The organism is Sulfitobacter sp. SK011, from assembly GCF_003352065.1.
Classification (GTDB): Bacteria; Pseudomonadota; Alphaproteobacteria; order Rhodobacterales; family Rhodobacteraceae; genus Sulfitobacter.
Genome location: NZ_CP025803.1, coordinates 690,389 through 745,321, shown reverse-complemented (window position 1 = coordinate 745,321; position 54,933 = coordinate 690,389). Strand labels below are relative to the sequence as shown.

The following is a 54,933-nucleotide window of genomic DNA, read 5'->3' as shown; positions in this document are numbered from 1 at the left end:
GCTTTTGCTTGGCGCGCAACTGAATGCCGAAGTCGGAAATCTTTGCCTTACGGCGCTGACCGTGCTGGCCGGGGCCATATTCACGGCGGTTTACTGGGGATTTCGGACGGCCCCAGATGTTTTCGCCCATGCGACGGTCAAGTTTATGTTTGGCAGCGGTGCGTTTTGTCACGGCTGTTCTCCTTTAAGTTATTAAAGGGCGTTGTCCTCTGGGTTTCCCCCGACAGGCATCCCCTTGCGAGGGCCACCAACACCAATGAAGCCGCGCTTATACGGGGTGATGGGGCGGAGTCAACGGGGTTTGGCCAACGCTGCGCATGCGTCGTGCCGATGGCAGGTCAGAATATGATCATTCACCAATCCACAGGCCTCCATCCATGCATAAACAATTGTTGGTCCACAAAATTTGAACCCTTCTTTTTTCAAATCCTTTGACACTTGTTCTGAAAGTCTGGTGGACGGCGGCACATCGGCCTGGGTCGAAAATCTATTTTGTAACGGCACGCCATCCACATAGCGCCACATGAAGGCATCAAAACCTTCGTTGGCCTCTATCTTTTGCCAGGCTCGGGCGTTGTTTATTGTCGCTTCGATTTTGCCACGATGGCGGATGATCCCCGGGTTCCCGAGCAATCTTTCAACATCTTCAACGGACCAATCAGCAATTTTATTGGGATCGAAGCCCTGAAACGCCTCACGAAAATTATCGCGCTTCTTCAGAATTGTAATCCAGCTCAACCCTGCCTGAAATCCATCCAGAATCAGCTTTTCCCACAGCGCACGGCTGTCGTATTCCGGCACGCCCCATTCCGTGTCATGATAGTCTACGTATATTGGTTCCAGCCCGGCCCATCCACATCGCTCCATGTCGCGTCTTCCTGGCTTTGGCCAATTAGGTGGCCCTTAAAATTGGCGATAAATCAGCGCTTTAAGGTTACGTTATGACTTTCTCAGCAACAAACGTATCCAGACAATGAAGAGTGTAACACCGTGGTAAGTCAATTCAAACGTCGGCTCGCCGATATCGCACCGGGTTCTGAAAATCCGTTGAACTACGCTGTCACACAGCGTGATAAATCGACACTGGAGATGGTGAAAGATGCGATTGAATACAAACAAACGCTGTTGGCCTATCAACCGGTCATGCGGGCCAGCGATCATAGCAAAGTGGCTTTTTTTGAAGGTTTGATCAGAGTGATGGACGCGACGGGCCGCGTCATTCCCGCCCGCGATTTCATGCCAGTCATCGAAAACACCGAAACAGGTCGGCAGATTGACGTTCTTGCACTGCGTGCAGGGCTGTTGGCCTTGCAAAACAATCCCGGCCTACGCCTGTCAATCAATATGTCTGCGCGTTCCATTGGCTACAAATCATGGAATCAGATGATCCGGCGGTTTCTCAATCGTGACAAAACCATCGGGGAACGCTTGATCCTTGAGATCACTGAAAGTTCGGCGATGACGGTGCCCGAATTGGTCACAGATTTGATGGATGAACTTCAACCGTTTGGGGTCTGTTTCGCGTTGGACGACTTTGGGGCCGGGCACACGGCGATCAGGTATTTCAAGGATTTCTATTTTGATATCCTCAAGATTGACGGTGAATTCATCAAAGGCATCGCTGACAACGCGGATAACAGGGCGTTAACCGCCGCGATGATCTCGATCGCTGACCATTTTGATATGCTGACAGTGGCGGAGTTTGTTGAAAATGCGCAAGATGCGGCCGTGCTTACTGAAATGGGCGTTGATTGCCTGCAAGGGTATTATTTCAGCGCCCCAACAACGCGTCCTTCCTGGCTTCGTAATCCGGCAATTCGTTCCAGCGGATAGGCAAAGTCATGCACATCGGGCACGCGGCAAAAGCGCAGGCCCCGTTGCCGCGATGCGGCGCATCCGTTATGACTGCCTGACAAGGTGGGGGAGTCGCTGCGTACAATGATGGATGCCGCGACAGATTATCCTCGGCCAACTAGGTAGAGGAACAATATTTCATGACCAACGTCGTCATCGCATCCGCCGCCCGTACTGCCGTTGGCAGCTTTGGGGGTTCGTTCGCCACAACACCCGCCCATGACTTGGGTGCCGCCATGCTCAAGGAAATCGTCGCCCGTGCAGGCGTTGATGCGTCCGAGGTTAGCGAAACCATTCTGGGTCAGGTGCTGACCGCCGCACAGGGTCAAAACCCTGCCCGTCAGGCGCATATCAATGCAGGTCTGCCACAGGAAAGCGCCGCATGGTCGATCAATCAGGTCTGCGGTTCCGGCCTGCGCGCCGTGGCATTGGCTGCACAGCACATCCAACTCGGCGATGCGTCTATCGTCGCTGCGGGTGGGCAGGAAAACATGACGCTTTCGCCCCATGCACAAAACCTGCGTGCCGGTCAGAAAATGGGCGATCTGCAATTCATCGACACGATGATTCGTGATGGTCTGTGGGATGCGTTCAACGGCTACCATATGGGTCAAACGGCCGAAAACGTCGCCGAGAAATGGCAGATCAGCCGTGATCAGCAAGACGAATTTGCCGTCGCGAGCCAGAACAAGGCCGAAGCTGCGCAGAAGGCCGGTAAATTTGCTGACGAAATCGCCGCCTTTACCGTCAAAACCCGCAAGGGCGACATCGTTGTCGACCAGGATGAATACATTCGCCACGGTGCCACCATGGAGGCCATGCAAAAACTGCGCCCCGCCTTCACCAAGGATGGCTCAGTCACCGCGGCCAACGCATCCGGTCTGAACGACGGTGCCGCCGGTGCCTTGTTGATGAGCGCGGATGAAGCCGAAAAGCGCGGCATCACCCCATTGGCACGGATTGCGTCCTATGCCACCGCCGGTCTGGACCCGTCCATCATGGGCGTCGGCCCCATCTATGCATCACGCAAGGCACTGGAAAAAGCGGGCTGGAAGGCAGAAGACCTTGATCTTGTTGAGGCCAACGAAGCCTTCGCCGCACAGGCCTGTGCCGTGAACAAGGACATGGGCTGGGATCCAGCAATCGTCAACGTCAACGGCGGTGCCATCGCGATCGGTCACCCAATCGGGGCTTCCGGTGCGCGCATCCTGAACACGCTGCTTTTTGAAATGCAGCGCCGCGGCGCGAAAAAAGGTCTCGCAACCTTGTGCATTGGCGGCGGTATGGGTGTTGCCATGTGCCTTGAGCGTCCCTAAGAATGATGGGCGCGCAAGATAATTGCGCGCCTGCCGCTTGAATTGAAATATCACTACCCTTTGAGGAGGATCTAAATGTCCCGAGTCGCACTGGTCACCGGAGGCAGCCGAGGCATCGGCGCAGCTATTTCCAAAGAATTAAAAGACGCGGGCTACAGCGTCGCCGCAACTTATGCAGGCAATGACGAGGCCGCTGCCGCCTTTACCAAAGAAACCGGCATCAAAACCTACAAATGGAATGTCGCCGATTATGAGGAATCCGCTGCGGGCATTGCAAAGGTAGAAGCCGACCTGGGTCCAATCGAAGTGGTCGTTGCCAACGCGGGCATCACCCGCGATGCGCCATTCCATAAAATGACCCCACAGCAGTGGAAAGAAGTCATCGACACCAACCTGACCGGCGTATTCAATACCGTCCACCCGATCTGGCCCGGCATGCGCGAACGCAAATTCGGTCGTATCGTGGTGATCAGTTCGATCAATGGTCAAAAAGGCCAGTTTGCCCAAGTAAACTATGCCGCGACCAAAGCGGGCGATCTGGGCATCATCAAATCACTGGCCCAGGAAGGCGCACGCGCGGGCATTACCGCCAATGCCGTATGCCCCGGTTACATTGGGACGGACATGGTTATGGCCGTTCCCGAGAAAGTGCGCGAAAGCATCATCGCACAGATTCCAGCCGGGCGTTTGGGCGAACCAGAAGAAATCGCACGTGCGGTGAAATTCCTCGTGTCGGACGATGCGGGCTTTATCAATGGTTCGACAATCTCTGCCAACGGTGCGCAGTATTTTGTCTGATCAATACATGCTCTGAAAAGTGCGGAATGAAATACGAAAAGGCCGGATCGAATGATCCGGCCTTTTTGCATCGCGTAAGAACAAAGGCCTTTGTTCAGCGGGATGTAGGTGCGAACAGCCAGCTCCACACATTTGCCATTGCGCGTCCGCGTTCGGCGTGGGCGGCATCAAAGGCACGGCGGGCGGCGGGATTTGTGGTTGCTTCAAACATGGTCATTTCCTTTCGGGTGCTGGATCAGCGTGTGTTGTCTTGCCCTCAACATGGGCGTTCTGCCGCAGTCTGACAAACGAGACTTTTCATACCTTCAGTTAAGCTGTACTTAACTGAACATGACGGACCGTTTGCCCCCGCTTACCGCTTTACGTGCCTTTGACGCCGCTGCACGCCATATGTCGTTTGCTTTGGCCGCAGCAGAATTGCACGTGACGCCCGCTGCGCTCAGCTTTCAGATCAAATCGCTTGAGGAACATTTAGGTGCGCCCTTATTCCGGCGGCTCAACCGCGCCGTTGAACTGACAGAGGCAGGACGCGCCCTGGCCCCTGCGGCATCGGACGGATTTCAGGCGCTTGCAGCCGGTTGGCGCGCCGCGCAGCGCCTGCAGGATCATCAAACCCTCACGGTGACGGCTGGCCCCGCGTTCACCGCCAAATGGCTGGCACCGCGCTTGTTTGATTTTGCCCAATCACATCCGGACATAGAGCTGCGGTTTTCCGCGTCTTTGCGGATCATGGATTTCAACCGTGACAGTATTGATGTTGCTATTCGTTTTGGTCTGGGTCCAGATCCCGGACTATACTCTTTACCTTTGGCGGACGAATGGGTTGTGCCCGTCATGACCCCGGAAATGGCGCGGAAGTACCCAACACCACAAAGCCTTGCCGATGCGGTTTTGATTGTCGACGAATCGATAGATTTTCTTGATCCGCCGATCGATTGGCCCACGTGGTTTCGCGCCATGGATATCGACGTCATGCCAAATACCGGTCCGCGTTTTTCTCAGGGCGACCATGCCATTGATGCCGCGCTCGCAGGTGTCGGGGTGGCACTGGGCCGCCGCGCATTGGTGATCAAGGACCTCGCAGACGGGCGGTTGATGGCCCCCTTTCCAAAGGCACTGCCGACGGGGGCGCGGTTCCGGTTCTTATGTCCCGAAGGCACAGAAACGCGACCTCAGGTTCAGGCGTTCAGGACATGGATCTTGCGGGAAATTGAAAAAACGGCACATATTGCCCAAAGCTTTGACCTGTTGGATCCCCCCTCGAAATGACTCGTCGCCGTGCCACCGCTGTTGGATTTTGCGCTGTGCTTTTATGGGCGCTGCTGGCGCTCTTTACGGTGGGCTCGGCCCCGACACCACCGTTCCTGCTCAACACCTTGTGCTTTGGTCTGGGTGGTACGCTGGGCCTGATCTGGGCCGCAGCGACCGGCGCGCTTTCCAGTCTGCGCAGCGTGCCGTTGCGCGTCTACCTCATTGGCACATTGGGCCTGTTTGGCTACCACGCCCTATATTTTTCGGCGCTGCGAATTGCGCCTGCGGCCGAGGCGGGGTTGATCGCGTATCTCTGGCCGTTGCTGATCGTCTTGTTTTCTGGCCTGCTGCCCGGCGAGACGTTGCGCAAAGGCCATGTCTTCGGTGCCCTGTTGGGCTTTGCGGGTGCTGCGCTGATCATCACGGGCGGCGGCACAGGTTTCTCTGGCCAACACTTGCCGGGCTATGCGCTAGCCGGGCTATGCGCAGTTACCTGGTCTGGCTATTCGGTCTTATCCCGAAGCGTCGGTGAAATCCCTACAGCGTCGGTTGCCGTATTCTGCCTCGCCTCCGCGGCCCTGTCACTGCCACTGCATCTGATCTGGGAAGAAACCGTGCTGCCCGCCACGGCATTGGGCTGGGCTGCGATCGCCGGCCTTGGCCTTGGCCCGGTTGGCCTTGCCTTTTATGTCTGGGATATTGGGGTAAAGCAGGGTGATATACAGCTTTTAGGCACCGCTTCCTATGCGGCACCCTTGCTGTCCACTCTGGTCCTCGTCATTGCAGGCGTCGCCGCGCCCAGCTATCTTCTGCTGTGGGCTGCTCTGCTGATCACCGGCGGTGCCGCGATTGCAGCACGCGCCAGCTTTTCCAAATAAAAACCGTTGGTCAGTTCGATAGGCGCGTGATTTCCTCTTTCAGGCGCAATTTTTCTTTTTTCATCGTCGCAACTTCCAGATCGTCCACTCCGGGTGCGCGTTGGGCGTTTTCGACCGCCTCACTTATTGCCGAATGCTTGCGCTTGAGGGTCTCCAGATGTCCGTTGAGAGCCATATAATCCTCCTTGATGAAAGTGTGGAATTCAAGTTCACCACACTTTTCAGTTTGTGTCACGCTGCCCCGCAGCATAACGCGACAGATGGTAAACAAATGCCTAAAATTGCCTAAAACTCCAGCGCTGCACCGTCCCGCAGAACAGCACGCAATGCAGGAACATATGTATCGCCATCCTCGCCGTGCGCAGCACCCTGATGCATGACAAAGGTGTTCAGCAGCCGAAACGCGGCGCGGCCGTTTTTGCGGGCGCGCAGTATGATCAATTCGGCGCGCCGCCCTTCTCGGGGTGCCAGGGGCAACACTTCGACGGAACCCAGATCAGGCGGCAGCGCACGGATCAGGTCAGGCAGGCGTTCTGCGCGGTGAATGAAATAGGCACGTCCCTTGGGTGCCAGACGTTTGCCGGCGGTCTTGACCCACTTGTGCAAAGGGGTGTGTTCGCCATGTGCCGCCTCCCGGGTGGGATCATTTGATGATACCGATGCGGCCCGATCAAAATACGGTGGGTTTGCAAGCACATGATCAAACTGCCGCTGCCGCACATGCAGGGGCATATCCGCAAGGTCTGCTGTCACAACCTCCAATGCGGCACCACCGTTGCGCCGTGCCAGTGCGGCATTTTGAGGCAGCACTTCGACCCCTGTTAATGTCAGCCCGGGGATCCGCGCATTGAGGCACAGGATCGCCGCTCCCACACCGCAACCAAGTTCCAGTACAGATTGCCCTGCTTCGGCCTGAACGCAGGCCGCCAGCAGCACCGCATCAACGCCCGCACGGTAGCCCTGGCGCGGCTGAAGCAGATGCAGTTGACCGCCCAGAAACGCGTCATGCGTCAATTCGCTGTCGCGATACCCGCTCACATGCCCAACGGGATGTCATTATCGAGCATGACTTTTACCGCCGCGCTGTGGTCATCGGGACGCACCATCAACCGACGCGGGAAAATTCCGATGCCGCCTTCGAGCACGCTCATGTTTACGTCCATTTCAAAGCAGTCTATATCCTCGCCCTTGAGAAGGGCGGTTGCAAAGGCGATGATGGTCATGTCTGGGCTGCGCAAAAGTTCCTTCATATCAGAGATGTGGGCCAGTCTGGCCGATTTGTCGAGCCTTGGGTGGAATCACGTTTATGAAAAACGACAGCGCGCATAAACCTCATGACCGATTGGCGGCGTATCTCGTCGATGATCTGGCTGCGGTTGCTGATATCATTCGGGACCGCATGGCATCAAAACATGCGCCGCGTATTCCTGAGGTGACAGCGCATTTGGTCGACGCAGGTGGCAAGCGCCTGCGGCCGATGCTGACGTTGGCTGCGGCGCGGATGTGTGGCTATGAAGGCCCCTACCACGTGCATTTGGCCGCTACGGTCGAGTTCATTCATACTGCAACACTGCTGCATGATGACGTTGTGGACGAAAGCGCACAGCGCCGGGGCCGCCCGACGGCGAACCTTTTGTGGGACAACAAATCATCGGTGCTGGTCGGCGATTACCTGTTTTCGCGCAGCTTTCAGTTGATGACGGAAACCGGCTCGTTGGACGTGCTGCGCATTTTGTCCAATGCCTCTGCGACGATTGCCGAGGGTGAGGTGCTGCAACTTACCGCAGCACAGAATCTGGCAACAGATGAGGGTATCTATCTTCAGGTTGTACGCGGCAAAACTGCGGCCCTATTCTCAGCCGCGACCGAAGTCGGCGGTGTGATTGCCGGCGCACCGGAAGCCCATGTAAAGGCGCTTTTTGACTATGGTGATGCGCTGGGTGTGGCGTTCCAGATTGTCGACGATCTGCTAGATTACCAGGGGCATTCAACGGCCATTGGCAAGAACGTCGGTGACGATTTTCGCGAACGCAAACTGACGCTGCCGGTGATCAAAGCCGTTGCCAAAGCAGATGCAGAGGAACGTGCGTTCTGGACCCGCACCATTGAAAGAGGGCGTCAGGAGGACGGCGATCTGGAGCAGGCATTGGCGCTACTTCAAAAGCACGGCGCACTTACCCAGACGCAAGATGACGCATTGGCCTGGGCGCGCAAGGCACGCGCCGCGCTGGACGGCCTTCCTGATCATGAGGTGAGGGACATGTTATCCGATCTGGCGGACTATGTGGTCAGCCGGATCAATTAAGCTCTGGCAGAGCAGCCTTGTCCATACTGCCCAATTTGACGGGTTTTACCCACCAGTTTGGGTAACGCTTGGAGATGTCGCTCGACGCACGTTCCGCATCTGAAAGACTGGTAAAGAGACCAAAACAGGTCGCGCCTGACCCAGACATGCGCGACAAAAGGCACTCAGGGCAAGCATCCAGTTCCGCGATAACCGCGTCTATTTCTGGAACCAGTCGGCGTGCCGGGTCTTGCAGATCATTGCGCTGCGTTGACAGCCACAAGATAAAATCCTGCGCACTGGAGAATGTTGGAATTTGCGGCGGCATCTGCGCATTCTCTTTGGCTTCCAAGGCTGCAAAAACTTCCGGCGTTGATACATGCACACGCGGATTGACGAGAACCGCGAACAGCTGTGGCAGGTTGGGGACAGGTTCCAGTATCTCACCGACACCCCGCATGCGCGTCGGCACCGAGCGCAGGCACACCGGAATATCAGCCCCCAGTTTCAGCAGTTTTTCTGCAAATGGCGTGTGCTGCGGGTCATAGATTTCCGCATCCACAACACCGCCGCTCCGGTGCGCCATCAAGCCCCTAAAGGCGGCGGCCGCATCCGCCGATCCCCCCCCAATTCCAGAGGCCACCGGCAGGTTCTTGGTCAGCAGGAATGACGCGCCCGGCATATCCGGGAAAAGCGTTGCGATCTTGAGCACGAGATTGTTCATGTCTGACGGCACCGCCGCCGCCTCGGGTCCTTCAGCCGTGATCGACAGCGAAGTGCCCTCTTGCACAGAAATGCGATCACCGACTGAGGCAAAAACCACCAAAGAGTCGAGCAAATGGTAGCCATCCGCGCGTTGACCTGTGACGTGAAGCGTTAGATTGATCTTTGCAGGGGCAAAAACGGTAACCGACTTGATGGGTTCAGACATTGGAACGCTCAGTTGCCATTGCTGACCTTCAATGGGGGCGCGCCTTCTTCCTCCAACACCACATCGAGTCCAACCTCAATCTTGCGGCGAATGCGATCAGGGTCTGCTTCGGTATCGGTATCGTCCTCTTTGATGAACGACAGGGCACGGCTCCATTGAAATTCTGCTTCGCGCAGGCGGCCAACAGCCCAATAAACGTCGCCCAAATGATCATTTACCACCGGATCAACTGCGACCAGTTCAACCGCGCGCTCCATCTGCTCCACGGCCTCGTCGTAGCGGCCCAGCCGGTACAGCACCCAGCCCAATGAATCCACGATGTACCCGGAATTTGGGCTTGCTGCGACGGCACGCTCGATCATATCCAGCGCTTCATCCAGATTGCGTTGCTGTTCAACCAGCGAATAGCCAAGATAGTTCAGGACCTGCGGCTGTTCAGGATTCAGGGCCAATGCCGCGCGAAAATCATCTTCGGATTCTTTGCCCTTGCCTGACCGCTCGTATGCAATTCCGCGCGAATAATACAGAACCCAGCGGGCGCGGGCCCCTTCTGTGGACAGGTCAATTGCCTTGTCATAGGCGATGATCGCGCCAGCAAAGTCTTCCTGGCTGCGCAGGACGTCACCCAATGTCGAATGCACGGCAGGCAAATCGCCATGGCTGCGGGCCAGTTGTTCCAAGACCTCGATGGCCTGATCATCCTTACCGGCCCGGCGCAGTGCATCTGCGCGGCCCAGTTCAGCCGCGTGATAGACGGGGTGATCTGCCGGAATGGATTTATATTCGTCAATTGCCAGATCGTATTGTTCAAGGCTCTCCAGCAGGCCTGCGGACAGCAGCAAGGCATCAATGTGGTCCGGGCGCAGGTACCGCGCGATGCGCGAAAACAGCAATACGTAATAATCTGCTGCCGCCTCGTTCTTGAGGACTGCAGCAAAGGTAAAAAACACCTCTGCCATGCCCTCTTTGGCGTCCCTTACATGGGTGAAAGGCACAGGCCCATCGCCCTCAAGGGCTGCGATCACCTGATCCAGTTCAGGATCGGTGGCGTCGCCAAAGCTGTCGCGCAACAGGGCCAACGCGTCTTCACGGCGATCCAGTTGCGCCAGAACTTCGATACGCGCCATGACGCCGCGCCGCGTCTGGTTTGCCGCACCGGTGTCTTCGGCACCAAAGATCGCCTCGGCCCCTTCATAATCGCCCACGCTCGCGAGTGCAGAGGCCTTGTGGTACATCACAATGCCCCGCATTCCGGCTTCGTTGCTTAGCGCATCAAAAGCAGCCATCGCAGAGGTCACATCACCTGCACCCATGTGCGCCCAGGCTTTAATCAATCCATCAACCCATGGGCCAACGCCCTCGTTATCAATGTCTCGCGCCAACAGGGCGGCAAAATCTTCTTGCTGGCCAAGGCCAGCAATAATCACCAGATGCGCCACCTGGCTGCGCTGGCCTTTTTCTTCAAGCGCGCGTGCCAGAGGCAAAGCTTTGTCAATCTTACCCAGCGACAGATAGGAAAGCGCTGTGCTTTCCAGCAGTTCGACATTGCCGGGATCGCGCGCCAGCGCCTGGGTGTAATACCGGGCTGCTTCGCTATAGTCGCTGCGCGCGCTCGCATAGCGACCTGCAAGATAGGAACCCGCCGCTGTTTGCGCATGGACCGGCGGCGAAACCGACATTGTTATCGCTATCGCAGTCGCCAGACCGATTACATTTCGAAACATGAAAACCCGACCTCTATCGCTTTTTTACAAAGGTATCAGGTCTGTTCCCAAGCGCAATGGCAACGCTTTAAGGGTGACGCGCCTGTGACAGAAATTCGGCGAAAGACCGCGAATGGAAAAGGTGGGCAACGCCCGCCTTTTTCTCTCTACATGTTCGGATAGTTCGGCCCATCGCCACCTTGAGGGGTGGTCCAGACGATGTTCTGCGCCGGGTCTTTGATGTCGCAGGTTTTGCAATGCACACAGTTTTGAAAGTTGATCACAAACCGCGTGTCCTTGCCCGCTTCTTCCACAAATTCATAGACCCCCGCCGGGCAATAGCGCGCCGAGGGGCCTGCATACTTCGGCAGATTGAATTCCACCGGAATGGAAGCATCTTTTAGCGTCAGATGCGCGGGCTGGCTTTCCTCGTGATTGGTAAAGCTGAAGGCAACATTGGTCAGGCGGTCAAACGATAGTTTGCCATCGGGTTTGGGATAGTCGATGACCTTGTGCTTGCTTGCTTCTTCGGTGGCTTCGGCATCGGATTTGCCATGCTTCAGCGTGCCCATCAGGCTAAAGCCCAGCGTGTTGGTCCACATGTCGATACCACCCAATACCAAGGATGCTGTCAGGCCATATTTGCTCCACAAAGGTTTGACGTTCCGCACTTTTTTCAAATCTGCACCGATGGCACCGCCGCGCACGTCCGCTTCGTAATCGCTCAATTCATCGCCTGAACGATCGGCCTTGATCGCGGCCATTGCCGCCTCTGCTGCGGCCTTGCCAGACAGCATTGCATTGTGGTTGCCCTTGATGCGCGGCACGTTGACCATGCCCACTGAGCAGCCCAGCAGCGCAACACCAGGTGCCACCATTTTGGGCATGGATTGATAGCCCCCTTCGGTGATCGCACGCGCGCCATAGGCCACGCGCTTGCCACCCTTCAGCAGTTCGGCAACCATCGGATGATGTTTGAAACGCTGGAATTCCATGTAAGGGAACAGATGCGGGTTCTTATACCCCAGGTGCACCACGAAACCGACATAGACCTGATTGTTCTCAAGATGATAAATGAAAGACCCGCCGCCTGCGTTGCTGTTCAATGGCCAGCCCATCGTATGCGTCACAGTGCCTTCGCTGTGCTTAGCCGGGTCAATCTCCCAGATTTCCTTCATGCCAAGGCCATATTTTTGTGGCTCTTTGCCGTCGTCCAACCCGTATTTCGCGATCACCTGTTTAGACAGTGACCCGCGCACGCCCTCGGACAGGAAAACGTATTTGCCGTGCAATTCCATCCCCGGCTCAGTGTTCTCGCCATAGCTGCCATCAGCCTCAAGACCAAAGACGCCGGCAACAACCCCTTTGACTTCGCCCTTGTCGCCATAGACCAGCTCGGAACAGGCCATACCGGGGAAAATCTCAACGCCCAGCGCTTCTGCCTGTTCGGCCATCCAACGGCACACATTGCCCATCGAAACGATATAATTGCCGTGGTTGTTCATCAGTGGCGGCATTGGGAAATTGGGGATGCGCAGCTGACCGGCCTCACCCAACATATAGAAATTGTCTTTCCGGACCGGGACCGTGATTGGAGCACCTTTTTCCTTCCAATCCGGGATCAACGCATCAATGCCGCAGGGGTCCAGAACCGCACCCGACAAAATATGCGCGCCAACTTCGGAGCCTTTCTCAAGCACAACAACGTTGCAATCGGGGTCCAGTTGTTTGAGCCGGATCGCCGCAGACAATCCCGCCGGACCTGCACCAACGATCACCACGTCATATTCCATCGCTTCGCGTTCAATCTCAGCCATATCAGGCGCTCCCTTCGGGCAAAATTCGTTCTGAAATGGCTAGACTACGCAGCGATCCAATGCAATCGCGACACAACGTCTCGTTTCAACGCGAGCTGTCTTTTTATTGCCTGGCTGCGTAGAGGCTCAGGACTTTTTCGACATCGTCACCATTGGTGATCTGGTCGTCATAAAGCGCCGACAACAATCTGCGGTCGTAGTCACGCGGTTTGTCTTCAGCAAGATTGTCAAAGGTGAAAAACGCTGAGTTTTCCGCGTCATTCATCAACCCCATGGCTTGCACCATTTCCTCATAGATGCAGGCCCGCTGCATCGCCGGGTCAATGTCAGGTGCAATCAGGATCGTGCCGAAATGAATGCTGACCGCATTGGACAACACATTGAAATAACACGGACCTGACCCCTGCACATAGGCGCGCGGCAAGTTGGCCGAGGACCGACCGTAAAGCGTGAGTGCAATAAAATGCGACGCGACAGGTGGCGAGACCATGAATACAAAAATATTGGCAGTCAGGCTCAGATCTTCCTGTTGTGCGATCAGCAGATCAGAGGTCATCCTTCCGGGTCCGGTTGTGCGTGGCGCATAGCGTGAGGCGGTGTAGAACCGCGTGTCGTGACCGGTCATTTCTACAAAGGTTGGCGGCTCAAGCGCCAGCCCGGTTGTGGATGAGATGAAATCAGTCACGTCTGCAAAAGCAGTCCGATCCACGGGTCGATCATGCACCACAATCACCCGTGGCGGGTATTGCCATTTCTTGATCGTATTCGCCTTGGCAGTCACAATGACACGCGCGTCGCTGATATCATCGGCTGCTGCATCGCCGCTTAACCAGACAGCCAGACCAAGTGCAAACACGGTTACTACGCTAAGAACCTTGCGCATTACACACCTCTAAGAGAACCCCTTCTCTGAGATAATCATCACTGAAAACGGCCTTAAGTCAAATCACGCTTATGCACAGTCTGGAATGTTTTGTGACTTCGACGTGGCGTCAGGGATCGGGGCTGTCACCCATCAAATACCGCGGCCCCTGCCCTTTTTTATGCGCTTTGTCGGTCGGATTATAAAGCGCGCAGGCCTCAAGGCTCAAACACCCGCAGCCGATACAACCATCCAGATTATCGCGTAATTTGGTCAGCGTCGTGATCCGCTGATCCAATGCTGCGCGAAACCCTTCGCTGATCCGCGCCCAATCTGCTTTCGTCGGCGTGCGCCCGCCCGGCAATCGGTCCAGTTCTGCTTTGATCTGTGGCAGGGTGAATCCAAACTGCTGCGCGATCATCACAAAACTGAGGCGGCGCAGATCGGCGCGTTCAAACCGCCGCTGTCCCCCGCTGTTGCGCCAAGGTTTGATCAGCCCTTGCGCTTCGTAGTACCGGATCGCCGAAACTGCCAAGCCCGTGCGCGCCGCCAGTGCACCAATAGAGAGCCCATCATTAATTGCCATAATGCCTCACAAATACCTTGACCTAAAGTTAGGTTCAGGAATTATCACAACAGGCAGTCAACATAAATACTCAAAGGAAATCATCATGACTGCGCAACTTGAACACGCAAACTATACTGTATCTGACCCTGCGGCGACCGCCGATTGGATGCAAAAACTATTTGGCTGGCATATCCGCTGGGAAGGCAACGCCATTGCTGGCGGACATTCAAAACATGTGGGGACCGACACGCATTATGTGGCGCTTTATACACCGGGTGATGCAACGAAACCAAAATACACCAGCTATGAGGTGACGGGCGGTCTCAACCATATCGCGGTCGTTGTTGACGATCTTGATGCAACCGAGCGGGCGATCAAGCAACATGGCTTTGTAACAGGCAACCACGCCGATTATGAACCTGGGCGCAGGTTCTATTTTCACGACGATGACGGCATCGAATATGAGGTAGTTCAATACGATTGACGCGGCACCAGTTGGCCAAGCATCGCCGACAAGGACAGCCTTGCCCCTTGCAATCCTGTGCCAGTTTAGGTCAGGTAATTACCAAGCAATTTCAATTCGGCCGCCCCCGCAATCAAACCGGGGCGCGGCCCTCATTACGTGGACGGACTGCCCATGGAAAAGATACCAATGACCCGGCAGGGGCATACTGCACTTGAGACCGAACTCAAGCACCTGAAATCCGTGGAACGCCCGGCCATCATCAAGGCAATCGCAGAAGCGCGCGAACACGGCGACCTGTCTGAAAATGCAGAATACCATTCCGCCAAGGAAAAGCAGTCGTTCATCGAAGGCCGCGTGAAAGAGCTGGAGGGTGCCATTTCTCTGGCCGATGTCATTGACCCTGCCAAGCTGTCCGGGGCGATCAAATTTGGCGCGCTTGTGACTTTGGTGGACGAAGAGACGGATGAAGAAAAGACCTATCAGATTGTGGGCGAATACGAGGCCAAGATCGAAAACGGTCTGCTTAACATCAAGTCCCCGATCGCGCGCGCGCTGATTGGCAAGGAAGAAGGCGATTCAGTGACTGTTCGCACGCCGGGGGGCGAAAAATCCTATGAGGTCCTCAAAATCGTTTACGCCTGAAAGGGGGTTCAGGCATGACTGACACACCGCAGCCAGAGACCAGACCGGACACCCGACCCAATGATGGGCCGGTGCAGGACCCGCGTATTGCCAAGGCCAAAGCCTCAAGTGTCGCGTCCAGACCGACACCACTGGGCATCTACGACAAGACAAAACCGGATGTCGTCACGGGCATCGAGGTGATCGCTCTTGCGCTCAGCATCGTTTGGCTGCTGGGTTCTGCGCTCTTTTTTGTGTTGATCCCCAACAACAGCAATCCCGATGACGGGTCAGGTGGACTGCGGTTCCTAATGACGATGCTGGCGATTTTCATGCCGGTCGCAATGATCTGGGTTGCTGCAATCGCCGCCCGCGCCAGCCGTGTGATGCGCGAGGAAAGCCAGAGGTTACAGGCCGCCATTGATGCAATCCGACAGACCTATATTGCCCAGCAGCAAGGCGGCAGCTTGCGGTCTGAACCCTCTGTGGCGCGTAAACTTGATGAAATCGCCGCCGCTGCGAAAAAGACAGAGACCGCTTTGGCGATTTTCCAAAGCCGACGCGATGAAAATGCCCGCCCGGTGATCAAGGCCGATCATTCTGTTGCAGATGACCAGCCCGCGCTTGCACTGGGCACGCAGGCCATTGATATGGCCCCTGTGCTGGCCACCGATGACTTTATCCGCGCGTTGAATTTTCCCGAAACGGCAGAAGATGAAGTGGGCTTCACCTCACTGCGGCGCGCGCTCAAGGACCGTTCGGCCTCGCAGTTGATTCAGGCCGCTCAGGATGTGCTGACCTTGATGTCCCAGGACGGGATTTACATGGACGACCTGCGGCCCGACCGCGCCCGTCCCGAGGTTTGGCGCCAGTTCGCCCAGGGTGCGCGCGGTCGCACGATTGCAGCATTGGGCGGTATTCGGGACCGATCATCTTTGGCGCTCACCAATGCCCGGATGAAGCAAGACCCGATTTTCCGCGATGCGGCGCATCACTTCCTGCGCCGATTTGATCGTACGTTTGCCGAGTTTGAAAAAACCGCATCAGACGGGGAAATATCCGCCCTTGCCGACACCCGCACAGCGCGGGCGTTCATGCTGCTTGGCCGCTGCGCAGGGACATTTGATTAACGGAAACCAGATACTGCCTCGCTGATGGAACCGAATATGACCCCCGGCTGACAGTTTTGGTAGGTCATTGCAAAGGCAGCGGATGGCATCAAGACCAGAGCCACTTAGATCACCGGTGCATCAAATGCCAAAACTCGCGTAAGGGATAAAACGCACCAAATCGCCCGGGGCGATATCCAGCGCTTGCTCAGGCAGGTCAACCAATCCCTCGGCCCAGCTTAATCCGCTGATCCGCCCTGACCCCTCAGAGGCAAAAACCTCGACCTTGCCGTCCCGCATCCGCGCCCGCAGGTATTCGCGCCGTCCGGCTTTCTTGCGTTTCTCAAACGCTGCGGGCATGTCAAACCCCTGTGGTTCCGACCAATCCCCCCCAGCAAGCAGTGCCATCGCGGGCCGCGCAAATATCAAGGTACAGACCAACGCAGCTACCGGATTACCGGGCAGTCCAAAGACCGGCGCGCCATCCCACATGCCCAGCGCCAAAGGGCGCCCCGGCTTTACCGCGATGCGCCACAAGGTCATTGCGCCGGATTGCGACAACAGGGCCGACACATGATCCTCATCCCCCGCCGACGCCCCGCCGCTGGTCAGGATCACATCAACCTCACCTGCCGCCTGATCCAAGGTCGCGCGCAATGCCTCGCGGTCATCCGGCACCTTGCCCAGATCGACCGCCTGATGCCCAAACTGCGTTGCCATCGCCAACAGCATTGGACGGTTGGCGTCAAATATCTGGCTCTGCTTGACTGGATCGCCCGGGTTCACCAGTTCGCTGCCCGTCGACAGAATGCCAACCTTCAGCCGGTTTCGCACAGGAACGCTGGACACGCCCGTTGCCGCCATCAAGGCCAGTTCCGGGGCATTGATCCGCTGTCCCTTGGTCAGGATCTGCTGCCCCTTGATCACATCTTCGCCCGCCTGCCGGGTGTTTGCACCGGCTTTGACCGGCCCTGAAAAACGTATCTTGCCACCATCAAGCACCACATCTTCTTGCAGCACTACAGTATCTACACCGTCCGGCAGGGCGGCCCCGGTCAGCACGCGAATGGCTTGCCCGTCTCCAACCGTTTGCGGCGCATCCCCAGCTGCTGCGCGTCCTGACACAAGCGGCAGTTCATGCGCACCCGGCCCCCAGCCCCCGGCAAAGCCATAGCCATCGACCGCGGTATTGGCCGCCGGCGGGTTCGCGCGGTTGGCGGTGACATCATCAGCAGCGATCCGCCCCAATGCCTCAGCAATCGCAACGTGCTCTGTACCTGTGACCGGGTGCAATCGATCTCGCAACAGCGCCAATGCCTCGTCAACCGGGGTCCAATGCACGCCGGGCGGCAGCGCAAAACAATCGTTTCTGAGCGGCGGTGCCTTACGGGCCATCAGAAGATCCTCATAGCCAAGTCCAAAAATCCAACCCTCCTCTGGGGCCTGCACATCCAGCATTTCGGCGAGCTTCTCAGCGCTCAGCGCCGATACCTGCCGGGCCACCTCCGCGACCTGCCATGCGTCTTTGATCATGCCCGCCTGCGCATCTTTGACGGTGAGCGACGGCCAGATTTCAACAAAAGCGATCGGGGCATCCAATGCTGCGAACGGCCAAACTGCCACCGGAAATTCACGTCGTAACCGTGAAAGCACTGGCAGGCCCATGAAAACCTGTGAACCAACCGCGCCAGCGCCCGCCATCTGCCAGCAAGTAAAAGCACCCTTTGCCTGCGCCTCTGCCTCGCGCCTCTCGGGGAACGGATTCTCATAGCTTGCCTTAGTTCGTGGCAGGCCCGCAATATCGCGTTGCAAACCATTGGCCCAGAACGGCCCTGTACTACCGCCCAAAGCCACATTAATTTTGGCCGCTAGATCAAAACGATTGTTGGAGGCTGGTGCGTCCTCGATCCGCGCTTCGAACCAATCCCAAAGCTCAAGGGGATCTTCACTGCCGGTGACAGCGCGGCAAAACCCTTGTGGATACCCAAAAGGAAAGTCAAAACCTGCCAACACCCTCCGGCCAACAGCTAGTTCTGCCCGAAACAATTCTGCGAGCCAAATCCCGGCCACCTGACGGTTTCGAAGATAGACAGGTTCCTCAGCCACACCAGCTCGGTTCACCGCAACCCAGATCGCATCTTTCACCGGTTTCTTGCCCCGGTCGTTGCCACCCGACCAATCCACCATAAGAATGGTGTCAAAGGCCATCACAGCCCGACCTCGGCCAGAATAAAGTTTGCGATGGCGGTTGTGTCATTCAGATCAAACACCGGACGGTCCAGATCAAGCGGCACGTCACTGGCCACGGCGAGGATCGTGTCATCCCCCGGCGCAATCAGCGAATTGCCAGTTTCCGCACGGTGCGCTTCAATCTTGGGATGGGCATCACGTTTGTACCCTTCGATCAATACCAGATCGACAGGGCTGAGCCGGGCCAACAGCTCCTCCAGCGTTGGTTCTTGATCATCACGCAGCTCATGCATCAACGCCACCCGGTTGCGTGACGACAGCAGCACTTCGGTGGCCCCCGCAACCCGATGCCGATGGCTGTCCTTGCCCGCATGATCCACGTCGAAAGAATGGTGCGCATGTTTTACGGTTGAAACGCTGATGCCGCGCCCGGTTATTTCAGTGACCAGCCGCTCCATCAACCCGGTTTTTCCTGCGTTTTTCCACCCGACCACGCCATAGATTCTCATCGCATTTGCTCCGCTTTGGTCAGGTCTTCGGGCGTATTCACATTGAAGAACGCAGCCTCATCAGGGAACGTCGCAATGCGTCCATGATGCTGGTCCGTCCACAGCACAACCTTGCGCAGCCCCCCTTGCAACGCCGCGCGCAGATCATCGCGCAGAGCGACGGGCCAAAGCCCGAATGTCGGGTGCCGCGCGGTGCCACGTTTGGCATCCGGGGTTGCAGCCAGCACCAGTGGGTGGGTCATGCCTTCGCTGGCCAGCAACAGATGTGGCACCAGATCGCATGGGAAAAACGGTGTGTCTGCCGCTGCGGTCACGATCGTGTCTGCACCTTGTTTAGCGGCCCAATCAAGCCCCGCCAAAACGCCCGCCAACGGACCCGCGTACCCTTCAATGCTATCGGGCAGAACGGGCAGGTCAAACCCGGCGAACCGGGCCGCGTCGCCATTCGCGTTCAGCGCAAGTTCCGCAACCTGCGGGGCCAGCCGCGATATGACAGCAGACAACAATGTGCCGCCGCCCAAAGGCAGCAACCCTTTGTCACCGCCGCCCATGCGCGTGGCTTGCCCGCCTGCGAGGATCACACCAAGAGGTTGTTTCATGCCGCCCCCTTGCGCCCGGATTTGCGCGGCTCATCCGCAACTGCGTCGGGGTCGGCGTCCCGGATCAGACGGTCCTCGCCTGCCAGGCAGACGAAACGCTTGCCTTTCATCCGGCCAATCAGGGTCAGGCCGACTTGTTGTGCGATTTCGACCCCCCAGGCGGTGAAGCCGGACCGTGAGGCAAGCACTGGAATGCCCATCATCGCAGTCTTGATCACCATCTCAGACGTCAACCGCCCGGTGGTATAAAGGATCTTGTCTTTGGCAGTGACACCTTCGGACATCATCCAACCTGCGATTTTGTCCACTGCGTTATGGCGACCGACATCCTCCATATAAACCAATGGCTTATCACCTTTACAAAGCACTGTGCCATGGATCGCGCCCGCCTCAAGATACAGAGAGGGCGTGCGGTTGATCTTGGCAGACAAGGCATAAAGCCACGAGGTGCGCACAGGCGTAGCAGGCAAGTTCACTCCCTCCAGCCCCTCCATCATATCGCCAAAAACCGTGCCAACCGCACACCCGCTGGTGCGGGTTTTGCGGCGCATTTTGTCTTCGTAATCGGTGGCGCGGGCGGTCCGCACCACGACCGTTTCCAGCTCTTCATCATAGTCCACACCCGTAATCTCTTCGCCGGACAGCAGCATGCCCTGATTGCGCAAAAAGCCGAGCGCCAGATAGGCGGGATAATCACCGATTGTCATGGCGGTCACAATTTCCTGAGCATTCAGGAAAATTGTCATAGGGCGTTCTTCGACGACACGAATTTCGGTCTGCGCCCCGGTGTGGTCGATCCCCTGCACGGCGCGGGTCAGACGCGCGTTCCCCGGATCGGGCGCGATGAGGTAGTCCGACAGATTTGGATCCTGGGCCAATTGTATCCCCCCGGCGATGGCGTTACGACTTGGCGGTAATCTAAGGGTAACGCATGGGCATCACCACACCGAAATCGGCCTATCTCAAAGGCATTGGCGACGGGGCACCCTTTATTCTGGTGATCATCCCCTTTGCCACGCTCTTTGGCCTGATCGCAACCGAAGCAGGCTTGAGCGTGTTTGAAACGCTGGCCTTTTCGGTGGTGGTGATCGCAGGTGCGGCACAATTCACTGCCCTGCAACTTCTCCAGGAAGAAGCGCCAACAATCATCGTTCTGGCTTCGGCGTTGGCTGTAAATCTGCGCATGGCAATGTATTCGGCCTCTTTGACCCCATGGATCGGCGGTGCCGCATTGTGGCAGCGCGCGCTGGCGGCGTATCTCACGGTCGATCAATCCTATGTTGTGTCCATCGCCCAATATGAACGCGCGCCTGATATGACCATCCCGCAGCGGATCGCGTATTTCTTTGGTGCGGTCACGCCTGTCGTCCCGCTTTGGTATATCTTCACGTTTGTTGGTGCATTGCTGGGGGCTCAGGTGCCAGAAACCTGGGCCTTGGACTTTGCGATCCCAATCACCTTTCTGGCAATGATCGCCCCTATGTTTCGCACTCTGGCCCATGTGATTGCAGCATTTGTCGCTGTGATCGTCAGCCTTCTGGTTGTGGACATGCCTTATTCTCTGGGCCTCATCGTCGCAGGTGTTTCAGGCATGATCGCTGGCGCACAGGCCGAGGTTTGGGCCGAGCGCCGCACTGGCGCGCGATCATGATTGATAAAACGACCCTTTGGATTGTGATCATCGGGCTGGGTCTGGGCAGCTTTTTCTTGCGCTTTGTGTTCACGGGTCTGGTCGGCGACCGGGCCATGCCATCATGGCTCTTGCGGCACCTGCGCTATACGGCGGTGGCGATCCTGCCTGCGCTGGTGGCCCCGCAAGTCCTGTGGCCCGCTGCAACGGGGGGTCAGACCGACCCGGCACGCCTTGCTGCGGCCTGCGTTACGTTTCTGGTGGGTTTGTGGACCAAGAATGTAATCGCTGCGATCCTCGCGGGTGCAGCGACACTTTATGGTCTGCTCTATTTATTGTGACAGGGCCAATTGGCCTGCACGCACCGCGTCAATCACATCACCGTCGTCATTTTCATAGTATTTGGTGGTCTTCACACCGGGCAAAGACGATATCTGCTCCATGAACTTAACCGGGTAAAATGTCTGTTCGATGTCATTAAACCCATTGATCTGGCGCAGGATAGCTGTGGTTGCATTTGCACAATAGGCAGCCGGAACCGCCCCATTGGACGTCACCAATTGCAGCGCGCGTTCAGCCTGTTCATCTGTGACCGGTATCTCCTGAGAGACGACATGGTAGGTGCTGCGCGCGTGGGCAGATCGATAGGACTGCACCCAATTTGGTGACATCCCGTAAAGCACATCACCGCGTTCAACCACGCGGGGGTCGCGGAATGATCCGGCGGGGTCAAAAATCACTGTCTGCGATCCTTTGACCATCAGCGCGGTATGCCCGCCACTGCCAGACCGGTTATTGACCATCGTGAACACTGTGAGGGTCTTGGGTCCCGGCGCGCGGAATGCCGCAGCGGCAACGGCCTCGGGCGCGCTGTCTGGTGAATTATCTACGGCACCGCAACCCGCAACAAAGCCAACAGCGGCCAAACCGATCAAGAGACGCTTCACAATGGAATTCCTTAGATAATAGCCGGTTAGCGGATAAACATCGCCATCAGAATTAGCAGGACCAGAATCAGGATCACTGTCTTGGTGACAAAGGACATAAACCCTTCAAAGGTCTTTTCCTGCACATCGGTATTCATGGTGCCATGTTCATGTTCGGCCATAACTGTCGGTCCTTAAGTTTTGCGTTTGCGGCTGATTACCTTATTCGCATGATCCTGTCACGCCGTCAAAGCAGTCGTTGTCTATTGTGGTCACGATGTCGCGGGGCCAGGGGGCGCAGTATCATCGGCCTAGGGCTCTGGGTTTTCCAGATCTTCCACCAAACGGAACCCAATGCGGTTGGGCGCTGCATTTTCAACCTGCTTGGGCAGCGCGCGCAGCATCACGGCAAGCTGGCTGACGTGCTGAATAAGCTGTGTGCGCCCGCCCGTTGGATCAGTGCCATAGAAGGTGACGATATCAGGGTCAAAATACCCCATCCCTTCAATCCGCAGCAAACCGGCATCGCCGCCGGTGAATCCCATTGCGACTTCATGTTCATTGTCCAGTTGTTCTTCGAAATTCTTGAGGTAGAGGACAACCCGCTCATAGGCCCATTGCGCCGGTGATTTCTGCGAGGGGGGTTTGTCAGTGACGCATTTTGGCAATGCCTGTTCGGTGGCCTTGCGTTGTTTGGGATCGGAATGAACCTCATGCATTCTGGGCAGGGCATCTGCCTCAACTGCTTCTGCCGCCGTCCTGATCTCATCGTCCATCTGATCACCCTTTACGTTGATACACCCATGCACCGTCTGCCGCCCGCAATGTGCGCGTGGCGTGGCCGGTCTGATAAAGGTGGCTCAAATGGGCGACCGCTTCAACCAAGGCAAGGCCATATTCGCCTTCACCTATCGATCTTTTGAACAGCGGCGGGAAACATTCGGTTGCCGATTTGGGAGTTTCGATGAAATCCTGCAACCGCTTCAATGCGCCATGATGGTTGTCGATCAATTGCTCCATCCGGCGCGGCAGTCCTGTAAAGGGCAGCTTGTGCCCCCCCAGCACCAGATGATCCGCCCGCGCCAAAGGGGCCAATCGTTCGCAGGCCTCAAGCCATTCGCCAATCGGATCGGCCATTGGTTCCGTCGGATAGACGCCGACATTGGGGCTGATCGACGGCAAAATCTGATCGCCTGCAATGACCAGATTGTCATCCCTGCTCCAGAACGTTGCGTGTTCAGGCGCATGGCCATTGCCAATATGAACATCCCAGACGCGCCCACCCATGGTAATCTGATCATCCTGCTTGATCCGGGTGTACCCCAGTGGCAAGGGGGTGACCACATCGGCAAAATTGAACGGGCGTTCGGTGGTGCGCTTGTCGAGCAGGTCACGATCCATCCCGGATTTCCGATAAAAACTCAGCGATTCAGCAGGCGAGACTTCCTGTTCGTCCAGCGTCAGCATCCGGGCGGTCAACCATGCAGTGCGTGTCGTGACCAGTTCCGCGCCAAATTCAGTTTGAAACCAGCCAGCCAATCCAATGTGATCGGGATGATGATGCGTGACCACCACCCGTTTGATCGGCTTTCCCCCCAGCGGCCCCGCCATCGCATCGTGCCATAGTGCCTTGGATTTTTTCGATGCAAAACCGGTGTCTATGATGGTCCAGTGATCGCCCTCATCCAGCGCATATACGTTCACATGATCCAGCTTCATCGGCAGCGGAAACCGCAGCCAGAGGACACCAGGTGCTACCTCGATGGCCTCTGCCCCGTGTTCCGGCGGTATGTCCCAAGGGTAGCGCAGCCCTTGTGGTGCAGCATCCTCCATCAAGCGGCCAATTCATCGACTGTAAGAGCGAACAAATCATCATCACCCGCCTGTGCGTGCGCCAAAAGTCCAATATGCTCAGGCAGCAACCGCTGAATATAAAAACGCGCCAGCTTTTCACGTGCGCCGCCCCTGTCCGCCATTGCGGCTTTGAGGTGCAGATGCCCGCCCAGCACCCGCGCGAAGGCCCGCAGATACGGCACGGCCCCGGCAAAACGGGTATTCATTTCGTCTTGCGCCGTCACCCATTCTGTCGCCTCACGCAGGGTTTCCGACGCTTGCCAGACCGCGTCGGCCATCTTGGGAAACGCCTCGCGCGCAGCTTCGGCATCGGTCTCGATTTCGTCGAGCAAAAGATTGGCCGCCTCGCCGCCGTCCATCATCTTGCGGGCGACCAGATCCATTGCCTGTATGCCATTGGTGCCCTCATATATCGCAGTCACCCGCACATCGCGGCTGAACTGCGCTGCACCTGTTTCTTCGATAAAGCCCATGCCGCCATGCACCTGCACCCCCATTTCCGCCACGGCAATACCCGTGTCGGTGCCGAACGCCTTGGCAATCGGGGTCAGGAAAGCAGCGCGCGCTTTCCAGTTTTCGGCCTGCGTGGCCTGCCCCATGTCGATGGCATGGGCGCACGACAACGCAATCGCCCGGGCCGCAAACACATCGGCCTTCATGGTCAACAGCATCCGGCGCACATCGGCATGCTCAGCGATTGTCCCGGTTCCGCCTGCGCGGCCCTGTTTGCGCTCCAACGCGTATTCCAATGCCTTTTGATAGGCCCCTTCGGCAGCACCTATGCCCTGTCCGCCAACGCCCAGTCGCGCATTGTTCATCATGGTAAACATGGCCGCCATGCCGCCTTGTTCCTTGCCGATCATCCAACCTTTTGCACTGTCATATTGCATGACGGCAGTGGGGGACCCGTGCAGGCCCATTTTATGCTCAAGGCTGACCACGCTCACACCATTGCGCGGCCCCGGTTCACCGTTTTCATCCGGCAGGAATTTTGGCACCAGAAACAAGCTGATCCCTTTGGTGCCGGCCGGTGCGCCCGGCAAGCGCGCCAAAACCAGATGGCAGACATTGTCAGAAAAGTCGTTGTCACCCCAACTGATGTAAATCTTCTGACCACTGACCGCATATGTCCCATCGCCATTGTCCTCGGCCTTGGAGGACAGCGCGCCCACGTCTGAACCGGCCTGTGGTTCGGTCAGGTTCATCGTGCCGGTCCATTCGCCGCTGATCAGCTTGGGCAGATAGAGCGCCTTAATCTCGTCTGAGGCGTGATGTTCCAGCGCTTCAATCTGGCCCTGAGACATGAGCGGGGCCAGTTGCAGCGACAGACACGCACCCGACATCATTTCATTTACCGCAGAGGTCAGCGTCATCGGCAGCCCCATGCCGCCATATTCAGGATCTGCTGACATCCCAATCCAGCCGCCCTCGGCAATGGCTTTAAACCCACCGTCAAACCCGGGCGACGTCCGCACGACACCGTTTTCCAACCGCGCCGGATGCAGATCACCATTGCGTTGCAAGGGGGCCAGGACCTCGTCACACATCTTGCCCGCCTCGGACAAGATTGCACGGGTCACGTCGTCAGTGGCTTCAGAAAATTGTTCGGTTTCCCGAAGTGTGGCGAAATCGACGACATGATCAAACAGAAAGTTAAAATCGTCCACGGCGGCACGGTATGGCATTTGTCATCTCCTCAAAGATCGAACCCGGGATTGGCAAGCCCGGCTTGGCCCTGATAAGGGCTGTGCGGTACGCAAGCGCAGCATGAAACGGCAGCCCAGCACCCGCAACCCACAACGCGGCGTCACGAGGATCAGATGAGCCAAGAAACAATCATTTTGCAACCAGATGCCGCCGGGATTTCCCAAGCGGCAGCGTTGCTGGCACAAGGCCAGCTTGTCGCGTTTCCAACCGAAACGGTCTATGGCCTGGGTGCCGATGCCCGGAATGGCCGCGCCGTTGCGGCCATTTATGAGGCCAAGGGGCGGCCCAGCTTCAATCCACTGATCGTCCACCTACACAATACCGACGCAATACAGACATATGTTCAGTGGTCCGACACCGCCGAAATCCTCGCCAGCGCCTTTTGGCCCGGACCGCTGACACTGGTCCTGCCCCTCAAAGAAGGGCACGGTTTGTCCGGCCTCGTGACAGCGGGCCTTGATACGGTCGCCCTGCGCGTGCCCGCACATGCCTTGGCACGTAAGTTGCTTGCTGAATTCGGCGGCCCGGTTGCGGCCCCGTCGGCCAACCCATCAGGCCGGATCAGCGCAACAACAGCGGCGCATGTGTTGTCGGGTCTTGGTGGCCGCATCGCCGCCGTAGTGGACGACGGGCCTTGCTCCGTTGGATTGGAAAGTACGATTGTCGGGCTGCAGGGTGCCAGACCGACTCTTCTGCGCGCCGGTGGGCTGCCGCAAGAGGCGATTGAGGCGGCACTTGGTCACCCCCTCGATCTCACAAACGATGCCGATATCACTGCGCCGGGGCAGTTGGCCTCGCATTACGCGCCCGGCGCATCCGTGCGGTTGAATGCCGCTCAGGCCAACGGAGACGAAGTTTTGCTTGGGTTTGGGCCAATGGCCTGCGATCTGAACCTGTCGCAGACCGCCGACCTGGTTGAGGCGGCGGCAAACCTGTTTGAGTTTTTGCACCAACTGGATGCGCTAAAGCGGCCGATCGCTGTTGCACCGATCCCGGCACATGGATTGGGCCGGGCCATCAATGACCGGTTGCAAAGGGCCGCAGCACCGCGATGATCGCCTGATTTACGCCCGCCCGGCCGCCGCCGATAATCCCAAGGGATCGACCCCGATCGACTGCAACGCAGCGCTCCATTTCTTGGCGTCCGGCAGGTCGAACACCAATCCTGTTTCTGCGTCGCAGGTCAGCCAGCCGTTTTGGGCGATCTCAGCCTCAAGCTGCTTAGGTCCCCAGCCGGCATAGCCCAACATCAGCAATGCCTTTTTGGGCCCCTTGTTTCCGGCGATATCTTCCAGCACATCGAGGGTCGCCGTAAGCGCAAAATCATCATCAATCACAAGCGTTTCGATGGCGGAGCGATACTCCCCCGAATGCAGGACAAATCCGCGACCCGTCTCAACCGGCCCGCCAATACGCACCCCCAGAGAGCCGTCGACAGAAGCCGTTCCTTCGACCAGTTTGTCCAAAACATCCGACAACTTCAGGTCTGGCGCAGGTTTGTTTACCATCAATCCCATCGCCCCGTCGTCGGAATGGGCCGTCACAAAAATCACCGCGTGGGCAAAGCGCGGGTCGCCCATGCCGGGCATCGCCACCAGCAGTTTTCCGGTCAGGTTCAAAGTGGTCGAGGTCATGCCAAGGGTGCTCTCTCGTCTTCTGCTTATCTTTGAACATGGAGGCTGACTTTGGTCGTGACAAGGGCCAAGCCCCGTCATCGGCGAAACATGGATGATACAAACGTGACTTGGCAGCCGGGTTGGATTGACGCATTTATGAAATATGATGAAATCATTGATCAGCGCCTTGTTCCTCGGACTGCTTGCCGTTCCTGCGACAGCACAAGCCCAGAGTGGTGCCCCTGTCACCGGTGAAATTCTGACCGGATGGCAGCAGGCCGACGGCACCCGCGTGGCCGCCATAAAACTGACGCTGGCACCGGGGTGGAAAACCTATTGGCGCAGCCCCGGGGACAACGGGATTCCGCCACACTTTGACTGGTCCGGGTCATCCAACCTGGGTGGTGTCGGCATCACATGGCCCGCGCCAAGTGTGTTTCGCACAGGTGGCGTGCGCACGATTGGGTATGCAAATGAACTGATTTTGCCGATCACCATTGCGCCCCGCAGTTCCGGCAAGCCGGTCACATTGCATGCCGACCTCGACATCGGCGTGTGCAGCGATATTTGCGTGCCGCAGCAGTTGTCGTTGCGCGCGACTTTGGACACTACAAGTCGCAACCCGACACCCTCGATTGCCGCTGCTCTTGCTGCCCGCGCTTATTCCGCTTCAGAAGCGGGCGTAAAATCAGCGACCTGTTCCCTGCGGCCGACGGCCAATGGATTGGAGATCGAAACCCGGCTGAACGTCCCTTCGGCGGGCGGACGCGAGGTTGTTGTGATCGAACCGGGTCAGCCCAATATGTGGATGAGTGAAACAGACAGCAGCCGCAATGGCAGGCATCTGACCGCCATAGGGGACCTGTCATCAACCAATGGCGGGGCGTTGGCCATTGACCGCTCAGCCATTCTTATCACCGTGCTGGGGGAAAAACATGCGGTTGAAATTCAAGGGTGCACCCCCGGTTAAGGTGCCGGATTTGAGCCTGCTCGGCGCTGCATGGCAAATGCCAGTGCCCCGATCAGATAGCCCAACAAAGCAACCAAAGCCGCACCGATGACGAACAGGATCAAGGCTTCTGTGAGTGCCGACAGGTCGGCAAATGTCGGTAAGAGCTGTGCCAGTCCGGGATAAATCTGTCCCTGCCAGATCGCCCAGCCAAGGGTCAGTGCGCCCCAGCCGATGATCACGGCCCACAGCGCCGACATCCCCCAGCGCAAGCCGCCAACAGGCGCGCGAACACCGCGCCGCATGGCGGCAATTTGGCGGGCGATATCATGTTGTGCAGCGATCAGCGCGGGCACCACCAATAGCACCAAAAACATGCCAAACCCCAGGCCATATACCAACGTGATCACCGTCGGTTTGAGAAATTGCGCCTGCTGGCTTTGCTCATAAAGGAGCGGTGCCATCCCCAGCACAGTTGTCATGGTGGTCAGCATAACAGGCCGCAACCGATCGGCTGCCCCATCAATGATTGATGGGACCAATCCGCGCGTTTCAGCGTGTTCGTCAATCGTCGTCACGAGGACAATAGAGTCGTTAATGATGATCCCGGTCATGCCCAAAAGGCCAACTACCGTGAACATGCTCAACGGAACATCCCAAAGGGCGTGGCCGTAAATCGTGCCGACCAACCCAAATGGGATGATGGCCATCACGACCATAGGGCGGGTCCACGACCCAAAGACCCAGGCCAACACCAGAAAAATCCCAGTTAGACACAGGATCAACCCGGTCAGCGCATCGTTCAGAAATTGGTCTTCCTGCTCGCTCAGTCCTGCAAGGCGGAATTCGACCTGACGTTCCGATGCAATGCGGGGCAGAATATCGTCGGCCAGCGCTCGGGTGATTTCCGTTGCACGCGCCGGATCGTCTTCGGATATGTCGCCTGTGACTGAAATCAGCCGAATGCCGTTTTCTCGTCTGACTGTGCTAAAACCCGTGCGGCGTGTCACACTCACAATATCGGCCAGCGGCACATAAATACCATCTGGCGTGCGCATCTGGCTTCGATCCAGAAAATCCGCTGTCAATTCGCCCTCTGGCAATTCAACACGGATGGCTGCCGATCGTGGCCCGTCGGGGTACGTTGCGGCCTCAATCCCGCCCAGACGATTGCGCAAGGCGCGGCCCAGCGCGTCGATGGTGAAGCCCAGCGCCTGACCCTGTGCGGTCAAATCGAGGATCAATTCCTCTTTGTCATAGGCCAGATTATCCTGAATTGCACTGACCTCTGGGTATTGGCGCATTGCAGCCTGCAGATCCTCAGATGCAGCTTTCAGCGTATCTGTGTCTGCACCGTAGAACTGAACATCGAGCGCATCACCGCCCGGCCCGGAATGCCAGCGCCGAAAGCTGACCGTTTCGGCCAGCGGATGATTTACCACCCGATCCTGCAACTCCCCAACAAACGCAAAACTGGAATAGGGGCGCAGATCGGCGTCGATCAGTTCAATCGAAATCCCGCCCAGCAAATCCGGATCTTTGGTGTCCGCACCTGCCAACCCCCGGCCCGTAGTGCCGCCAACCTGCGCCATCACGTAATCAAGCGGATTGGTGCCATAGCGTTCGGCATATTCTGCGCCCAACTCTTCGGTCGCACGCTGCATTTCGCGCATCATCTCAAGCGTATCGGCGCGGCTTGCCCCTTCGACCATCGCGAAATTGCCAGTGACAGAAGCCCGCTCTGGCGCGTTGAAAAAGCGCCACTGCACATCGCCACGGATAAACAACGCCACTTGGCTGGCCAGCACCACGACGACGCCTGCCAGCACCACATACCGCGCCATGATCACACCCGCCATAAATGGTCGGAACAGTTTTTCGCGCGCCCAGACAAAGCCACGGTTCACCACACGGCTCGGCAGGTCGTACCAATGTTCCGCCCGCGCCGCGCGCATCGCGTGGGCCATGTGGTTGGGCAAGATCAGGAAACATTCGACCAAAGATGCGGCCAGCACCGCAATCACCGTAAAAGGGATGTCCTTGATCAGATCGCCAAACCGCCCCCCAACAGCAATCAGCCCAAAAAAGGCGATGATGGTGGTCAGCGTGGCCGCAAAAACCGGCTTGGCCATTCGACGGGCCGCATTTTCCGCCGCCTCCATCGCGCTTTCGCCGAGGACTTTAAAGCGATGGTCGGCGTGTTCGCCCACCACAATCGCATCATCAACCACGATGCCCAGCGTGATGATCAGCCCAAAAAGCGAGATCATATTGATGGTGATCCCGCCCGCATACATCAACGCAATTGCCGCCGCCATCGACACCGGTATACCTGCGGCGACCCAGAAGGCCGTGCGGGCGTTCAGGAACAAGAACAGCAATGTCACAACCAACCCCAATCCCATGAGGCCATTGTCAATCAACAGATCCAGTCGCCCGGTAATCGCGGCGGCCCGCGTGCGGATCAATTCAACCGATACCGAGGCAGGCAAGCTTGCCGCCAATTCACCCGCGACCTTCTCGACTTTTTCCTGAATCGCGATCGCGTCACCGCCATCTGATCGGTCTATGCGCACCGACATTGCCGGGTTGGCACCCACAAAAAAGCTTCGTTTGCGATCAACGCTTTGGGTGAGAACCTGCGCAACATCCGCGATGGTCAATTTGGACCCATCCGGATTTGAACGCAGAACAATACCCTCAATTTGGGTTGCACTTCGTTTGGCGGTCCCGGTGCGTACCCGTGCATTGGCCCCTGCCACATCGCCGGCCGGATCGGCATCAACTTCCGCCGCAATGGCACCAGCGATATCGGCCATGCTTATGTCATACGCGATCAATTTTGCGGATGGCACTTCGACCAGAGTTTCAGGTGAGGCGACCCCTTGGATTGTGGTCCGCGTCACACCGACCGCAAAAAGCCGCGTCACAAATTCATCTGCAAAGCGGCCCAATTGTGCGGGTGCAATCGGCCCGGTGATAACCACATCTGTTACCCGGTCTCGCCATGCACCGCGCCGCACATAAGGCTCTTCAGCGTCTTCAGGCAAGGTTGTGACAGCGTCCACGGCCGTTTGCACATCAGCAGCAGCACGTGCCATATCCCAAGACGGTTCAAAATCAAGCACCACCACGCCGCGCCCTTCGCGCGACGTGCTGCTCGTGCTTTCAACCCCTTCGATTGCCAGTAACACCGGTTCCAGAACCTGCACAATTGCAGCGTCTACATCTTCAGCGCCAGCGCCAGACCACGTTGTTTCGACAGTAACATTGTCGATGATCACATCCGGAAAGAATTGCGCGCGCATGTTTGGCGCAGCGGCCAGCCCGGCCACCAGCAACACCACCAGCAGCAAGTTCGCCACGGTCCGGTGCCGGGTAAAATAGGACAGCAATCCTCCGGCTGATTTGGGAATAGGACGCGCCATCGCTTATCCCCCCATCCGGCTTTCGATCCGCGCAATTGTTTTGGCAGAAACCTGTGGTTTTGAGAGCTGTGCCAGGACCCGCTCCTTGGCCTCTTTCGGCATGCGTTTGTTGTTTTCGACAAATGCCATCAGCTTGGCGCGGCGCTCTTGCGTCAGCTCAACCATTTCCGGTGCCTCTGGGACGGGTGCCCCATCCGAACGCAAAGGTTTGACCAGGATGCCGGCACCCAACAGCGGTGAGCGTGCCTCAATCACTTCTCGATCTACAATCGGGCCACGCACCAATACATCGTCGCCCTGCCTGCGCAATACCTCTACGTCAGCGCTTTCCAGGCGGTTGTCTTCGCCCAGAACCAACACTTGCCCCTGCGCATCCACGGCGGCGGCTGGCAATCGCACCACCTCCTGCAACAGCGGCTCGCGGACCTGGACTGTGACAAAATCGCCGGGTTTAAAGCCCGCTGCGTCATTCAATGCTGCAAAGATCAGCCGCCCTGTCGCGCCTTCACCCGCCGCCGCACTTGTTCTTGTGATCTTGCCACTGGCCCTAAGGTCAATGCCGACCACATCCAGAATTGCGGTAACATCGGCCTGCACAATCGCGCCGTTTTCATCCAGCAACCGCGCATATTGTGCGGTGGACACACGGAACGACACCTCAAGATCATCTGGATCAATCAGTTCCGCCAGCCGCTCATTGCCGGTAACCAAACGCCCAACCACCACATTTGTCGCGGACAAAGTGCCGTCAAAGGGGGCGGTGATCGTCGTGTCATCCATGCGCCGTTCTGCTTCGGCATATGCGATACGGGCGCGCGTCAGTTGGGTCGCAGCCTGATCGATCCGCGCCTCAGCCTGAATGGCTGCCTGGCGGCGCGACAATACGGCCTGTCGCGCCGCAGACGCCGCAAGTTCCGCCGTTTCGGTTGCAATCGCTGTGCCCACCCCACGTTCGGCCAGATCGCTTTGACGTTGAAACGCGCGCGCGCGCAGTTGCGCCTGTTCTTCGGCAGCGATGAGTTCGTCGCGGGCCAGTTCAAGGGCGCGCGCGGCATCCCTACCTTCGGCCTCGGCGTCGGCAACATCGCTGGCGGCCCGGTCAACGGAGGATTGCATGTCAGCCGGGTCCAGACGCACCAAGACCTGTCCTGCGCGCACCTTACCGCCATCCTCAAAATCATCTGCAATTTCAATGATTTCGCCACCACCGCTGGCCCGCAACTCCAATAGTCTGCGGCTTTTCACTTCGCCAAATGTTTCAAGAATGGGCACCACGTCTTCCGCGACAGCGACACGCACATTGACTGCAAAGACGCGTTCGCGCGCAGGAGGGGTCACTGTTTCGTCTGAAATGCGATCCTGCACCGCCCCACTGATCAGATAGCCGGCAAAGACCAGCAGCCCCAATGAGACTGCGGCCAAAAACAAACCAATCATACTTTGTCGCAGAAAACGCATCTTCTTCCGATCATTAAGCCAAGAAAGCGACGTGCAGATGGTAATCTAGCGGACACCAAAAAAATACCAAGTCACTATTATGATACGAAACTAAACAGGTATTCCGTCGATTTTATGTCCTCAGGCCATCCAATCCCATCGGATTGCCGCCCTTTTGGGCCAGCGTTTGGGTCACTTGCGTCGATGATGTTCATCCAGGCGTGGCATAATCTCGACAAAGTTGCAGGGCCGATGCCGATAATCCAACTGCTTTTCCAAGATCGCGTCCCACGCGTCCTTGCACGCCCCCGGACTGCCCGGCAGGGCAAAAAGATAGGTCCCATTTGACACCCCACCCGTGGCACGGCTTTGGACCGCTGAGGTGCCAATTTTTTCCATCGACACGATGGTAAAGACAGTTCCGAATGCCTCAATCTCTTTTTCATAGACATCCCTGTGCGCCTCAACCGTCACGTCGCGGCCCGTCAATCCGGTGCCGCCCGTGCTGATTACAACGTCAATCGCCGCATCATCGCACCAGCTGCGCAGCTGATCTGCAATCAATGCCCTTTCATCGCGCAGAATATGGCGCGCGGCCACAACATGTCCGGCGCTCTCAATCCGTTGTGCAAGAACATCGCCTGAGCGATCATCCGACGCCTCTCGAGTATCTGAGACTGTCAGAATCGCAATGCGGACAGGAATAAATTCCTTGCTTGTATCCAAGGTGCTCATGTTCGCTCCAATACTGCCAATCGCGCCGCGAGGGCCACAAATATCCCACTTGTGATCCAGCCAAGGGCCCTGCCACCGCGTGCCATGCGCCTGCCAATGCCGCTGGCGAAAACACCAACAGCCCCGTTAATGACAAACCCGCCGACGCCCAGAACCGCGCCAAAAATCAGGAATTGAACCAGAACGCTCCCCGCCTCTGGTACGACAAATTGTGGCACAAAGGCCAATACAAACAAGATCACTTTGGGGTTTGTCAGGTTCACAACGAACCCAGTTCCAAAGGCACGGGTGACACTCATTCCCTGCCCTTCTCGCGCTGCTGCACGGGAGGAGCGCCATGCCTGAACCGCCAGATACAGCAGATAGGCAACACCGACCCAGCGGATCACATCAAAGGCCCAAGGCAGAGCCGCCACAAGTGCGCCAAGACCGAGCCCCGCCAAGGCCACCTGCACCATGCCACCCAGTGTAATGCCCGCACTGGCCGCGATGGCCGCGCGCGGTCCAGAGCGCAGCCCCTGCCCCAGACAAAACATCATATCCGCCCCCGGTGTCAGGTTCAGCGCCAATGCAACCGGTATAAATGCAGCAAGGGTAAGCGGATCAACCATCGCGCAACCGCGCCTTTAAGCTTAGTAAATCCGCCCAGGCTTCGCGCTTGACCTCAGGGTTGCGCAATAAATACGCAGGGTGGAACATTGGCAGTGCAGGCAAGTCCGCCGCTTGTGTCCATTGCCCACGCAGCCGCGTGATGCCGCGCTTGCCAAGCAGGGCCTGACACGACCAGTTCCCAACAATAACAATCAGTTCCGGCTTTGCCAGCTCAATATGCCGCATCAAAAAGGGCCGCATCATCGCGATTTCGTCAGGTTTGGGGTCACGGTTTTGCGGTGGCCGCCACGGCAATACATTGGTGATGTAAACAGGGGCATCCGCCCGGTCCCGCCCCAGCCCGATCGCAGCCAGCATCTTGTCCAGCAATTGCCCTGCCTTGCCAACAAAGGGTTTACCGGCAAGATCCTCATCCCGACCCGGTGCCTCGCCCACGATCATCACCCGCGCACCGGCGATACCGTCAGAGAATACCAGATTGCGGGCCCCTTTCTTTAAATCGCACAGATCAAACCGTCCGAGCGCGGCGCTGAGTTCGTCAAGGGTCTGCGCTGCCGACGCCGCTTGGGTCGCGACCTGTACCGCATCGGGTTTTTCAGGTGATACATCAATCGAATTGACCGGAGAGGGCGCTGTCTTTGGTTTCACTACCGCTGCGGGCACGTCATACCGGTCCACCGGTGCGTCACAGATTGCCTCTGTCGCGCCCAGTTCGACCTGCCATTCCAGCAAGGCCCGGTCTGCCCAGTATGTATTTGCCGATTCCATACTTCCAATCTATGCCCCTTGCGGCGGAACCTAAATCCCCTGCTTCCAATTGGCTCCGTATCTTCACCCAGAGCGCAAAGTTCCTTTGGCGCGGCGCTTGCTGTCCATCACCGCAGCCGCCTATAAAGCGGCGAACGGAAAAGGCGCACGCAATGACATTCCTCCACCGCCATCTCTTGGGTATCGAACAACTGTCGCAGAGCGATATCACCACGGTCCTTGATCTGGCCGACACCTATGCTGACCTGAACCGCCAGCCATCAAAGCATGGTGATGCGCTTAAGGGGCTGACACAGATCAATATGTTCTTTGAAAACTCGACGCGCACGCAGGCGAGTTTTGAGATTGCTGGCAAACGGCTGGGTGCGGATGTGATGAACATGGCCATGCAGGCGTCGTCGATCAAGAAAGGCGAGACCCTGATTGATACGGCAATGACGCTGAACGCTATGCATCCCGATCTGTTGGTCGTGCGCCATACGCAATCGGGTGCTGTCGACCTTCTGGCGCAAAAGGTGAATTGTGCGGTGCTCAACGCCGGGGATGGCCGCCATGAACACCCGACCCAGGCGCTGTTGGATGCATTGACCATTCGCCGCGCCAAAGGCCGCCTGCACCGGCTCAGCATCGCGATTTGCGGCGATATCGCGCACAGCCGTGTGGCACGGTCCAACATCATGTTGCTGGGTAAGATGGAAAACCGCATCCGACTGATTGGGCCGCCCACGCTTATGCCGTCGCAGATTGATCAGTTCGGGGTCGAGGTTTTCGACAACATGGCCGAGGGGCTTAGGGATGTGGATGTGGTGATGATGCTGCGCCTGCAACGTGAACGCATGGACGGCGGTTTTATCCCGTCAGAGCGGGAATATTATCACCGCTACGGGCTTGATGAAGAAAAGCTGGGCCATGCAAAACCAGACGCCATTGTCATGCATCCGGGCCCGATGAATCGCGGGGTCGAAATTGACGGGACTCTGGCGGACGACATCAACCGAAGTGTTATTCAGGATCAGGTCGAGATGGGCGTTGCCGTGCGCATGGCGGTCATGGACCTGCTGGCGCGCAACCTGCGCAGCGGCATTAAATAACTGCGGATGTGAACCAAACTGCTTGATGCGGGTTGATGTAGCAGAGCGAGGTTATCTGATGTCAAAAATTACGGTTCCGAAAAATGAACACGGCAAACTGCGTGTCTTTGCGCTGTCAATGTCTGATGATGCGGCCCAAGCGTTGCATTATACTGATCGCCCAACGCCCACCGATGGCCCACATCCTCAAGAGCGCGCGCTTGGAACAAGTTTTATCGACGCCAAGAACGTCGAAGTCATTCGAGTAGGTGATTTAGGGCCGCTGGGTCTGGCCGGATATCTGCGCGAGGGTGCTGATGCGAATGAAGAAGAAATTACTCAGGATGCTGCAAAACTGGCAGCAGTCGATGGTTGGGTGATGGTGGTTTATTCTTCGGCCTTTGGCGGGGCCGAGGCCAAACTGGATCCGATACCTGAACTCACCCTGATCGGCACGTATGCACAAGAACAGGCCGACCATACAACGATTGCGTTGGAAAGCGAGGCCGCGGCACCCTATACGGGTGTGCCCAGCGACGCGCCTTCGACACCGCCCAAAAAGGCCGCAGGTGGATCATTGGTTGTGGTTGGACTTGTTGTACTCCTCGCTTTGATCCTTTGGTGGGCCTTGGGTTAACCCGCTGGAATTAGACCTGCGTTTGGGCTAGGAAGGTCCTATGCAAGAACCAAAACCCGATCCAAAAATGTCCGGCCGTATTGCGATGATCGCGCTTATTGTGGCTTTTGGCGTTGTGGGTCTGATGCTTTGGGTTGGCTGACGTGCCGGGCGGCGTTTCTGTGGATGGCCTCAGTTGGGCCCCAAAGAAAGCCGTTTTTGTCCGCCGCTCCCTGATCGTGGGTGGCGTTACCTTTGCACTGCTGGCGCTTTTGGGAACCGGCGTTTCCCTTTATTTTGACGCGCCCATCTTCTGGGTTTTCCCCACTGCGCTTGCGCTGACACTTGGCTTCATCTTTGATGACATACTGCGGTGGCGCGCGGTGAAATACGACCGCTGGCAGATCAGCGATGGGCATTTGATACATGAGGGCCAGGACGGCAGTGCGCGCATCCCGTTGACTGAGATAGACCGCGCACTCAGGCGCTTGGGCAGCAATGTCGTCGTGCAACTGACCTCGGGCCAGCAGATCGTTTTGCGGTATCTGCCCTATCCTGCGGAAACTGCAGCACAGATCAATGCGGCCAAACCTGTGTAGACGTTCGGGGCTTTCAAATACAATCGCCCCTTGGTTCACAGCCTGTTTTCGGGCAAGACATGCCCAAAGCATTGCATTTTGACCAAAAGGCCCGCCATGACGCTGCATTTTACCAATGCCAAGCTGATCGACCCCGAAAGCGGCAGGATCACATCCGGCACGCTGAGCGTGGATCAAGGAAAGATCAGCAAAATTTCGGCTGATATGGCCCCTTTGCCCGCAAATGCCAAAGTGATCGACTGCAAGGGCAAATACCTTGCCCCTGGCATTGTCGATCTGGGTGTCAAAGTGTGCGAACCGGGTGAGCGGCACAAGGAAAGCTATCGATCCGCTGGTATGGCGGCGGCGGCGGGGGGCGTGACCACCATGATCACCCGTCCCGATACAGAGCCCGCCATCGACAGCCCTGAGGTATTGGAATTCGTCACCCGCCGCGCCAACGAAGCGGCACCAGTGAACGTCGTGCCGATGGCCGCCCTGACCAAAGGGCGCGCAGGCCGCGAGATGACCGAAATTGGTTTTCTGATGGACGCAGGTGCCGCCGCCTTCACCGATTGCGACCGTGTGATCACCGATACCAAGGTGTTTGCGCGCGCCCTGACCTATGCCCGCAGCCTTGGCGCATTGGTGATCGCCCATCCTCAAGAACCGATCTTGAGCAAAGGGGCTGCCGCGACGTCCGGGAAATTCGCCTCTTTGCGTGGCTTGCCCGCCGTCTCTCCCATGGCCGAACGCATGGGGTTGGACCGTGACATCGCCCTGATCGAGATGACGGGTGCAAAGTACCATGCTGATCAGATCACCACAGCCCGCGCCCTGCCCGCGCTGGAACGCGCCAAGAATAATGGGCTGGATATTACTGCGGGCATCGGCATCCATCATCTGACACTGAACGCCCTCGATGTGGCTGATTATCGCACGTTCTTTAAGCTCAAACCGCCGCTTCGGGATGAGGACGACCGCATCGCGGTGGCCCAGGCCGTCGCGAGCGGATTAATCGATATTATCTGTTCCATGCATACGCCGCAGGATGAGGAATCCAAGCGCCTGCCTTTTGAAGAAGCGGCCTCAGGTGCCGTAGGTCTGGAAACGCTTTTGCCCGCCGCCATGCGACTTGTGCATGCAGAGCTGATGGATCTGCCGACCCTGTGGCGCGCGATGTCGTTGAATCCTGCAAAACGCCTTGGCCTGCCAGGAGGTCGTTTGCGCGCTGGTGCCCCTGCCGATCTGGTTTTGTTTGATCCCGATGCGCCCTTTGTGATGGACCGGTCCACGCTGCGGTCAAAATCGCGCAACACGCCATTTGACGGGACGCGGATGCAGGGTAAGGTGCTTGCAACTTACGTTGCCGGAACATGTGTTTACGAGGGCTCTTGATGCCAATAATTGACAGTTCACTTGCAGTTTTGATCCTTTGGGCTGTGATTGGTTATGGGATCGGATCCATCGCTTTTGGCATGATCGTGACCAACTACATGGGTCTGGGCAATCTGCGAGAAATTGGGTCAGGCAATATCGGGGCCACCAACGTTCTGCGCACCGGCAACAAGAAAGCCGCAGCGCTGACGTTGTTATTGGATGGCGGCAAAGGGGCCGTTGCGGTCCTGTTGGCGCGGATGTTGGCGGGCGAGGATGCAGCGCAAGTGGCTGCCTTGACTGCCATGATCGGCCATTGCTATCCGGTTTGGCTGGGCTTTCGCGGTGGCAAAGGGGTGGCAACGTTTCTGGGTATTTTGCTGGCCTTGGCATGGCCTGTTGGTGTCGGATGCTGCATTGTCTGGTTGATTGCCGCAGCAGCAAGTCGGATTTCGTCAATGGGTGCATTGGCGGCAGCCTCGGCGTCGACTTTCCTGATGGTATTTCTGGGGTATGGAACTGCGCTTTTGCTTGGTGCTGCGCTGACCCTTCTGGTTTTCTGGCGGCACCGCGCCAATATGAAACGCATCAAAGCGGGTGTTGAGCCGAAGATAGGCCAAAAAGTGTGACACCGCCGGATGATGTGGTCGCACGGCTTGCGGCGCTGCCGATCGGAACCAGCACTGGCACCGCGCATGGCAAACGATATGTCGCCACACGCAGCATCTTTAACAATGGCCGTTCAGCGAAATTGGTGGCCGAGGAACTGGGCGGGCCTGATTACATCAGCCTGAACTTTTATGAATTGGCGGCCGGGCCGCTCCTTTATCCGTGCGAAATGCCTGCGGAAAAGGTGATGGCCTTTTTGCGGGGCTATCAGCCTGATCCGGGCCAAACCGAGGTCGGTGCATCATGACCGATGTGAACCTGCCCGTCATTTTATTTGCCGCCTTCATCGCCGCAGGCAGTCCCGGACCAGCCACCCTGGCCATTGCCGGCACTTCCATGTCGTCTGGCCGCCGCGCAGGTCTGGCGCTGGCATCGGGGGTGACGACAGGGTCGTTTATCTGGTCGGTGTCCGCGGCCTTTGGCTTGGGGGCCGTGATGGCGGCAAACGCGTGGATGTTCGAGGTCGCGCGCTATATAGGTGCGGCCTATCTTATGTGGCTGGCGCTCAAAGCCGCGCGATCCGCATGGTATGGCAACAAGCTGACGACCAATCCGCTGCCCTTGACCACCCCGTGCCGCGCCTATGCAAAAGGCCTGGCACTGCACCTGACAAACCCCAAGGCGATTTTATTCTTTGGCGCGCTTTATGCGATCGGCATTCCCATTGGCACGCCACCCGCCGCTTTGATCACGGTGATCGTCGCCGTCGGCATCCAAAGCCTGATCATGTTTCACCTTTACGCCGTGATCTTTTCCTCAGCACCCATGGCATCGGCATACGCCCGTGCAAAACGTTGGTTTGAGGGCTTCTTTGCGCTGGCGTTTGGGGCAATTGCGATAAAGGTGCTGACCGCCAAGATTGGGTAGGTCTGCGTGTCCAGCGTTCAGACCAATCATAATAGTTCAACAATACTCGCCTTAAACATTAATCTTGCGCCGGACTCGCCAAAACCTCGCCTCAATCTGAGCGAATTTCAATTTTAGATAGTAATCAATATTGGGATCGCGAAGGCGCTGGCAGATGAAGAAATTCCTTTCCTTTTTTGAGAACTTTGCCTTCAAGGCAATGAAGTTTGACGACCGCGCTTCGCCACTTGAGTATTGGTGCGTCATGCCCGTCATCTGGTTGCTGATTCTTGTGATGGTTCCAGGCGATGCGCACGCATTCTGGGGCTTCCTTCTCGCCCGCGAAGTACCACCGCTCAATCCGTTCTACTACGAATCGTTGATGCTTTTCATCATCACTTTCATCCCGCGCCTGTCTCTGACCGTGCGGCGGCTTCATGACAGCGGAAAAAGCGGGAAATGGGCAAAACTGCCTTTTGTTGCAGTCAGCTCTGGATTGGTCTTAATCCTCGGCCTTGGATCGGCGATCCTTACCTCAAACGTGGGCGGCGACGCAGGCGCAATGGCTGCTGTCGGAATGGGAATGGCATTTGGCGGTGTGGATAGCGACAGCATTTGGAACAGCATTTTTGCGGTGGCCGCGATTTTAAATGCGATTGGCTGGGACGCGATCTGGGCGTTGTTCGCCGAGATGCAAGCAAATGTGCCAGCCCCAGATGTGGCAGGCGGAATTTCAAACATCGCCAAAGAAATGCAAAAAGAGCCAGCGCTGACCTCGACGATGCTGTTGGTCATGGTGGTCATGATCGCCACACCGTTTGTCGCGATCATGCTGCATTTCTTTTTTATGATCTCTCCATCAGAGCTTGATGAAAACAGCTTTGGGGCGGGCAAACGCAAGCACAAGACTCTTGTAGAAGGTCCCAAATCGGCCAATCCGTTTGCCGGATACAAATACCTTTATGAACGCAGCCCGGAACAAGAGGCACAGCTTCGGATCAACCAGAAAGAAGAAATCCGGTCGCTCTACCAAACCCGTGTTCTGGCCAAAAGCGGCAGCAGCTAGTAACTGTAGTCCGCATAAATCTGGTTCAGATCGCCGTTCCATTTGCCGTTGTAGTCATCCAGCAGTTCATCTGCCGGGACCTTGCCGGTTTCAATGCTCTCTTTGAGCGCATTTAGAAAATGGGTCTCATCCGGCACCATGCCACCCGCGCCAACGCGGGCACGCGCCTTGAGGCCCGCATCAGACAAGGCTACAACCTCGCGGGCGATGTCGTGCATGTTGATGCCTGTCACTTTGGCCTGCAGACCGTCCACCGAGGCTGCCACGCGCAGCGCATCATGCTGAGCGCTGTTCCACCCTTTGACAAGATCCCATGCAGCGTCCAATGCGGATTGATCATACATCAGCCCAACCCAAAACGCCGGCAAAGCGCAAAGCCGCCGCCATGGTCCGCCATCGGCCCCCCGCATCTCGATGAACTTTTTCATCCGGGCTTCGGGGAACGCGGTGGTTAAATGATCGGCCCAGTCGCTTAGTGTCGGCATTTCACCGGGCAAGGCCGGCAGCTTTCCTTGCATGAAATCACGAAATGACATACCCAGCGCGTTGATGTATTTGCCATCGCGATACACAAAGTACATCGGCACATCGAGCACATATTCGACCCAACGCTCAAACCCGAACCCATCCTCAAATACAAATGGCAAGGTGCCGGTGCGTGAGGCATCCAGATCACGCCACACGCGGCTGCGCAGGGATTTGTAGCCGTTTATCTTGCCTTCGAAAAATGGTGAATTGGCAAAAAGCGCGGTTGCCACTGGCTGCAACGCCAAGGCGACCCGCATCTTCTTGATCATGTCCGCTTCTGAGCCGAAATCGAGGTTCACCTGCACGGTACAGGTCCGCCGCATCATGATGCGGCCCATCGTGCCCACGCGGCCCATGTAGTCATTCATCAAGGTGTAACGCCCCTTGGGCATCAGATCCATTTGCTCGTGGGTCCAGATCGGTGCGGCACCAAGGCCAATAAAACCGGCACCGATATCATCGGCCACATCCTTGACCTCGCGCAGGTGGATGTTCACCTCGTCACAGGTCTCGTGAATGGTTTCGACCGGGGCACCCGACAATTCCAGCTGACCGCCCGGTTCAAGCGATACATTCGCGCCGTTCTTTTCCAGCCCGATCAGTTTGCCGCCTTCGGTGACGGGGGTCCAATCGTGCCGATCCCGCAGACCTTCCAGCATCGCCCGGATAGAGCGTGGCCCCTCATACGGCAATGGCAGCAACGTATCTTTGCAATAGCCGAACTTTTCATGCTCGGTGCCAATGCGCCAATCTTCTTTCGGCTTGCAGCCATCTGCCAGATATTGGGCCAGTTGATCGTGGTGCTCTATGGGCCCGCCGCCGGACTGAGGAATAGACATGATCGAGGCTCCGAGATTAGATAAAACGGTCAGACTTGGATGCGGGCATTTGCCGGGGGTGTCAATGCAACAAGCCCGTCTCAAGCGGCCCGCCACCGCGTCGCCAGATCACAACCGCTTGATGCCGGGTGGCGTGTAATTCGGTCAGCATCCGTTCCGTCTTTAATCCGGGCAGGCTGGCAAACGCATCAAACAATGCCTCTGATCCAGCTGCATTTACTGGAATTAACAGTGGCTGCTGACCCGGTTGATCCAAGCGCCAATGCGCTGGAAACATCGCGCGTTCAAGGCTTAGACGGTCCATTTCGCGCAGGGCGACGGTACCGCCGGTCAGTGGCCCAAAGTAGGTGATTTGCCCTTCGTCGACCTGCACGGCCCCTGCCCCGCCGTCCGCGCCCCGAAATCGCGCGCGTTGCACGCCCAGCCAGATGCCGGCAGCGCCGCCCAGAATCAGCGCATATCCCGGCACCGCCAGTAACAGGCCAGGCCCCAGCACCAGCCATAGGCCCAGTGCCGTTATCACCAGCCCCACAAGGCATTCGCGCCACCGCCAAAGCTCTGCTTGCGCTTCTGGTCGGAAGAACGTCATGCCCAATCCCCCAATCGATCCTGCCAAAGCGTCATCGCGGCAACTGCTGCGGTATCCGCGCGCAGAATGCGCGGGCCAAGCGTTACGGGATGTGCAAAGTCCAACCCGTGCAAGCGCGTACGTTCCTTGTCAGAAAACCCTCCTTCTGGCCCGATCAGTATCGCCCAGGATCCAACAGCCGCAGTGATATCTGGCAAGCAGGCAGTGCCACCTGCCAGCGCCTCGTCGCAAAACATGATCTTGCGTTTGCTGTCCCAGCTCTCCAACAGCCGATCAAGTTTTACAGCCTCTGCAACCTCGGGCACATAGGTGCCGCCGCATTGCTCTGCTGCCTCAACTGCATGGGCTTGCAATCTGTCACGCTGAATCCGGCCAGCATTGGTGAAGGCTGTCATCACTGGCAGAATGCGCGCGGCCCCCATTTCAGCAGCCTTTTCCACAATAAAATCAGTGCGGGCTTTCTTGATTGGGGCAAACAGCAACCACAGATCGGGCGGCATCTGCAAGAGTTTCGTTTGCACCATGCATTGCAGCATGCCCCCGCGCTTGCCAGCCTCGACAACATCCGCACGCCATTCGCCATCACGCCCGTTAAAAACCAGAACCGCCGCTCCAACGGCCAAGCGCATCACCCCAAAGAGATAATGCGCCTGCGCTTTGTCCAAAGTCAGCGATTGCCCCTGACCCAAAGGGTGCTCTACATAAAGTCTGATTTTTGCGTTCATGGACCAAGATATATGCACAACCCTCCACCTTCGCCAGATGCACCTGTCGCAGATGCTCCAAACGACAATTGGGTGGACAGATACGCACCTGCTTTTGCGCGTCCCTATCTGCGCCTCAGTCGGGCGGACCGGCCCATTGGCACATGGCTTTTGCTGTTGCCGTGCTGGTGGGGTTTGGCGCTGGCCATCATTTTTGACCAGACGCCGCGCTGGGGTGATCTTTGGATATTCATTGGCTGCGCCTTGGGGGCGTTTTTGATGCGCGGTGCGGGGTGTACGTGGAACGACATCACCGACCGCGATTTCGATGCACAGGTCGCCCGCACCCGGTCGCGGCCTATACCGTCGGGTCAGGTCAGCGTGCGCGGTGCCGTTAGCTGGATGGTGATACAAATTCTGGCGGCGGCGTTGATCCTATTTACGTTCAACCGCGCGGCCATCTCACTGGGTGTGCTGTCGCTTTTGCTGGTGGCGATCTATCCATTTGCCAAACGCTTTACCTGGTGGCCGCAAGTGTTTTTGGGGCTTGCGTTCAACTGGGGGGCTTTGCTGGTCTGGACGGCCCATACAGGCAGCCTTCAATCGCCCGCGATATTACTCTATTTTTCGGGTATTGCATGGACGCTTTTCTATGACACCATCTATGCGCATCAAGATACCGAAGACGACGCCCTGATCGGGGTGAAATCCACCGCGCGGCTGTTTGGCGAAAACACAAGTCAATGGTTGCGGAGGTTTTTGGCAGCGTCCGTCGGGTTGATGGGGCTTGCGGTAATCTTTAGCGCGATGCCCAATGCGTCAGTGCTGGCTCTGGTGATCGGATTGGGTGGCCCCTGGGCGATGGGCTGGCATATGGCATGGCAACTGCGCGGCCTCGACATCCATAACCCCGCCAAGTGCCACCAATTGTTTCTTGCCAATCGAGACACCGGCATGATCCCGCTGTTGTTTTTCGCAGTTGCACTGCTGGTATGATTGCACCCCCTGCCCCACTTGCGTATCAAAGACCAATCATGAGTAACACAGAAGTACCCCCATGCGCTTGTCCTCTGTCCTAACCATCGCCCTCACGTTTGCTGCGGCTGCGGTGGTTTCTTTGGTAGCCGCAAATTTTTCTGTGCAACTGATCGAAGAAAACTCTGAAATCGGGGTGCGTAATGCACTCGATGACCAAGGCATGACTTGGGCTGAAGTAGAAGCAGATGGACTGAAGGTCACGCTTGCCGGGATTGCACCGACCGAGGCCGTGCGCTTTCGTGCCCTGACCACCGCAGGCGGCATCGTCGACGCCGCACGTGTCATTGATGACATGGAAGTCGAGGCGCAGGCTGCAATCGCACCGCCTCATTTTTCTGCCGAAGTGCTGCGCAATGATTCCGGTATTTCAGTCATTGGACTGATCCCTGCAAGCACCGACAGAGCCGCGACCATTGCCAGATTTCAAGCGATGGTAGGCGATGAAAAAGTGGCGGATCTTCTTGAGACCGCCGATTACCCTGCGCCGCAAGGCTGGCAGGGTTCCCTTGATTTCGCGATCAGTGCAATGGCGCTGCTGCCGCGTGCCAAAGTCTCGGTCGAAGCGGGCCGCGTTTCGATCACGGCCATTGCAGACAGCGCCGCCGCGAAAGCCAAGATGGAAACCACCGTTAGAAAGTCCATCCCGTCAGGGCTTGAGGTCATTCTGGATATCGCGGCGCCGCGTCCGGTGATCACCCCCTTTACCCTGCGGTTTGAGCTGGACGAGAATGGTGGTCGTTTCGATGCCTGTTCTGCTGATACCGAAACGGCACGCAAACGCATCGTCGAAGCAGGCAGACGCGCAGGGCTGACTGATTCCGCACGGTGTACCGTTGGCATGGGCGTGCCCAGTCCAAATTGGACAGAAGCCGCATCAATGGCGATGGATGCTGTGCAACAACTTGGGGGTGGGTCCGTCACATTGGCCGATGCCGATATCACTTTGCTGGCGGCTGCAGGAACTGATCAGGCCCTTTTTGACCGGGTGATCGGCGAGCTGGAGACCAGTTTGCCGGATGTATTTGCCTTGCATGCCAGCCTGCCTGCGGTCGTTGATCCAAACGCAGGCCCGCCCGAATTCAGTGCCACGCTCAGCCCTGAAGGTCAGGTGCAATTGCGCGGTCGCCTGAGCAGTGATGCCCTGCGCGAACTGGCCGACAGCTTTGCCAAGGCGCGGTTTGGATCTGACAAGGTCTACACCGCCGCACGCATTGACGAAGAATTGCCGGACGATTGGGCACCGCGGGTTTTGACAGGTCTTGAGGCGCTTTCAACGCTCAGCAATGGGGCGATGACCGTCACGCCCGATGCTCTTTCTGTGACGGGATACACGGGCAACCCGGACGCCAGCACGGAAATATCATCTTTGCTCGCTGGAAAGCTGGGGGAAGGGGCGGCGTTTGACATTGATGTCACCTATCAAGAAAAACTTGATCCGGTTCTGGGCCTGCCAACGCCCGACGAATGCGAGGCCGAAATCGGTGCTGTTTTGAAAGTAGGCAAAATCAATTTTGAGCCGAGCAGTGCAACAATCGACGCCTCTGCTCTTGATACGATGGATGACATCGCCGAGATTTTGAAACGTTGCGGTGATTTATTGCTTGAAATTCAAGGATATACCGACAGTCAGGGCCGCGAAGAAATGAACCTTGCGCTGTCGCAATCGCGCGCTGAATCTGTTCTGAACGAGCTGCGCGCCCGCCGCGTTCTGACCGGTTCCTTTGTCGCGCGCGGGTATGGCGAGGACAATCCGATTGCCGACAATGGCACCGAAGCAGGGCGCGAAGCAAACCGTCGCATCGAATTTCGCCTGATCCGTCCCGATACCGTGAGTGATCCGGAACAAACAACGCTGGAAAGTACCGCAAAAACGGGCGATACACTTCAAGATCAAGTGCAAGAAGGCCCCAACGATGAGCAGAACTGAGTTCGTCCTCGCAACAGCAATTATTCTTTTTGTGGCGTTTTGTCTGGGTTGGTTTGCCAACTGGCTACTGCATCGTTTTACCCGTGTAGCCGCGGATGATGTCGCTCAACTGGATCGGATGAGCCAGGAACTGCACGAGGCTGAAGAGACCCGCGATCAGGCGATTACCTATCTGCAACAGCGTGAGGCCGAGTTGACCAATCAACTGGCCCAAACCGAAGCAGAATTGCGCGCCGCCATGGACGGGCTGCGCGATGCACGTCATGAAGCCGAAGAAATGCGCGCTTTCATCGAACAGCAACGCGAAGCCAGCTGAGACTGCCAGCAAGCTCACTAGTTTTCCAAGTGCTGGGCCGCGGTCCTGCTTGAACCGCTACCCATACCTTAAGCAACGGTCAAAACCGCACATTCCGCCTTGGCGCTGATACCATGCGAGGTGCTGCCCAACAGCAATCCGCGCAAATCGCCGAGACCACGCCGCCCTGTGACAATCAGGTCAACACCATCCGATTTGGCGCGGGCAAGCAGGTCTTCCGCCGGATTGCCATGGCCGATATGCACTTCAAGGCCCTGATGGCCACAATCAGCGGCAATTGCACGTGCCTTGTCTGCCATCTTTTCTGCCGCGGCCAGCAAGGTTTCGTCACGCGCAACATTTGGGCCAATATAAAAGCCCGAAATCGCTTCGGCGGCATAGCTCACGGTTTCGTCTTTGGGGGTATGCGATACCTCGATTTTGGCACGGTATTTGGTGGCGATGTCGCATCCCAAACGCAAAGCCCGACCTGAAGCTTCTGAACCGTCGTAGCCGACGAGTATTTTGGTAATCATGGGTTTTTCCTCCGGGTAAATTTCTTCACCACCCTAGGAGAGGGACACGCACAATACTTTGATTGAGATCAAGATTTTAACCAGCGCGATAATGCGTCTTCATCCTCATCTCGCGCCTCCACCCAGTTCGCCCCATCATGGCCGACTTCACGTTTCCAGAACGGGGCGCGGGATTTAAGGTAGTCCATCAGAAATTCCGCGCCATCAAACGCGTTTTTTCGATGCCGTGCGGCAGTCGCAACCATCATGATGACCTCGCCAGGGGCCAGCCGCCCATGCCGATGGATGATGAGCGCGTCGCCAAGACCGAACCGTTTGATTGCCTGTTCCGCGATGGACGAAATCGCCTTTTCGGTCATGCCGGGGTAATGTTCAATTTCCATTACATCCAATGCGTGATCGGGGGTGTCACGCACCACACCTGTAAAGGTCACAATCGCACCCATACTGTTCTGAGCCTGAGCAAAAGCTGCGGTTTCTGCGCCCAGATCAAAGGGTGCGTCCTGAACAAAAATGCGCATCAGCCGCCCGTCATTGGAGGAAAAAACGCCAGCTCTCGAACGCCTTTCAACGGCGCATCAAAATCGCTCAATTCCTGATCAACGGCTACGCGCAGCGCGCTCAGATCAGAAAAGGCCAGGGCATAACGTTCCTCGCGTGCGCGCAACTCTTCGACAAGATCAGCCACTGTCGCCGCCTCGGTTTGCACCTGCTCACGCGGCACCCCGATACGTTCACGTACCCATGCAAAATACAAAACGTCCATCAACGCCCCTCTCGCAGATGTGGCAGGGCTTTCATCAGGTAATCATATCCTGTCACCGCCGTAAGTGTGGCCGCGATCCACAGCAACCACAGTCCAACCCGGCCCGACCATTCCATCCCGGCAAGTTTCCAGTTCAGACCAAACAAATCTTCTTCGTCGCCGTTCAGGATTGCGCCGATCATGTCCTGATCCATGCCAAAAACGGACATCCCAAGATAATGTTCAAACACCCCCTGCGAAAACAGGACCGCAATCGCGACCATTTGCATGGTGGTTTTCCATTTGGCCAAAGCGGTCACTTTCAACGTCCCGGCAACATCACCCAGGTATTCGCGCAGTCCTGACACAAACACTTCTCGAAAGAGGATGACGGTCGCGGGGAGCACCAGCCAAGGCGACCAGCTTGAAAAACCGATGATCACCATCAGGGCGATGACCACCATCGCCTTGTCCGCAATCGGGTCGAGCATCGCACCAAGCTTGGTCTCTTGTTTCCAAGCCCGCGCAAGATAGCCGTCAAGCCAATCGGTGACCGAGGCCAGCACAAACAGGATCAGCGCAAACCAATCGGCGTAAGGTCTTGTAAAATATAGAAACATCAACGCCACGCCAGGGGCCGCGACCAGTCGCAAAAGCGTCAAAACATTGGGCAGGTTCCATTTCATAGTGGCACCTTACTACGCCCCTTGCTGGCTTAAAAGCGCCAACAGGGCACAATCCCTCATCCCCGAATACGCCGTCATTGCGGGGTTATCCACGCTCGTGAAAATAGGCGTAAATCGTTTCGGCCAAGGCATCAGATACACCGTCAACGGCCTTGAGATCGCTCAAATTTGCACGCGCCACCGCTTTGGCGGATCCAAAATGCGCCAACAGTGATCTTTTGCGTGCGGCCCCGACTCCCGGCACATCATCAAGTGGCGTTGCACCAACTGCCTTGGCCCGTTTTGCGCGGTGGGTGCCAATGGCAAAGCGGTGCGCCTCGTCCCGCAGACGTTGTACAAAATACAATACCGGATCGTTGTGCCGCAGCGCCATCGGCCGTTTACCGACGCGGTGGAATTCTTCTTTGCCGGCATCCCGATCGACACCTTTGGCAACGCCAACCATCGGAATATCCTCAACCCCGTATTCCCGCATAATTGAAGCAACAGCACTGACCTGTCCCGCACCACCGTCAATCAACAAAAGATCAGGCCACATGCCGCCGTTGCGATCAGGGTCTTCTTTGATCAATCGTTTAAAGCGCCGGGTCAGCACTTCTTTCATCATGCCAAAATCGTCGCCTGGAGTCAGTTCGTCGCCGCGAATGTTAAACTTGCGGTATTGGTTTTTCATCAGGCCATCGGCACCTGCCACGATCATTGCACCAACCGCATTGGTGCCCTGAATGTGACTGTTGTCATAAACCTCAATCCGGGTTGGGGGGCCCGGCAATTCAAACGCCTCTTCCAGACCTTTCAACAGCTTGGTTTGTGTTGCGGTTTCGGCCAGTTTACGGGCGAGTGATTCACGGGCATTGCGCAGGGCACCATCCACCAGTTCCGCTTTTTCACCTCTTTGAGGGACCAGCAATTCAACTTTACGGCCGATTTTGCCGCCAAGGGCATCCGCCATCAGATCAGGGTTCTCAATCTGGTTGGACAGGATCAGTTGACGTGGCGGTTCGCGGGTATCGTAAAACTGACCAATAAACGCCTCCAACACTTCGGCGGCATCCACATCCGGTCCCACACGCGGATAGTAGTCGCGGTTACCCCAGTTTTGATTGGCACGGATGAAGAAGACCTGCACGCAGGCCTGTCCACTGTCCATGTGCAGGGCGATGATGTCAGCTTCTGACACGCCTTTGGGGTTGATCCCTTGTGCTGTTTGCACCTGGGTCAATGCCTTGATCCGATCGCGCAGGGCGGCTGCGCGTTCAAATTCCATCTCCTGTGAGGCGCGCGACATCTCGGCGGCCAGGCGCGCCTGAATGTCCGTGGTCTTACCTGTCAGGAAGCGTTCCGCATCGCGGACTGTTTGGGCATAGTCCTCTTTCGAAATTTTGCCGACGCAAGGGGCCGAACACCGTTTGATCTGGTGTTGCAGGCAGGGCCTCGTTCGACTGTCGAACATTGAGTTTGAACAGTCGCGCAGCAGAAAAACCCGCTGCAATTGGTTTAGCGTTCGGTTTACGGCACCTGCGCTGGCGAAAGGACCATAGTAGCTGCCTTTCTCTTTTTTGGCACCGCGGTGTTTTTTGATCTGAGCGAAATCGTGATCCGCTGTCACCAAGATGTTCGGAAAGCTTTTGTCATCGCGCAAGAGCACATTGAATTTGGGTTTCAGTTGCTTGATTAGATTCTGTTCCAGCAACAACGCCTCGGTCTCTGTCTTGGTGGTCAGAAACATCATCGACGTGGTGGCCGCGATCATCCGGGCAATGCGCCCGGAGTGGCCGCCGGGTCGCGCATAGTTACTGACGCGGGCTCGCAGATTACGGGCCTTACCGACATAAAGGACACGGCTTTCTGCATCCAGCATCCGGTACACCCCCGGCGAGGTGTCAATCGTTTTGAGATAACTTTGAATAACCTCATGGCCTTGCGGCGGTGCGTTGGGGATCTGGTTCATCGGGTTGTCTGATTCTCTGTCTGCGCTGCAATATGGCGTGGTCCGCTACAAGACTTAACATGTCCACGGAACTTGTGGATAACTCTGCTGATAACTTCTGGCCTTGGCAAAATTATTGTTGCTTTTGGCCCCCTTCGTGGATTTGCCTAATTTTTAGGCACCTTTGTAAGCACCTGATTTATAATGATATTTTCTTGCTATAATATCAACTCACTGAAAACAAAGGGCTTTTTGTAACAGTTTGGTAACGAAGATGGGAGACGTGCAGAACTTACGCCGCGACCCTTCGTTATTCGATCCCTACCACGTCTGGCGTTTGCCATCCAAGATGCTGTCCGCCATCTACGCAAAGCAGTTGGCCTGTCACGGCTGGTGCATCCAGAAAATAACCCAGCGCGGCCGAAATGTCGTCTGGATTGGACCCTCGGCCCAGCACCGTGTTGCGCCGTTGTGTGTCAAAATGACTGTCAGATTGGCGTTGCCCCTTCATCGTTGGGCCCGGCCCTATGGCGTTAACGCGGATTGCAGGGGCCAGTGCGCGCGCCGTGGTTTGGGTCAACGCCCAAAGTCCCATTTTCGCGAGCGTATAGGTCATGAACTCTGGCGTGAGTTTGCGCACGCGTTGGTCCACCATATTCACAATCAACCCGACAGCACGCGGTTCGCCTGTTTGGTCGGTTTCTGCTGCCAATCCCTGCGCGGCCATCGCCTGGGTCAGAACAAAGGGCGCTCGCAAATTGCTCCCCATGTGTCTGTCCCAACTGGTCAGCGTTGCAGTTGAAATTGTGTCGTATTCAAAAATCGACGCGTTGTTCACTAGACACGTGATCGGGCCGCCCAGCGCCTCTGCTGCCCTTGGCAGCAATGTCTGGATTGCCTCCTCATCCAACAGATCCGCCTGCAAAGAAACAGCCGTGCGGCCCATCGCTTTGAGTTCGGTCACGACGGCATTTGCCCCTTCGCCTGAACTGGCATAGTGCACCGCGACATCGTATCCGCGTGTGCCCAAATACAACGCCATCGCTCGGCCAAGGCGCTGCCCGGCCCCGGTTATCAGTGCACGGCCCATGCGTGGCCTCCTCAGATCAGAACAACAATCAGATAGACTGCATATAGCGCACTCAATGCAATGCCCCAGATGCGGGTGATGTCTTTGTTCAGGTAAACGAACGGAATCAAAAGCAATGATGCCGCCAGCATGACCCAGAGATCAAATCGCAGGAATTCGGGATCGACATTGATCGGGCCGACAAGGCTTGCGATGCCGATGATCGCCAGCAGGTTGAACATGTTCGAGCCGATGACATTGCCCAGTGCCACGTCTGCTTGCCTGCGCAAAGCCGCCATGACGGTGGTTGCAAGTTCCGGCAAGGATGTCCCGATCGCAACCAGCGTCAAACCGATCACTGTGTCACTGACCCCATAGGCCTGCGCGATAATCGTGGCGTTATCAACCAGCAGCCCCGCCCCCAGCGGCAGGCCAATCAGGCCCAAAACCATAAAGACCGCAATGCGCCATCCGGGCATATCGGGGTCAACGCCATCAAGCTCTTCTTCGGCGTCGCCCTTGCACGCATCTCGATGGTTTTTGGCTTCACGAAATTGATCGGCAAGCACAAAGGCAAGCGCACCCAAAAGAACCAGCGCAGCAATCCAATCAAATACACCGCGAAACGCCAGCGCTATGAAAACCACGCTGGCACCAATCATGAAATTATAGGTCTTTCGCGTGTTACATTCAGATGTGTGCATGGTGGCCAGCAGCGCGGGAATACCCAGCACAAGCAGAATGTTCGCAGTGTTTGACCCCACCACATTGCCCAATGCGATACCCGGCGCGTCATCCAGAATCGCCTTGATTGAAATCAGCAGTTCCGGCGCAGATGTTCCAAACGCCACAATTGTCAGGCTGACAATCAGTGCAGGTACCCCCAATCGCAAGGACAGGTTCACCGCCCCTTTGACCAGCGCATCGCCGGCAAGCAGCAAGATTAACAGACCCAACCCGGAAAGCAGCCAAGGCATCAGCATCAATCTGATCCTCCGCAGCCGCAGGGACCTTTACCAATCCGGTACCGGCCACAGGCCTTGCACTTTGTCTGGTTCAGACGTTTGGACCCCAGCCAGTGCATTTTTCCAAACCACGCCAAGACGCCCATAAACACCATGAACAGAAGGACTACCTTGATGACCATGAATTAAAGGCCAAAGCGCGCAAAGGCTGCGCGTTCCTCGATGCCGTGCACCGCGTCATGGACCAGTTGCACGCCGAAACGCGACAACAGACCTTTCTTTGCGCCATAGCGCCGCAATTTTACCTTCTCGCCAAAGCGTTCTTTCAACAAAGGCTGCAGATGTCCGATGCCATCAATCAAGCCCAGCTCGGTCGCGCGTTTGGCCAGCCAAATTTCACCCGTGAACAGGTCCTGCGCGTCGGTAAGCTTGCCATCACGGCGGGCTTTGACGTGGTCGATGAAATTCTCATGAATGTCTTCGAGCAACGTCTTAAGGCGTGCCACATCTTCAGGCTGTTCGGGGCGGAACGGGTCGAGCATGGATTTCGATTTTCCGGCCGTATGAACCCGCCGCTCCACCCCATGATCCTTGATGAACTCATGTGCGCCAAACGATGCCGAAATCACACCGATCGATCCGACAACTGAACTTGGGTCTGCATAGATCTCGTCTGCTGCTGCCGCCAACCAATAACCGCCAGATGCGGCCACATCTTCGACAAAAGCGATCACTGGAATGTTCTTTTCGGTCGCCAGCCGCCTGATCTGTGCCCCGATCAAGGACGATTGCACAGGGCTGCCGCCGGGCGAGTTTATCTCAAGCGCCACAGCAACAGGTTTTCCCTTTCCAAATGCTTTTTCAAGCACCGGTGCAAGAGTGGCGTCGTTCAATGCTGACCGACTTTGAGGCCCGATCACACCCGAGAGGCGGACCACGGCAACGGTGGGTTCAGATTTCAGGAAAGGGATCCAGCGTTTCATACCAACCCATGTAGAGCGCTAGACACAGGCAAACAAGCCAAGTTCCCAAAGGTTTATTGCCGTATCCGCCAACCGGTGTGGAAAATCCACCAGATCACCGCCATGCACAGCCCGGTAAACAGGCCAATCGCCAGCAAACTGGCTAGAATTGGCACATCTGCCGACCCAAAGAAAGCCCAGCGGAATCCTGAAATCAGATACACCACCGGGTTAAAATGCGAAATGACCTGCCAGACAGGCGGCAGCATCGAGATGGAGTAAAACGACCCGCCAAGAAAGACGAGCGGTGTGACGATCAAAAGCGGTACCAACTGCAGCTGTTCAAAGCTGCCGGCCCAAATACCGATAATAAATCCCATCAAAGCAAAGCTGATACAGGTGAGAACCAGAAACGCGACCATCGCAAAGGGATGTGCAATTGAAATATCGACAAAGAAAAACGCAGTGATCAGGATGATC

General features: G+C 57.0%; 61 protein-coding genes (2 of these 61 only partly in view). 24 read left to right on the top strand and 37 right to left on the bottom strand.

The features are described 5' to 3' along the window. A protein-coding gene (rpsD, locus tag C1J02_RS03540; RefSeq protein WP_114877206.1) for a 30S ribosomal protein S4 crosses the window boundary here: on the bottom strand, positions 1 to 172 show its beginning. Its footprint begins 449 nt before the window's first position; the window shows 172 of its 621 coding nt (coding positions 1-172); its start codon is at positions 170 to 172; its stop codon lies off the left edge, out of view. Positions 173 to 291: 119 nt separating this feature from the next. After that, complete coding sequence (locus C1J02_RS03535) at positions 292 to 867, bottom strand: DNA-3-methyladenine glycosylase I (RefSeq protein ID WP_114877204.1); 576 nt, start codon at positions 865 to 867, stop codon at positions 292 to 294. A 123-nt stretch (positions 868 to 990) separates the two neighbouring features. On the opposite strand from C1J02_RS03535, the gene C1J02_RS03530 reads away from it, so the two are divergent. The 5 genes from C1J02_RS03530 to C1J02_RS03505 all read left to right on the top strand — a co-directional run bounded on the left by C1J02_RS03530 (position 991) and on the right by C1J02_RS03505 (position 6,097). Then, positions 991 to 1,833, top strand: coding sequence for an EAL domain-containing protein (locus C1J02_RS03530; protein ID WP_205389854.1), 843 nt, complete (start codon positions 991 to 993; stop codon positions 1,831 to 1,833). Positions 1,834 to 1,994: 161 nt separating this feature from the next. Continuing rightward, complete coding sequence (locus tag C1J02_RS03525) at positions 1,995 to 3,170, top strand: acetyl-CoA C-acetyltransferase (protein ID WP_114877202.1); 1,176 nt, start codon at positions 1,995 to 1,997, stop codon at positions 3,168 to 3,170. A 75-nt stretch (positions 3,171 to 3,245) separates the two neighbouring features. After that, on the top strand, positions 3,246 to 3,968 hold the full coding sequence (phbB, locus tag C1J02_RS03520) for an acetoacetyl-CoA reductase (RefSeq protein ID WP_114877200.1): 723 nt from the start codon (positions 3,246 to 3,248) through the stop codon (positions 3,966 to 3,968). Positions 3,969 to 4,298: 330 nt separating this feature from the next. Beyond that, positions 4,299 to 5,237, top strand: a complete 939-nt coding sequence (locus tag C1J02_RS03510; RefSeq protein ID WP_114877196.1) for a transcriptional regulator GcvA — start codon at positions 4,299 to 4,301, stop codon at positions 5,235 to 5,237. Beyond that, entirely contained in the window at positions 5,234 to 6,097 is an 864-nt protein-coding gene (locus tag C1J02_RS03505) for a DMT family transporter (protein ID WP_114877194.1), read from the top strand. Before C1J02_RS03510 ends, C1J02_RS03505 begins: the two co-directional genes overlap by 4 nt. A gap of 10 nt (positions 6,098 to 6,107) precedes the next feature. Here C1J02_RS03505 and C1J02_RS03500 read toward each other — a convergent pair whose 3' ends face one another. The 3 genes from C1J02_RS03500 to C1J02_RS03490 form a co-directional block, all read right to left on the bottom strand. Beyond that, entirely contained in the window at positions 6,108 to 6,272 is a 165-nt protein-coding gene (locus C1J02_RS03500) for a YdcH family protein (protein ID WP_114880346.1), read from the bottom strand. Between the two features lie 110 nt (positions 6,273 to 6,382). Then, a complete protein-coding gene (locus C1J02_RS03495) occupies positions 6,383 to 7,135 on the bottom strand; it encodes a tRNA1(Val) (adenine(37)-N6)-methyltransferase (protein ID WP_114877192.1) in 753 nt (250 codons plus the stop codon). Continuing rightward, on the bottom strand, positions 7,132 to 7,347 hold the full coding sequence (locus C1J02_RS03490) for a DUF2007 domain-containing protein (RefSeq protein WP_114877190.1): 216 nt from the start codon (positions 7,345 to 7,347) through the stop codon (positions 7,132 to 7,134). The genes C1J02_RS03495 and C1J02_RS03490 overlap by 4 nt, the downstream gene beginning before the upstream one ends. Positions 7,348 to 7,403: 56 nt before the next feature. Here C1J02_RS03490 and C1J02_RS03485 point away from each other — a divergent pair, with 56 nt between their 5' ends. After that, positions 7,404 to 8,402, top strand: coding sequence for a polyprenyl synthetase family protein (locus C1J02_RS03485; protein WP_114877188.1), 999 nt, complete (start codon positions 7,404 to 7,406; stop codon positions 8,400 to 8,402). Here the strand turns inward: C1J02_RS03485 and C1J02_RS03480 are convergent. From C1J02_RS03480 to soxR, 5 genes are all read right to left on the bottom strand, one after another. After that, entirely contained in the window at positions 8,395 to 9,312 is a 918-nt protein-coding gene (locus C1J02_RS03480) for a 4-(cytidine 5'-diphospho)-2-C-methyl-D-erythritol kinase (protein ID WP_114877186.1), read from the bottom strand. The two genes, C1J02_RS03485 and C1J02_RS03480, sit on opposite strands and share 8 nt — an antisense overlap. 8 nt (positions 9,313 to 9,320) lie before the next feature. After that, positions 9,321 to 11,036 carry a tetratricopeptide repeat protein gene (locus C1J02_RS03475; protein WP_114877184.1) on the bottom strand — a complete coding sequence of 572 codons (1,716 nt, stop codon included), beginning with the start codon at positions 11,034 to 11,036 and terminating at the stop codon, positions 9,321 to 9,323. Between the two features lie 146 nt (positions 11,037 to 11,182). Continuing rightward, complete coding sequence (locus C1J02_RS03470) at positions 11,183 to 12,832, bottom strand: electron transfer flavoprotein-ubiquinone oxidoreductase (RefSeq protein ID WP_114877182.1); 1,650 nt, start codon at positions 12,830 to 12,832, stop codon at positions 11,183 to 11,185. A 103-nt stretch (positions 12,833 to 12,935) separates the two neighbouring features. Further along, entirely contained in the window at positions 12,936 to 13,715 is a 780-nt protein-coding gene (locus C1J02_RS03465) for a DUF2927 domain-containing protein (RefSeq protein WP_114877180.1), read from the bottom strand. A 109-nt stretch (positions 13,716 to 13,824) separates the two neighbouring features. Beyond that, positions 13,825 to 14,280 (bottom strand): redox-sensitive transcriptional activator SoxR, encoded by a 456-nt coding sequence (gene soxR / locus C1J02_RS03460; protein WP_114877178.1) that lies wholly within the window; start codon positions 14,278 to 14,280, stop codon positions 13,825 to 13,827. An 85-nt stretch (positions 14,281 to 14,365) separates the two neighbouring features. Here soxR and C1J02_RS03455 point away from each other — a divergent pair, with 85 nt between their 5' ends. The 3 genes from C1J02_RS03455 (at position 14,366) to C1J02_RS03445 (ending at position 16,479) form a co-directional block, all read left to right on the top strand. After that, positions 14,366 to 14,746 carry a VOC family protein gene (locus tag C1J02_RS03455; RefSeq protein WP_114880345.1) on the top strand — a complete coding sequence of 127 codons (381 nt, stop codon included), beginning with the start codon at positions 14,366 to 14,368 and terminating at the stop codon, positions 14,744 to 14,746. A gap of 153 nt (positions 14,747 to 14,899) precedes the next feature. Next, on the top strand, positions 14,900 to 15,370 hold the full coding sequence (gene greA, locus C1J02_RS03450) for a transcription elongation factor GreA (RefSeq protein ID WP_114877176.1): 471 nt from the start codon (positions 14,900 to 14,902) through the stop codon (positions 15,368 to 15,370). A 14-nt stretch (positions 15,371 to 15,384) separates the two neighbouring features. Continuing rightward, positions 15,385 to 16,479 (top strand): hypothetical protein, encoded by a 1,095-nt coding sequence (locus C1J02_RS03445; RefSeq protein ID WP_254693193.1) that lies wholly within the window; start codon positions 15,385 to 15,387, stop codon positions 16,477 to 16,479. Between the two features lie 120 nt (positions 16,480 to 16,599). On the opposite strand, the gene glp is transcribed toward C1J02_RS03445, so the two are convergent. Genes glp through C1J02_RS03425 form a run of 4 tightly spaced genes read right to left on the bottom strand, consistent with a single transcriptional unit; the run spans position 16,600 to position 20,640 of the window. Further along, positions 16,600 to 18,666, bottom strand: coding sequence for a gephyrin-like molybdotransferase Glp (glp, locus tag C1J02_RS03440; protein WP_114877174.1), 2,067 nt, complete (start codon positions 18,664 to 18,666; stop codon positions 16,600 to 16,602). Further along, on the bottom strand, positions 18,666 to 19,157 hold the full coding sequence (mobB, locus tag C1J02_RS03435) for a molybdopterin-guanine dinucleotide biosynthesis protein B (protein WP_114877172.1): 492 nt from the start codon (positions 19,155 to 19,157) through the stop codon (positions 18,666 to 18,668). Before mobB ends, glp begins: the two co-directional genes overlap by 1 nt. Continuing rightward, positions 19,154 to 19,756: a molybdenum cofactor guanylyltransferase MobA gene (gene mobA / locus C1J02_RS03430; RefSeq protein ID WP_114877170.1), complete on the bottom strand. Its 603-nt coding sequence runs from the start codon at positions 19,754 to 19,756 to the stop codon at positions 19,154 to 19,156. The genes mobB and mobA overlap by 4 nt, the downstream gene beginning before the upstream one ends. Then, positions 19,753 to 20,640, bottom strand: a complete 888-nt coding sequence (locus C1J02_RS03425; RefSeq protein ID WP_114877168.1) for a formate dehydrogenase accessory sulfurtransferase FdhD — start codon at positions 20,638 to 20,640, stop codon at positions 19,753 to 19,755. Before C1J02_RS03425 ends, mobA begins: the two co-directional genes overlap by 4 nt. Before the next feature lie 47 nt (positions 20,641 to 20,687). Between C1J02_RS03425 and C1J02_RS03420 the strand changes: the two genes are divergently transcribed. Beyond that, the gene (locus C1J02_RS03420) at positions 20,688 to 21,407 is read left to right on the top strand and encodes an AzlC family ABC transporter permease (RefSeq protein WP_114877167.1); all 720 of its coding nucleotides are present in this window, start codon (positions 20,688 to 20,690) and stop codon (positions 21,405 to 21,407) included. Beyond that, positions 21,404 to 21,727, top strand: a complete 324-nt coding sequence (locus C1J02_RS03415; protein ID WP_114877166.1) for an AzlD domain-containing protein — start codon at positions 21,404 to 21,406, stop codon at positions 21,725 to 21,727. Before C1J02_RS03420 ends, C1J02_RS03415 begins: the two co-directional genes overlap by 4 nt. Here the strand turns inward: C1J02_RS03415 and C1J02_RS03410 are convergent. The 5 genes from C1J02_RS03410 to C1J02_RS03390 all read right to left on the bottom strand — a co-directional run bounded on the left by C1J02_RS03410 (position 21,719) and on the right by C1J02_RS03390 (position 25,851). Beyond that, positions 21,719 to 22,333 (bottom strand): hypothetical protein, encoded by a 615-nt coding sequence (locus C1J02_RS03410; protein WP_114877165.1) that lies wholly within the window; start codon positions 22,331 to 22,333, stop codon positions 21,719 to 21,721. The two genes, C1J02_RS03415 and C1J02_RS03410, sit on opposite strands and share 9 nt — an antisense overlap. 26 nt (positions 22,334 to 22,359) lie before the next feature. Further along, the gene (locus C1J02_RS03405) at positions 22,360 to 22,494 is read right to left on the bottom strand and encodes an aa3-type cytochrome c oxidase subunit IV (protein ID WP_114877164.1); all 135 of its coding nucleotides are present in this window, start codon (positions 22,492 to 22,494) and stop codon (positions 22,360 to 22,362) included. 129 nt (positions 22,495 to 22,623) lie between these two features. After that, complete coding sequence (locus tag C1J02_RS03400; protein WP_114877163.1) at positions 22,624 to 23,088, bottom strand: DUF6173 family protein; 465 nt, start codon at positions 23,086 to 23,088, stop codon at positions 22,624 to 22,626. A gap of 4 nt (positions 23,089 to 23,092) precedes the next feature. Beyond that, entirely contained in the window at positions 23,093 to 24,145 is a 1,053-nt protein-coding gene (locus C1J02_RS03395) for an MBL fold metallo-hydrolase (RefSeq protein ID WP_114877162.1), read from the bottom strand. Next, positions 24,145 to 25,851, bottom strand: a complete 1,707-nt coding sequence (locus C1J02_RS03390; protein WP_114877161.1) for an acyl-CoA dehydrogenase — start codon at positions 25,849 to 25,851, stop codon at positions 24,145 to 24,147. The genes C1J02_RS03395 and C1J02_RS03390 overlap by 1 nt, the downstream gene beginning before the upstream one ends. 135 nt (positions 25,852 to 25,986) lie before the next feature. Between C1J02_RS03390 and C1J02_RS03385 the strand changes: the two genes are divergently transcribed. Beyond that, on the top strand, positions 25,987 to 26,928 hold the full coding sequence (locus C1J02_RS03385) for an L-threonylcarbamoyladenylate synthase (protein ID WP_114877160.1): 942 nt from the start codon (positions 25,987 to 25,989) through the stop codon (positions 26,926 to 26,928). A 9-nt stretch (positions 26,929 to 26,937) separates the two neighbouring features. On the opposite strand, the gene C1J02_RS03380 is transcribed toward C1J02_RS03385, so the two are convergent. Then, positions 26,938 to 27,507, bottom strand: coding sequence for a YqgE/AlgH family protein (locus C1J02_RS03380; RefSeq protein WP_114877159.1), 570 nt, complete (start codon positions 27,505 to 27,507; stop codon positions 26,938 to 26,940). Positions 27,508 to 27,652: 145 nt separating this feature from the next. Between C1J02_RS03380 and C1J02_RS03375 the strand changes: the two genes are divergently transcribed. Beyond that, positions 27,653 to 28,459: a protein-disulfide reductase DsbD domain-containing protein gene (locus C1J02_RS03375; protein WP_114877158.1), complete on the top strand. Its 807-nt coding sequence runs from the start codon at positions 27,653 to 27,655 to the stop codon at positions 28,457 to 28,459. Here the strand turns inward: C1J02_RS03375 and C1J02_RS03370 are convergent. The 5 genes from C1J02_RS03370 to C1J02_RS03350 all read right to left on the bottom strand — a co-directional run bounded on the left by C1J02_RS03370 (position 28,456) and on the right by C1J02_RS03350 (position 35,418). Continuing rightward, a complete protein-coding gene (locus C1J02_RS03370) occupies positions 28,456 to 31,866 on the bottom strand; it encodes an efflux RND transporter permease subunit (protein WP_114877157.1) in 3,411 nt (1,136 codons plus the stop codon). The two genes, C1J02_RS03375 and C1J02_RS03370, sit on opposite strands and share 4 nt — an antisense overlap. A 3-nt stretch (positions 31,867 to 31,869) precedes the next feature. Continuing rightward, positions 31,870 to 33,324 (bottom strand): efflux RND transporter periplasmic adaptor subunit, encoded by a 1,455-nt coding sequence (locus C1J02_RS03365; RefSeq protein ID WP_114877156.1) that lies wholly within the window; start codon positions 33,322 to 33,324, stop codon positions 31,870 to 31,872. A gap of 171 nt (positions 33,325 to 33,495) precedes the next feature. After that, on the bottom strand, positions 33,496 to 34,038 hold the full coding sequence (gene moaB / locus C1J02_RS03360; protein WP_114877155.1) for a molybdenum cofactor biosynthesis protein B: 543 nt from the start codon (positions 34,036 to 34,038) through the stop codon (positions 33,496 to 33,498). After that, entirely contained in the window at positions 34,035 to 34,649 is a 615-nt protein-coding gene (locus tag C1J02_RS03355) for a LysE family translocator (RefSeq protein WP_114877154.1), read from the bottom strand. The genes moaB and C1J02_RS03355 overlap by 4 nt, the downstream gene beginning before the upstream one ends. After that, a complete protein-coding gene (locus C1J02_RS03350) occupies positions 34,642 to 35,418 on the bottom strand; it encodes a uracil-DNA glycosylase family protein (RefSeq protein WP_114877153.1) in 777 nt (258 codons plus the stop codon). The genes C1J02_RS03355 and C1J02_RS03350 overlap by 8 nt, the downstream gene beginning before the upstream one ends. Positions 35,419 to 35,570: 152 nt before the next feature. Here C1J02_RS03350 and C1J02_RS03345 point away from each other — a divergent pair, with 152 nt between their 5' ends. The 8 genes from C1J02_RS03345 (at position 35,571) to C1J02_RS03310 (ending at position 41,640) form a co-directional block, all read left to right on the top strand. Further along, a complete protein-coding gene (locus C1J02_RS03345) occupies positions 35,571 to 36,509 on the top strand; it encodes an aspartate carbamoyltransferase catalytic subunit (protein ID WP_114877152.1) in 939 nt (312 codons plus the stop codon). 58 nt (positions 36,510 to 36,567) lie between these two features. Beyond that, positions 36,568 to 37,125, top strand: a complete 558-nt coding sequence (locus C1J02_RS03340) for a hypothetical protein (protein ID WP_114877151.1) — start codon at positions 36,568 to 36,570, stop codon at positions 37,123 to 37,125. A 134-nt stretch (positions 37,126 to 37,259) separates the two neighbouring features. After that, positions 37,260 to 37,703 carry a hypothetical protein gene (locus C1J02_RS03335; protein ID WP_162798217.1) on the top strand — a complete coding sequence of 148 codons (444 nt, stop codon included), beginning with the start codon at positions 37,260 to 37,262 and terminating at the stop codon, positions 37,701 to 37,703. 96 nt (positions 37,704 to 37,799) lie between these two features. After that, the gene (pyrC, locus tag C1J02_RS03330; protein WP_114877149.1) at positions 37,800 to 39,080 is read left to right on the top strand and encodes a dihydroorotase; all 1,281 of its coding nucleotides are present in this window, start codon (positions 37,800 to 37,802) and stop codon (positions 39,078 to 39,080) included. Continuing rightward, entirely contained in the window at positions 39,080 to 39,688 is a 609-nt protein-coding gene (gene plsY, locus C1J02_RS03325) for a glycerol-3-phosphate 1-O-acyltransferase PlsY (RefSeq protein WP_114877148.1), read from the top strand. Before pyrC ends, plsY begins: the two co-directional genes overlap by 1 nt. Further along, a complete protein-coding gene (locus C1J02_RS03320; protein ID WP_205389853.1) occupies positions 39,685 to 39,975 on the top strand; it encodes a hypothetical protein in 291 nt (96 codons plus the stop codon). Before plsY ends, C1J02_RS03320 begins: the two co-directional genes overlap by 4 nt. Next, positions 39,972 to 40,595 carry a LysE family translocator gene (locus tag C1J02_RS03315; RefSeq protein ID WP_114877147.1) on the top strand — a complete coding sequence of 208 codons (624 nt, stop codon included), beginning with the start codon at positions 39,972 to 39,974 and terminating at the stop codon, positions 40,593 to 40,595. Before C1J02_RS03320 ends, C1J02_RS03315 begins: the two co-directional genes overlap by 4 nt. Positions 40,596 to 40,749: 154 nt before the next feature. Further along, complete coding sequence (locus C1J02_RS03310; RefSeq protein ID WP_114877146.1) at positions 40,750 to 41,640, top strand: DUF805 domain-containing protein; 891 nt, start codon at positions 40,750 to 40,752, stop codon at positions 41,638 to 41,640. Here the strand turns inward: C1J02_RS03310 and C1J02_RS03305 are convergent. The 3 genes from C1J02_RS03305 to C1J02_RS03295 all read right to left on the bottom strand — a co-directional run bounded on the left by C1J02_RS03305 (position 41,637) and on the right by C1J02_RS03295 (position 44,321). Continuing rightward, entirely contained in the window at positions 41,637 to 43,007 is a 1,371-nt protein-coding gene (locus C1J02_RS03305; protein WP_114877145.1) for a glutamate--cysteine ligase, read from the bottom strand. The two genes, C1J02_RS03310 and C1J02_RS03305, sit on opposite strands and share 4 nt — an antisense overlap. Before the next feature lie 61 nt (positions 43,008 to 43,068). Further along, positions 43,069 to 43,596, bottom strand: coding sequence for a hypothetical protein (locus C1J02_RS03300; RefSeq protein ID WP_114877144.1), 528 nt, complete (start codon positions 43,594 to 43,596; stop codon positions 43,069 to 43,071). Continuing rightward, positions 43,593 to 44,321: a 16S rRNA (uracil(1498)-N(3))-methyltransferase gene (locus C1J02_RS03295; protein WP_114877143.1), complete on the bottom strand. Its 729-nt coding sequence runs from the start codon at positions 44,319 to 44,321 to the stop codon at positions 43,593 to 43,595. The genes C1J02_RS03300 and C1J02_RS03295 overlap by 4 nt, the downstream gene beginning before the upstream one ends. 12 nt (positions 44,322 to 44,333) lie before the next feature. Here C1J02_RS03295 and ubiA point away from each other — a divergent pair, with 12 nt between their 5' ends. The 3 genes from ubiA (at position 44,334) to C1J02_RS03280 (ending at position 47,581) form a co-directional block, all read left to right on the top strand. Then, positions 44,334 to 45,296 carry a 4-hydroxybenzoate octaprenyltransferase gene (ubiA, locus tag C1J02_RS03290; protein WP_114877142.1) on the top strand — a complete coding sequence of 321 codons (963 nt, stop codon included), beginning with the start codon at positions 44,334 to 44,336 and terminating at the stop codon, positions 45,294 to 45,296. A gap of 61 nt (positions 45,297 to 45,357) precedes the next feature. Further along, positions 45,358 to 47,265, top strand: coding sequence for an OmpA family protein (locus C1J02_RS03285; RefSeq protein ID WP_114877141.1), 1,908 nt, complete (start codon positions 45,358 to 45,360; stop codon positions 47,263 to 47,265). Next, positions 47,252 to 47,581, top strand: a complete 330-nt coding sequence (locus tag C1J02_RS03280) for a hypothetical protein (RefSeq protein WP_114877140.1) — start codon at positions 47,252 to 47,254, stop codon at positions 47,579 to 47,581. The genes C1J02_RS03285 and C1J02_RS03280 overlap by 14 nt, the downstream gene beginning before the upstream one ends. Positions 47,582 to 47,649: 68 nt before the next feature. Here the strand turns inward: C1J02_RS03280 and C1J02_RS03275 are convergent, their stop codons facing one another. The 9 genes from C1J02_RS03275 to C1J02_RS03235 form a co-directional block, all read right to left on the bottom strand. Continuing rightward, positions 47,650 to 48,096, bottom strand: a complete 447-nt coding sequence (locus tag C1J02_RS03275) for a universal stress protein (protein ID WP_114877139.1) — start codon at positions 48,094 to 48,096, stop codon at positions 47,650 to 47,652. Between the two features lie 68 nt (positions 48,097 to 48,164). Further along, positions 48,165 to 48,617: a molybdenum cofactor biosynthesis protein MoaE gene (locus C1J02_RS03270; protein WP_114877138.1), complete on the bottom strand. Its 453-nt coding sequence runs from the start codon at positions 48,615 to 48,617 to the stop codon at positions 48,165 to 48,167. Then, positions 48,617 to 48,862 (bottom strand): molybdopterin converting factor subunit 1, encoded by a 246-nt coding sequence (moaD, locus tag C1J02_RS03265; RefSeq protein WP_114877137.1) that lies wholly within the window; start codon positions 48,860 to 48,862, stop codon positions 48,617 to 48,619. Before moaD ends, C1J02_RS03270 begins: the two co-directional genes overlap by 1 nt. Continuing rightward, positions 48,862 to 49,527, bottom strand: coding sequence for a CDP-diacylglycerol--glycerol-3-phosphate 3-phosphatidyltransferase (gene pgsA, locus C1J02_RS03260; protein ID WP_114877136.1), 666 nt, complete (start codon positions 49,525 to 49,527; stop codon positions 48,862 to 48,864). The genes moaD and pgsA overlap by 1 nt, the downstream gene beginning before the upstream one ends. Before the next feature lie 85 nt (positions 49,528 to 49,612). After that, on the bottom strand, positions 49,613 to 51,478 hold the full coding sequence (uvrC, locus tag C1J02_RS03255) for an excinuclease ABC subunit UvrC (RefSeq protein WP_114877135.1): 1,866 nt from the start codon (positions 51,476 to 51,478) through the stop codon (positions 49,613 to 49,615). Between the two features lie 289 nt (positions 51,479 to 51,767). Beyond that, entirely contained in the window at positions 51,768 to 52,547 is a 780-nt protein-coding gene (locus tag C1J02_RS03250; protein WP_114877134.1) for an SDR family oxidoreductase, read from the bottom strand. 11 nt (positions 52,548 to 52,558) lie between these two features. Continuing rightward, entirely contained in the window at positions 52,559 to 53,509 is a 951-nt protein-coding gene (locus C1J02_RS03245; RefSeq protein WP_254693192.1) for a calcium/sodium antiporter, read from the bottom strand. Positions 53,510 to 53,676: 167 nt separating this feature from the next. Then, complete coding sequence (locus C1J02_RS03240) at positions 53,677 to 54,474, bottom strand: S49 family peptidase (RefSeq protein ID WP_114877133.1); 798 nt, start codon at positions 54,472 to 54,474, stop codon at positions 53,677 to 53,679. Positions 54,475 to 54,527: 53 nt separating this feature from the next. Next, positions 54,528 to 54,933, bottom strand: the 3' portion of a protein-coding gene (locus tag C1J02_RS03235; protein ID WP_114877132.1) for an ABC transporter permease. It continues 356 nt past the right edge of the window; only the last 406 of its 762 coding nucleotides appear in the window; its start codon lies off the right edge, out of view; it ends in the stop codon at positions 54,528 to 54,530.

Excerpts from the sequence above, each read along its gene's own strand:
- C1J02_RS03535 (WP_114877204.1), bottom strand. The coding sequence starts at position 867 with ATGGAGCGATGTGGATGGGCCGGGCTGGAACCAATATACGTAGACTAT.
- C1J02_RS03525 (WP_114877202.1), top strand. The coding sequence starts at position 1,995 with ATGACCAACGTCGTCATCGCATCCGCCGCCCGTACTGCCGTTGGCAGC.
- phbB (WP_114877200.1), top strand. The coding sequence starts at position 3,246 with ATGTCCCGAGTCGCACTGGTCACCGGAGGCAGCCGAGGCATCGGCGCA.
- C1J02_RS03510 (WP_114877196.1), top strand. The coding sequence starts at position 4,299 with ATGACGGACCGTTTGCCCCCGCTTACCGCTTTACGTGCCTTTGACGCC.
- C1J02_RS03505 (WP_114877194.1), top strand. The coding sequence starts at position 5,234 with ATGACTCGTCGCCGTGCCACCGCTGTTGGATTTTGCGCTGTGCTTTTA.
- C1J02_RS03500 (WP_114880346.1), bottom strand. The coding sequence starts at position 6,272 with ATGGCTCTCAACGGACATCTGGAGACCCTCAAGCGCAAGCATTCGGCA.
- C1J02_RS03490 (WP_114877190.1), bottom strand. The coding sequence starts at position 7,347 with ATGAAGGAACTTTTGCGCAGCCCAGACATGACCATCATCGCCTTTGCA.
- C1J02_RS03485 (WP_114877188.1), top strand. The coding sequence starts at position 7,404 with ATGAAAAACGACAGCGCGCATAAACCTCATGACCGATTGGCGGCGTAT.
- C1J02_RS03480 (WP_114877186.1), bottom strand. The coding sequence starts at position 9,312 with ATGTCTGAACCCATCAAGTCGGTTACCGTTTTTGCCCCTGCAAAGATC.
- C1J02_RS03475 (WP_114877184.1), bottom strand. The coding sequence starts at position 11,036 with ATGTTTCGAAATGTAATCGGTCTGGCGACTGCGATAGCGATAACAATG.
- C1J02_RS03470 (WP_114877182.1), bottom strand. The coding sequence starts at position 12,832 with ATGGCTGAGATTGAACGCGAAGCGATGGAATATGACGTGGTGATCGTT.
- C1J02_RS03465 (WP_114877180.1), bottom strand. The coding sequence starts at position 13,715 with ATGCGCAAGGTTCTTAGCGTAGTAACCGTGTTTGCACTTGGTCTGGCT.
- soxR (WP_114877178.1), bottom strand. The coding sequence starts at position 14,280 with ATGGCAATTAATGATGGGCTCTCTATTGGTGCACTGGCGGCGCGCACG.
- C1J02_RS03455 (WP_114880345.1), top strand. The coding sequence starts at position 14,366 with ATGACTGCGCAACTTGAACACGCAAACTATACTGTATCTGACCCTGCG.
- greA (WP_114877176.1), top strand. The coding sequence starts at position 14,900 with ATGGAAAAGATACCAATGACCCGGCAGGGGCATACTGCACTTGAGACC.
- C1J02_RS03445 (WP_254693193.1), top strand. The coding sequence starts at position 15,385 with ATGACTGACACACCGCAGCCAGAGACCAGACCGGACACCCGACCCAAT.
- glp (WP_114877174.1), bottom strand. The coding sequence starts at position 18,666 with ATGGCCTTTGACACCATTCTTATGGTGGATTGGTCGGGTGGCAACGAC.
- mobB (WP_114877172.1), bottom strand. The coding sequence starts at position 19,157 with ATGAGAATCTATGGCGTGGTCGGGTGGAAAAACGCAGGAAAAACCGGG.
- mobA (WP_114877170.1), bottom strand. The coding sequence starts at position 19,756 with ATGAAACAACCTCTTGGTGTGATCCTCGCAGGCGGGCAAGCCACGCGC.
- C1J02_RS03420 (WP_114877167.1), top strand. The coding sequence starts at position 20,688 with ATGGGCATCACCACACCGAAATCGGCCTATCTCAAAGGCATTGGCGAC.
- C1J02_RS03415 (WP_114877166.1), top strand. The coding sequence starts at position 21,404 with ATGATTGATAAAACGACCCTTTGGATTGTGATCATCGGGCTGGGTCTG.
- C1J02_RS03405 (WP_114877164.1), bottom strand. The coding sequence starts at position 22,494 with ATGGCCGAACATGAACATGGCACCATGAATACCGATGTGCAGGAAAAG.
- C1J02_RS03400 (WP_114877163.1), bottom strand. The coding sequence starts at position 23,088 with ATGGACGATGAGATCAGGACGGCGGCAGAAGCAGTTGAGGCAGATGCC.
- C1J02_RS03395 (WP_114877162.1), bottom strand. The coding sequence starts at position 24,145 with ATGGAGGATGCTGCACCACAAGGGCTGCGCTACCCTTGGGACATACCG.
- C1J02_RS03390 (WP_114877161.1), bottom strand. The coding sequence starts at position 25,851 with ATGCCATACCGTGCCGCCGTGGACGATTTTAACTTTCTGTTTGATCAT.
- C1J02_RS03385 (WP_114877160.1), top strand. The coding sequence starts at position 25,987 with ATGAGCCAAGAAACAATCATTTTGCAACCAGATGCCGCCGGGATTTCC.
- C1J02_RS03380 (WP_114877159.1), bottom strand. The coding sequence starts at position 27,507 with ATGACCTCGACCACTTTGAACCTGACCGGAAAACTGCTGGTGGCGATG.
- C1J02_RS03375 (WP_114877158.1), top strand. The coding sequence starts at position 27,653 with ATGATGAAATCATTGATCAGCGCCTTGTTCCTCGGACTGCTTGCCGTT.
- C1J02_RS03370 (WP_114877157.1), bottom strand. The coding sequence starts at position 31,866 with ATGGCGCGTCCTATTCCCAAATCAGCCGGAGGATTGCTGTCCTATTTT.
- C1J02_RS03365 (WP_114877156.1), bottom strand. The coding sequence starts at position 33,324 with ATGCGTTTTCTGCGACAAAGTATGATTGGTTTGTTTTTGGCCGCAGTC.
- moaB (WP_114877155.1), bottom strand. The coding sequence starts at position 34,038 with ATGAGCACCTTGGATACAAGCAAGGAATTTATTCCTGTCCGCATTGCG.
- C1J02_RS03355 (WP_114877154.1), bottom strand. The coding sequence starts at position 34,649 with ATGGTTGATCCGCTTACCCTTGCTGCATTTATACCGGTTGCATTGGCG.
- C1J02_RS03350 (WP_114877153.1), bottom strand. The coding sequence starts at position 35,418 with ATGGAATCGGCAAATACATACTGGGCAGACCGGGCCTTGCTGGAATGG.
- C1J02_RS03345 (WP_114877152.1), top strand. The coding sequence starts at position 35,571 with ATGACATTCCTCCACCGCCATCTCTTGGGTATCGAACAACTGTCGCAG.
- C1J02_RS03340 (WP_114877151.1), top strand. The coding sequence starts at position 36,568 with ATGTCAAAAATTACGGTTCCGAAAAATGAACACGGCAAACTGCGTGTC.
- pyrC (WP_114877149.1), top strand. The coding sequence starts at position 37,800 with ATGACGCTGCATTTTACCAATGCCAAGCTGATCGACCCCGAAAGCGGC.
- plsY (WP_114877148.1), top strand. The coding sequence starts at position 39,080 with ATGCCAATAATTGACAGTTCACTTGCAGTTTTGATCCTTTGGGCTGTG.
- C1J02_RS03315 (WP_114877147.1), top strand. The coding sequence starts at position 39,972 with ATGACCGATGTGAACCTGCCCGTCATTTTATTTGCCGCCTTCATCGCC.
- C1J02_RS03310 (WP_114877146.1), top strand. The coding sequence starts at position 40,750 with ATGAAGAAATTCCTTTCCTTTTTTGAGAACTTTGCCTTCAAGGCAATG.
- C1J02_RS03305 (WP_114877145.1), bottom strand. The coding sequence starts at position 43,007 with ATGTCTATTCCTCAGTCCGGCGGCGGGCCCATAGAGCACCACGATCAA.
- C1J02_RS03300 (WP_114877144.1), bottom strand. The coding sequence starts at position 43,596 with ATGACGTTCTTCCGACCAGAAGCGCAAGCAGAGCTTTGGCGGTGGCGC.
- C1J02_RS03295 (WP_114877143.1), bottom strand. The coding sequence starts at position 44,321 with ATGAACGCAAAAATCAGACTTTATGTAGAGCACCCTTTGGGTCAGGGG.
- ubiA (WP_114877142.1), top strand. The coding sequence starts at position 44,334 with ATGCACAACCCTCCACCTTCGCCAGATGCACCTGTCGCAGATGCTCCA.
- C1J02_RS03285 (WP_114877141.1), top strand. The coding sequence starts at position 45,358 with ATGCGCTTGTCCTCTGTCCTAACCATCGCCCTCACGTTTGCTGCGGCT.
- C1J02_RS03280 (WP_114877140.1), top strand. The coding sequence starts at position 47,252 with ATGAGCAGAACTGAGTTCGTCCTCGCAACAGCAATTATTCTTTTTGTG.
- C1J02_RS03275 (WP_114877139.1), bottom strand. The coding sequence starts at position 48,096 with ATGATTACCAAAATACTCGTCGGCTACGACGGTTCAGAAGCTTCAGGT.
- C1J02_RS03270 (WP_114877138.1), bottom strand. The coding sequence starts at position 48,617 with ATGCGCATTTTTGTTCAGGACGCACCCTTTGATCTGGGCGCAGAAACC.
- moaD (WP_114877137.1), bottom strand. The coding sequence starts at position 48,862 with ATGGACGTTTTGTATTTTGCATGGGTACGTGAACGTATCGGGGTGCCG.
- pgsA (WP_114877136.1), bottom strand. The coding sequence starts at position 49,527 with ATGAAATGGAACCTGCCCAATGTTTTGACGCTTTTGCGACTGGTCGCG.
- uvrC (WP_114877135.1), bottom strand. The coding sequence starts at position 51,478 with ATGAACCAGATCCCCAACGCACCGCCGCAAGGCCATGAGGTTATTCAA.
- C1J02_RS03250 (WP_114877134.1), bottom strand. The coding sequence starts at position 52,547 with ATGGGCCGTGCACTGATAACCGGGGCCGGGCAGCGCCTTGGCCGAGCG.
- C1J02_RS03245 (WP_254693192.1), bottom strand. The coding sequence starts at position 53,509 with ATGCTGATGCCTTGGCTGCTTTCCGGGTTGGGTCTGTTAATCTTGCTG.
- C1J02_RS03240 (WP_114877133.1), bottom strand. The coding sequence starts at position 54,474 with ATGAAACGCTGGATCCCTTTCCTGAAATCTGAACCCACCGTTGCCGTG.